Source organism: Oryzobacter faecalis, assembly GCF_046764005.1.
In the GTDB taxonomy this organism is placed as follows: Bacteria; Actinomycetota; Actinomycetes; order Actinomycetales; family Dermatophilaceae; genus Oryzobacter; species Oryzobacter faecalis.
Genome location: NZ_JBKOFW010000002.1, coordinates 396030 through 451246, shown reverse-complemented (window position 1 = coordinate 451246; position 55217 = coordinate 396030). Strand labels below are relative to the sequence as shown.

Genomic DNA, 55217 nt, shown 5'->3' with positions numbered 1-55217 from the left:
GCGGCGTCGACGACCTCACGAGGGCGCTGGCCGAGCTGCTCGGCGGGTGGGCGGTCGTGCTCGGCGAGGACGGCGCGGTGCGCAGCGCGTCGCCGTCGACGGCGCAGGTCCCCGAGGGGGTCGCCGACCTCGACGCCGGGCGCCTCGTCGAGCGCAACGGCGTCTACGCGCTCGCCATCGCGGCCGCCCGCGAGCGCCTGGGCACCCTCGTCGTCGGGGGCGCCGGCGCACTCGACGACTCCGACCGCCGCACCGTCGAGCGGGCGGGGGTCGTCACCGCCCTCGTCCTCCTCTTCGAGCGCCAGGCCGCCGACGCCCGGCAGTCGGCCCGCAACCGCGTCCTGTCCGAGCTCGTGACGGCCCGCGGCTCGCAGGACGACCGCCTCGAGCTCGCGCGCGGGGCCGGGGTCGACCCCGGCACGCCCTACTGCCTGCTCGTCCTGCGCGGTGACCCGTCGGCGTCGACCCGCGCGCTGCTGCTCTCGGCGGGCTCGGTCGTCGGCGAGGGCGCCCTCGTCGGCGCGCACGACGGCGACATCGTGGCCCTCGTCCCGGGCAGCGACCCCGACGCCCTGGCCCGCACCACCGCGCAGCGCCTCGGCCGGCGGACCGCCGCGACCGTGGCCGGCGTCGGCCCGCTCCAGGGGGTCGACGGCCTCCCGGCGGCCCACGAGGAGGCCGTGCGCACCGTCGCCGCGCTGGTCGCCCTCGGCCACCGGGGCCGCGGCGCCGCGGCGACCCAGCTGGGGTTCGCGGGCCTCATCGTCGGGTCGGCCCCGGACGTCGAGGCATACGTCGGGCGCGAGCTCGGCCCGCTCGTCGAGTACGACCGCAGGCGCGGGACCGACCTGCTCGGCACGCTCGCGGCGTTCTTCGAGGCCGGCCGCAGCCCCCTCCACGCCGCCGGGCGGCTGCACGTGCACGTCAACACCGTGGCGCAGCGGCTCGAACGGGTCGGCGCCCTGCTCGGTGAGGACTGGCAGGAGCCCGAGCGCTCCCTCGAGCTCCAGCTGGCGCTGCGCCTCAGCCGCCTCCTCGACCACCCCTGAGGCCCGTGTCCCCCATCTCCCCCGCGGCGAGTGCGGAGGTGGCTGCCGGGGCGACCACTTGGGCACTCGCCACGGGTGGGAGGGTGGGGGCGTGCGCGCGCTGACCTACAACGCCTTCGGAGCCACGCCCGTCGTCGCCGAGGTGCCCGACCCCGTCGCCCCCGCGGGTGGCGCCGTCGTGCGCGTGCTCGCGAGCGGGCTCTGCCGCAGCGACTGGCACGGCTGGACGGGCCACGACCCCGACATCGCGACGTTCCCGCACGTCCCCGGCCACGAGCTGGCCGGTGTCGTCGAGTCGGTCGGGGCGGGGGTCGACGCCGCCTGGGTCGGCCGCCGGGTGACCGCTCCCTTCGTCATGGCGTGCGGGGTGTGCCCGGTCTGCCGCGGCGGCGACGGCCAGGTCTGCCCGGACCAGCGCCAGCCCGGCTTCACCGACCCCGGGTCCTTCGCCGAGCTCGTGGTCGTCCACGCGGCGGCGACCAACCTCGTGCCGCTCCCCGACGGGCTGGCGGTCGAGGCCGCGGCAGGCCTCGGGTGCCGGGTCGCCACCGCGTACCGCGCGGTCGTGCACCGGTCCCGGGTCGAGGGCGGGGAGCACGTCCTCGTCATCGGGTGCGGCGGAGTGGGGCTGGCGGCGGTCGCCGTCGCCCGCGCCCGCGGAGCGCTCGTGTGCGCGGTCGACGTGTCGGCGGACTCCCTCGAGCGGGCGCTCGCGAACGGGGCCGACGAGGTGGTGGACGCATCGATCGGGGTCGACCGGGTGGTCGAGGCCGTGCGCCACTGGTCGGGCGGGGCGGGGGTCCGCGTGGGCATCGACGCCCTCGGCTCCCCCGACGCGTGCCGCACGAGCATCCTCGCGCTCGCCCGGCGCGGCCGACACGTCCAGGTGGGCCTCCTCCCGCCGGCCGCCGGCGCGGCCGCGGTGCCGATGGAGCGCGTCATCGGCTGGGAGCTCGACGTCCTCGGCAGCCACGGGATGGCGGCCGCCGACTACCCCGCCCTCCTCGACGACGTCGTGAGCGGGCGGCTGCGCCTCGACGACCTCCTCGCCCCCGACACCGAGCCGCTCTCGCTGGAGGAGGCGGGCGCGGCCCTCGTGGCGATGGGCGACGCCCCGTCGCGCGGCATCCTCGTCGTCGACCCGACGCGCTGACCCGCGCCGCCCCGGCACCGGGCGGGACGTCAGCCGGGGAGGTGGCCGAGGAGGAGCCGGTCGACGTCGTCCGGGCGCTGCATCGAGGGCGGGTGGGCGACGTCCGGCCAGTCCACGCGTCGCCCTCTCGGGACGGCCGAGACGACGAGCTCGGTGGCGGCCCGACGCGTCCTGCGGCCCGGCGGGACGCTGCGCTTCGTCGAGCACGGGCTCAGCCCCGACGCCGCGGTCGGGCGGATTCGGTCGTGGGCGGGCCGGCGCGGCCATGGGGCTGGTTCGTCACCGGCTCCGCCCTGCCCCGCTGACGCCGGCCGCCGGCCGCCGGCGCGCACGCGAGCGCCATCGGCCGCGGGACTCAGGCCAGGGAGAGGAAGAGGCGCTCCATGGTCTCGACGTCCATCTCCTGGCCCTCGGGGTCGGCGAGGCACTGGCGCAGCCCGACCGCGATGACGGCGAACCCCGCCCGGTCGAGCGCCTTGGAGACCGCCGCCAGCTGGGTGACGACGTCCTGGCACTCGCGGCCGTCCTCGATCATCTTGAGGATGCCGCCGATCTGTCCCTGGGCGCGGCGCAGCCGCTTGACGACGGCGTCCATCTCGGCGGGGTCGAGCTGCATGCGGGCTCCTCGGGGGGTCAGGCGTTCTGCTGCTCGGCCGCGGCACCGGCCTGCGAGGCGGCGAGCTGGGCCCGCACGTCGTCCATGTCGAGGCCCTTGATGCCCTGGATGACCTGCTCGAGACCGGCCGGGGGCAGGGCGCCGCTCTGGCGGAAGACGAGGATCCCCTCGCGGAAGCCCATGATCGTCGGGATCGAGGTGATCTGCGCGGCACCGGCGAGGGCCTGCTGGGCCTCGGTGTCGACCTTGCCGAAGACGACGTCGCCGTGGGCCTCGCTCGCCTTGTCGTAGGTCGGGGCGAACTGGCGGCACGGACCGCACCACGAGGCCCACCAGTCGACGAGGACGATGTCGCTGTCGGTGATGGTCTGCTCGAAGGTGTCGGCGGTCAGCTCGACGGTGGCCATGGGCGATCTCCTCGCTGGGTCGGGTGGCCCGGGCCCAGGGTATGCCCCTGGGGGTGTCGTCCCGGGCGTCGGTCTGCGGGGTGCAACACGACAGGAGGCCCGCATCATCCCGGGATGTGGACGGCGGGGGAGGATGTCGGCGTGTCGACCAGCCTCTCCCGCGCCCTCGACGCGGTCCTCGACGGGCTCCCCGCCGAGGCCCTCCGCAGGGCGACGGCGACCCTCATCGAGGTCTACCGCAGCGGCGGGCCCCCGACCGAGCAGGTGCTGCGCGACCCCGTGACGGCCGCCGCGTACGCCGCCTACCGGATGCCGGCCACACACGCCGCGGTCGCACGCGCCCTCCGTCACGCGACCGACCTCGTCGACCCCGCCGACCTCGGCGTGCGGTCGCTCGTCGACCTCGGAGGAGGCACCGGCGCGGCCACGTGGGCGGCCGCCGAGGCCTTCGACGGGCTCGAGTCGGCAACCGTCCTCGACGGCTCGTCCGACGCCCTCGCCATCGGTCGTCGGGTGGGGCGACACGGCCCCCCGCCCGTGGCCTCGGCGACCTGGGAGCGCCGCCTCATCACTGCGGATGTCGCTGTGCCGCAGGCCGATCTGGTCACGGTCAGCTACGTGCTCGGTGAGCTCGACGAAACCCTCCACGCAGCCGTGGTGGACGCCGCGACCCGGGCGGCGCGGCACGTCCTCGTCATCGAGCCGGGCACTCCGCGGGGATACGCGGCGGTGCTCGCGGCCCGCGACCGGCTCGTCGCGCTCGGGTGGCACGTGCTGGCCCCGTGCCCGCAGGAGGGGCCCTGCCCGGTGGCGGCCCGCGCGGGCGACTGGTGTCACTTCTCGGTTCGCCTGGACCGGTCGGGCCTGCACCGACGTGTCAAGGCGGGTGCCCTCGGGTACGAGGACGAGAAGTTCTCCTACGTCGTCGCGAGCCGTGAGCCGGTGCCCCGCGCGGCCGGGCGGGTGCTGCGCCACCCGGTCAGCCGCAAGGGGCTCGTCCAGCTCGAGGTGTGCGACACGCGGGGATCTGCAGGGAGGGTGGTCGTCACCCGCAGTGACCGGCTCGCGTACCGTTCAGCGCGCGACGCGTCCTGGGGAGATGCGTGGCCACCCAGCAGGCCCGGTTAGGGTCGATCGTGTACGCAACCAGCACTGAAGGAGTCAGACACATGACGAAGAAGGACATCGCCCAGGCCGTCGCCGGCCGGACCGACGTCTCCGCCTCCGCCGCCGAGGACATCATCGGCGCGGCCCTGGACGTCATCGGCGAGCAGCTCGCCAAGGGCGAGGACGTCCGCCTGGCGGGCTTCGGCACCTTCGAGCCCCGCGAGCGCGCGGCCCGCACCGGCCGCAACCCGCAGACGGGCGAGGAGATCGCCATCGCCGCCTCGACCTCCGTCGGCTTCAAGGCCGCCGCGCAGCTCAAGCGCGCGGTCAACGGCTGACGCGTCGCACCACACGCCGAACGGGGCGCCGACCACACGGTCGGCGCCCCGTTCGCGGTCTCCCGCCGGGTGCCGGCTCAGCCCTGCCGGGCCTTGAACCTCGGGTTCAGGCGGTTGATGACGTAGACCCGCCCGCGGCGGCGGACGACCTGCGAGCCCGGTGCGTTCTTGAGCGAGCGGATGCTGGCGCGCACCTTCATCGCACCTCCACCCGCCCCTGCGCGACGGCGCGCACGAGTCGGCGCGGGACGGCGACCTCCCGGCCGTCGACGGTCACGGGCACGAGGTCGGGGACGACGGCCTTCCAGCCGGCTCTGCGGTGACGGGTGTTGCTGCGCGACGTGCGGCGCTTCGGGACGGCCACGACGGGCTCCTCTCGGTGGGGGTGGGTGGAAGGGGGGTTCAGGCGGCTCGACGGACCGGGCCGAGCCAGGACTCCAGACCGTCGCTCGCGACGTCCCAGAACGGCCCGCGCGCCGCGAGCTCGGCCTCGGTGAGCAGGCAGGCCTCGAAGGTCGCCCGCAGCCGTTCGCGCGCGTCGTCCTCCCGCAGGCCGGTGACGAGGATGCGGGTCAGCGGCGTCGCACGGGCCCAGGAGCCCGTGACGCCGACGCTCAGCTGGCCCCCGGCGCCGTCCCAGGCGATGACGTCGGCCGGCCGGCTGGCGAGCCAGAAGCAGCCACGGCTGCGGAACGGGCCGCCGCCGAGGACGTCGGCGTGCTCGCGCAGCCGCTCGGGGTGGAACGGGCGCGTCGAGGTCAGCTCGAGCGTCCACGCGTGCGGGCCCTCGGACTCCCGGCTCGGCCCGTCGTGGACCTCGCCGACCCACGCCTCCGACGCGTCGTGGTCGTGCAGCCCCGGGAGCAGCTGTTCGGCGCGCAGCCCCGGCCAGTCCGCCGTCACGAGCGCCCCGGGACGCGCGAGGCGGCGGACGAGCTCGACCGCCGGCTCCGGCGTCTCGCCGAAGATCGCGACGAGGTCGGCGTACTCGACCATCGCGCCGAGGACCTCGCCCACGCCGCGCCGGTCGGTGTCGAGGGTCCCCAGGCGCCGCTCGGGGAGGATCTCGTCGCCGAGGAGGTCATCGAGGGCGGCGGCGCCGTCGAGCGCGGTGACGACGCCGGCGACCCGGACCCCCGGAGCCACCGAGGCGTCCCAGCCCAGGACGCGGCACACCGAGAGGGCGTCGGCAGCGACGGGGAGGTGGGCGACGACCGCGCCCCACCGGCCGATGGCACCGAGGCGCTCGAGGGTGGGCAGGACGTCCTCGCGGACCGCGCAGCTCGTGCAGGCGTGCTCGAGCGGGACGACCTCGCGCTCGAGCAGCCCGGTGAGGTCGCTCACCGTCCGCACGAGGTGGCCGGCCGCTGCGTCGAGGTCGTGCCGGACGACGACCGCGTCGGGGAGGTCGAACTGCAGCCCGATGGTCGCCGCCGCCATCGAGCCCGCGTCCAGGCCCGTGACGAGGAAGACGGGTGTCGCGCTCACGAGCCGGCCCCGCCGGTCTCGCCCTCGAGCTCGACCGTACGGTCCGGGACACGGGTCGAGCGGGTGAGGAACATCGCGCCGGTGGAGGTGTCGCGGAAGACGACGGGCTCGTAGCGCGGGTGGATGTCGGGTCGCACGGTGGTCCCTTCGGGAATGGGTTGAGAACGATTATCATTCTATGTCATGCTCGGTGCTCCGCCACACCCCGAGAGGACCCCATGTCCCGCACCTGCCAGGTGACCGGTGCCGTGCCCGGCTTCGGCCACGCGGTCTCGCACTCGAACCGCCGCACGAAGCGCCGCTTCGACGTCAACGTCCAGAGGAAGCGGTACTGGGTGCCCAGCCTGCGCCGGCACGTGCGGCTCACGGTCTCGGCGCGGGGCATCAGGACCATCGACGCCCGCGGGATCGACGCGGTCGTCACCGACCTGCTCCGGAAGGGAGTGAAGCTCTAGATGGCCAGGAAGTCCGCCGACGTCCGCCCGAAGATCGTCCTGCGCTCGACCGCAGGGACGGGGACGAGCTACGTCACCGAGAAGAACCGCCGCAACGACCCCGACCGCCTCGTGCTGCGCAAGTACGACCCGAAGGTGCGCCGACACGTCGAGTTCAAGGAGTCCCGCTGATGGCGAAGGCGAGCCTGCGGGCCAAGGACGCCCGGCGGCGGGAGGTCGTCGCCCGCCACGCCGAGCGCCGAGCCGCCCTGAGGGCCGCGGCGCGTGACCCCCGTGGGACGCAGGAGAGCCGCGCCGCGGCGCGCCTCGCCCTCCAGAGGCTGCCGCGCGACGCCTCGCCGACGCGCCTGGTCAACCGGGACGTCGTCGACGGGCGGCCGCGCGCCGTCCACCGCAGGTTCGGGCTCTCGAGGATCCGGCTGCGCGAGATGGCGCACCGGGGCGAGCTGCCGGGGGTGACGAAGAGCTCCTGGTGACCGCGCGGCGGGCCGGCAGCCCGGGGACCACCGAGAACGCGCACCCGCAGGGCCTGTCGCCACGGATTCCGTCGTCGATCGCGGTGGACGCCCCCTTTTCCGATGGTCCGGGGCCTGCGTATGCTCGAGGTCATGCACCAGTACATCGGCGGGGAGCGGCGCGACGCGTCCTCCGGCGAGACCTTCGACGTCCTCGACCCGAGCACGAACGAGACGGTCGAGACGGTGCGGCTCGCCGGGCCCGCCGAGGTCGACGCCGCCGTGGCCGCCGCGGCCACCGCCTTCGAGGAGTGGTCGCGGGCCACGCCGGTCGAGCGCTCCACGGTGCTGCTCAGGGCAGCGGCGATCCTCGACGCCCGCGCCGAGGAGCTCGCCGCCCTCGAGTCGCGCCAGGCGGGCAAGCCCATCCGCCTCGCGCGCGAGTTCGACGTGCCGGGCACCGTCGACAACACCGCCTTCTTCGGCACCGCCGCCCGCCGCCTCGACGGGATGGCGAGCGCCGAGTACTCCGGCGACCACACCTCCTCCATCCGGCGCGAGCCGATCGGCGTCGTCGGCTCCATCGCCCCGTGGAACTACCCGCTGCAGATGGCCGCGTGGAAGGTGCTGCCCGCCATCGCGGCCGGCAACACCATCGTCCTCAAGCCGGCGGAGATCACCCCGCTGACCTCGCTGCTCTTCGCCGAGGCCCTCACCGAGGCCGGGGCACCCGCGGGGGTCGTCAACGTCGTCACCGGCACCGGCCCCGTGGCGGGCGAGCACCTCGTCGGCCACGACGGGGTCTCGATGACGTCGTTCACCGGGTCGACCGTCGTCGGCCGCCGCGTCATGGCCACGGCGGCGCGCACGGGCAAGCGCGTCCACCTCGAGCTCGGCGGCAAGGCCCCGTTCGTCGTGTTCGACGACGCCGACCTCGAGGCCGCGGTCCACGGTGCGGTGGCCGCGTCCCTCATCAACACCGGGCAGGACTGCACCGCGGCCACCCGCGCGATCGTCCACCGCTCCCTCCACGACGACTTCGTCCGCGGGGTCGCCGACCTCATGGCGCAGGTCCGCCTCGGTGCCACCGACGACGAGGCCACCGACCTCGGGCCGCTGTCGTCGGTGGCGCACCGCGACAAGGTCGCCGGGATGGTCGAGCGGGCCCGCTCGTACGCGAAGGTCGTCACCGGCGGGGCGGCTCCCGGCGGCGACCTCGCCCGTGGCTGCTACTACGAGCCGACCCTCGTGTCCGACGTGCCGCTGGACTCCGAGCTGTGGCGCGACGAGGTGTTCGGCCCCGTGCTCGCCGTCGTGGCGTTCGACGACGACGACGAGGCGATCCGGCTCGCCAACGACACCGTCTACGGTCTCGCCGCCTCGGCGTGGACCCGCGACACCTACCGCGCGGGCCGCGCGTCCCGCGAGATCCGCGCCGGGTGCGTGTGGGTCAACGACCACATCCCGATCATCAGCGAGATGCCGCACGGCGGGTACGGCCACAGCGGCTTCGGCAAGGACATGTCCGCGTACTCCTTCGACGAGTACACGAACGTCAAGCACGTCATGCACGACACCACCGCTGTGGCCGAGAAGCCGTGGCACCGAACGATCTTCACCCTGCCGTCCTGATGCAGCCGGTCAGCCCCCAGACGTCCGAGAGGTCCCGATGAGCGAGTTCGCCACCCCCGACACCACCCCCGACGCCGAGCGTGGTGCCCGGGTCGCCCGCGACGACCGCGCCCACGTCTTCCACTCGTGGTCGGCGCAGGCGCTCATCAAGCCCCTGCCCATCGCGGCCGCCAGCGGCAGCCACTTCTGGGACTTCGACGGCAACCGCTACCTCGACTTCTCGAGCCAGCTCGTCAACGTCAACATCGGCTACCAGCACCCCAAGCTCGTCGCCGCCATCCAGGAGGCCGCGGCGCGCCAGTGCACGATCGCACCGTCCTTCGCCGACGAGTCCCGTTCGGAGGCAGCACGGCTCATCGCCGAGCGCGCCCCCGGGAACCTCGACAAGGTGTTCTTCACCAACGGCGGCGCCGAGGCCACCGAGAACGCGATGCGGATGGCCCGCCTGCACACCGGGCGCCACAAGGTGCTGGCCACCTACCGCAGCTACCACGGCGCGACGGCCGGCTCCATCACGGCGACGGGCGACCCGCGCCGCTGGGCCAACGAGCCCGGCGTGCCCGGGATCGTCCACTTCTGGGGTCCCTACCCGTACCGCTCGCCGTTCCACGCGTCGTCGGCCGCCGAGGAGTGCGAGCGGGCGCTGCAGCACCTGCGCGACGTCATCATGGTCGAGGGGCCGTCGACCATCGCGGCCGTCATGCTCGAGACCGTCGTCGGCACGAACGGCATCCTCGTGCCGCCGGACGGCTACCTCGCCGGGGTCCGCGAGATCTGCGACGAGCACGGCATCGTGTGGATCGCCGACGAGGTCATGGCCGGGTTCGGGCGGTGCGGCGAGTGGTTCGCCGTCGACCACTGGGGCGTCACCCCCGACCTCATCTGCTTCGCGAAGGGCGTCAACTCCGGGTACGTGCCGCTCGGCGGCGTCGTCATCAGCGAGCCGATCGCGCAGACGTTCGAGGAGCGGGTCTTCCCCGGCGGCCTCACCTACTCGGGCCACCCGCTCGCGTGCGCGTCGGCTGTCGCCTCGATCCGGATCTTCGAGGAGGAGGGCATCCTCGAGAACGTCCGCAAGGTCTCCGACACCGTCATCGCACCGCGCCTGGCCGAGATCGCGGCGAAGCACCCGAGCGTCGGCGAGGTCCGCGGTCTCGGGTACTTCTGGGCGCTCGAGCTGGTCCGCGACCCCGGGACTCGCGAGCCGCTCGTGCCGTACAACGCGTCCGGGGCGGCCGCCGGCCCGATGAACGAGTTCGCGGCCGCCGCGAAGGCCGAGGGGCTGTGGCCGTTCGTCCACTTCAACCGCACCCACGTCGTGCCCCCGTGCACGACGACGGCCGAGGAGATGGCCGAGGGGCTCGACATCCTCGACCGCGCCCTCGACGCCGCCGACCGCCACGTCGTCTGACCCGCCCCGGCTCTTCCGCCTGGTCCGCGAACCTCGAGGGTCGCACCGGAACCCTTCCCGTGCGACCCTCGGCCTTCCGGTGCGCTGACCTCAGGGCGTTCAGCCGGCGCGCGCCGGGAGGGTGACGCCGCACTCCTTCGCCGCGGCGGCGACGTCGGCGCGCACCGCCTGTCGCTCGGCCTTGCTCAGCGGACCCCAGGGGCGCTGGACGTCGGCATCACGCAGGCACTGCCGCTGGGCCTCGGTGAGCCCGTCCCAGAACGCGCGGGCGCGCGCGAACGGGAGCTCGACGTCGCAGGCGTCCGCGGCCTTCCTCACCGTCTCGCGCAGGGCCGTGCGCTCGGCGTCGGAGAGCGGGCCGACCGGGCGCGTGCCGACCTCCGTCCTCAGGCAGGCCTGCTGGCTGTCGGTGAGGCCGCGCCACCAGCCGCGGGCGGCCCGGGCGGGCGCATCGGCGGTCGCGTCTGCGGTGGCGCCACCCGAGGTCTCGGAGGACGTGCCGGCGGGCTCGGCCGCCAGCGCGGCCTCGACCGCGGCGACGGGGGCCGGCGTGGCGAACGCGCTCGTCGCGACGACACCGGTCGTCGCGGTGGCGCCGCCGAGGGCGAGGACGGCGAGGCAGGTGCGCAGGGCGGTCATGGAGGTCTCCGTTCACGGGTCGGGAGGTGCTGTCGGAGGACGACCCTCCCGCCTGCACCTCTCGGTCACCGCAGGGCGACCTCGCGATCTGCTGGAGGTCCGGTGCCCGTTCCCGCCGCCCGTGGGGAGCCCGCACCGTGCCCCCACCCGGACCGCCCTCCCCACGGGGTCGCCGGGCGTCGTCGACGCCTTCAGCAAGTCCCGAGGAAACCTCCAGACCCGCGCCGGGCCCGCGTGGGAGCGTGACGACGTGGCCGCACCCTCCCCCGCCTCGGTGCTCGTCGTCGACGACGAGGAGAACATCGCCTACCTCGTGTCGTCGGCCCTGCGCCTCGCCGGGCTCGAGGTGTCGACGGCCGGCTCGGGTGCGGCTGCCCTCGCCGCCTGCTCCCCCGGGCACCCCGACCTCGTCGTCCTCGACGTCATGCTCCCCGACCTCGACGGCTTCGAGGTGCTGAGACGGCTGCGCGCCAAGGGAGTCCGCGCTCCCGTGCTGTTCCTGACGGCCCGCGCCGACACCACTGACAAGGTCCGCGGCCTGACGTCGGGGGGCGACGACTACGTGACGAAGCCGTTCGCCCTCGAGGAGCTCGTCGCCCGCGTCCACCTCCTCCTGCGCCGTGGGGGCGCGGCGGCCGCGCCCGCCGGCCGGCACCAGGTGCACGACCTCGTCCTCGACGAGGACCAGCACCGCGTCTGGCGCGGCGACACCGAGCTCGCCCTCACGCCGACCGAGTTCACCCTCCTGCGCTGCCTCCTCGTCAACGCCGGCCGCGTCGTCACGCGTGCCCAGATCCTCGACCACGTGTGGCAGTACGACTTCGCGGGCGAGTCGGCGATCATCGAGTCGTTCGTGTCGACGCTGCGCAAGAAGGTCGACGCCGTTCCTCCCCGGCTCATCCACACCGTGCGCGGGGTCGGGTACAGCGTGCGGGAGCCCGGATGACGCTGCGCCGCCGGCTGGTCGTCGTCGTCGCGGCCCTCGCGGTGGTGCTGATCGTCGCGGGCGTGGCGCTCGTCCTCGTCCAGCGGGCCTACCTCGTCGGCCGCATCGACGCCCAGCTGGCGACGCTCGCGCAGAGCCCGCGCGCCATCCTCCTGGCGTCCGCCCGCGCCGACGCCGGAGGGTCCGCGGCCGGGCTGTCGGACGTCTACGTCGGACGGATGACCGCCGACGGGCGGCTCACGACCGTGCTCGCCCCCGCCTCGGACCCCGCGCTCGTGCCCGCCCTCAGCGCGGGCGAGCGCGTGGTGTCCCCGGAAGGGCGGGCGACGTCCTCCGGGCAGTCGCGGCGCGTCCGGGTCGTGACGGCCCCGCTGCCGAACGGCCGGGCGCAGGCCGTCATCGCCGTGCCGACCACCTCCGCCGACGCCGCGACGAGGCGGCTCGCCCTCACGCTCGGCATCATCGGCGTCGCCGTCGCCGGCGTGCTCGGGCTGCTCCTGTGGTGGGTCGACCGTCTCGGCCTGCGACCCATCGCGAGGATGACCGACGCCGCCGACGCCATCCGGGCCGGAGACACCTCGCGGCGCGTGCCACCCGGCGTGCCGGGAACCGAGGCCGAACGGCTGGGGGCCGCCCTCAACGCGCTGCTCGACGAGACGGCGGCGACGAACGAGCGGATGCGGCGGTTCGTCGCCGACGCCTCCCACGAGCTGCGGACCCCCCTGACGACGCTCTCGGGGTACGTGTCGCTCCACACCGGTCGAGCCGGGTCCGACGACCCCGCTGCGCCGAGGCGGGAGCCGCAGGACCCCGAGGCCGCCGACGCCTTCCGCCGCATCGGCGAGGAGGCCGCCCGGATGCGCCGGCTCGTCGACGCGCTGCTCGACCTCGCCCGCCTCGACGACGCCGAGGCGACCGGGGCCCTGCGGCGCGAGCCCGTCGACCTCGCGGCCGTCGTCCGCGACGTGGCGGCCGACCTCGCCGTCGTCGCCCCCGACCGCCAGGTCTCCACGGACGTGCCGCCGGCCCTCGTCGCCGTCGTCGACCGCGACCTCGTGACCCAGGCGCTCGTGGGGCTCACGTCGAACGCGGTGCGGCACACCCCGGGAGGCACTCCCGTGTGGCTGACCCTGGCGGAGGAGGACGGGCACGCGGTCGTGCGGGTCGCCGACGCCGGCCCCGGCATCCCGGCGGAGCACCTCCCCCACGTCTTCGAGCGCTTCCACCGGGTCGACCGGGGCCGGGCCACCGCGTCGGGGGGGACGGGTCTGGGCCTGGCGCTCGTCGACGCGGTCGCGCGCGCCCACGGCGGGACCGCGTCGGTGGCCTCCCCACCCGGTCGGGGGGCGACCTTCACCCTCGCCCTGCCGCTCGCCGCGGGCTGACCGTCCACAGGGACCGGAACGGTTCCCCCCATGTCGGTCCAACGGCTTACGGTGGGAGGTCAGGGTCCGACAGGGCGGGCCCGTCGCCGGGTGGCTGTCGGAGGTCGTGATCGTGGGTCGGGTGTTCGCCGTCGACCGCATCGCCGACCTCACCAACCGTGACCTCGACGAGGTCTGCGGCACGGTCACGGTCGCGCGCGGCCTCGCCTACGCCAAGCACGGCCACGTCGTCGACCTCGACGTCTCCGACGACGGGCGGGCTGCCGAGGGCTGGGTCGGTGGCAGCTCGGGCCAGACGTACACGACGCGGGTGGCGCTGACGCCGGTGGCCGCGGCCACGCCGCGCGCCGGCCACGCGAACCTGCGCCGTTGGGACAGCAGCTGCTCGTGCCCGGTGTCCGGCGACTGCAAGCACGCCGTCGCGGTCGCCGCCACCGTCCGCGACCGCCAGCCCGCCCTCGACCGCGCCGCCGGCAGGCCCGACGCCCCGCCCCGCCCCACCTGGGAGCGCGCGCTCGGCGGCCTCCTCGACGACCCCGGCGCCGAGCCCGACCACACCCCCGTCGGCCTGCTCCTCGAGGAAGCGGGCTCCGGGAGGCCGGGGACCCGCGGGTCCGACCCCGGCCGGCCCACCATCCGGTTGCGGCCGGTCGTCCCCGGGGTCCGTGGCGGCTGGATCCGCACCGGCGTCTCGTGGGAGTCCTTCGCCGGCGGCTACTACGGGTTCGGGCGGGTCAGCTTCAGCGACGACCACCGCGACGCCCTCACCGCCCTCGCCGACGCCCACCGCCGCTCCGTGCGCGCATTCGGCTACGGCCGGATGCCGGACGCCATCCAGCTCGACCACCTCGGCCCCGGCTGGGTCTCGCTGCTGCGCGCCGCCGACCGGGCGGGGGTCCGGCTCCTCACCGACCTCGACGGCACCGGCGAGGTCGCCTTCGCCCCCGACCCCGCCGAGCTCGTCGTCGACGTCGTCCGCACCGACGACGGCGCCGAGCTGCGGCCCCACCTCGACCTCCCGGGCGGCGTCGGCGCCACCCACCTCGTGGGATCGCCGGCCTCCGGATTCTGGCTGCGCGACGGCCCGGTGCTCGTGCTGGGGGCGTTCACCGAGCCGCTCGACTCCACGCGCCAGCGCCTCCTCGACCTCGGCGTCGTCGAGGTGCCCGAGGACGACTGGGCCCGGTTCACCGTCACCCACCTGCCGGGACTGCGCCGCAAGGCGCGCGTCCGGTCGGTCGGCGGCGACCTCGACCTCCCGGAGGCCGTGCCGCCGCGGCTCACGCTGCGGGCCACCTACGAGGCGGGGCACCGGGTCCGGCTCGAGTGGGGGTTCCGCTACGGCGCGGCCGGCGGCGGGGTCCGGGTCGCGCTGGGGTCCGAGGAGCCCGACCCGATGCGTGACCGCACCACCGAGCGCGCGCTCGTCGAGGCGCTGCACGGGGTCGCGGCGGCCGAGACCTTCGAGCCGCTCTGGCAGGTCGTGGCGCGCGCCCGGCGGCTCGTGCCCGAGGTGCGCCTGCACGGCATCCGCACCGTCGACTTCACGACCGACGTCCTCCCCGCGCTGCGCGAGGTGCCCGGGCTCGAGGTCGAGGTCGAGGGCGAGGAGCCCGACTACAGCGAGGCGCTCGAGGCCCCGCTCATCCAGGTGTCGGCCACCGACGCGTCCGGTCCGGGGTCGGGGGCCGGCTCGGCGGGCGCGGCCGCCGCCTCCGCCACCGACTGGTTCGACCTCGGCATCGCCGTCACGGTCGGGGAGGAGGACGTGCCGCTCGCCCCGCTCATCGAGGCCCTCGCGCGCGGGCACGAGCACCTCATCCTCGACTCCGGCACGTGGTTCACCCTCGACCGGCCCGAGCTGGAGGCGCTGCGGTCGCTCGTCGAGGAGGCCCGCTCGCTGCAGGACCGGCCCTCCGACCCGCTGCGCATCTCGGCCGTCCACGTCGGGCTCTGGGAGGAGCTCGCGGCGCTCGGGGTCGTCGAGCAGCAGAGCGAGCGGTGGTCGCGCTCGGTGTCCGCCCTCCTCGACGCCGACGACGGCGCGCCGGCCGAGGTGCCGGCCGGGCTGCGGGCGACGCTGCGGCCCTACCAGGTCGAGGGGTTCCGGTGGCTGTCGCTGCTCTGGGACCGCGGCCTCGGCGGGGTGCTCGCCGACGACATGGGCCTGGGCAAGACCCTCCAGATGCTCGCGATGGTGCTGCGGGCGCACGAGCGCGGCGAGCTCACCGACCCGGTGCTCGTCGTCGCCCCCACGTCGGTGCTCTCGACGTGGGCCGGGGAGGCCGAGCGGTTCGCGCCGTCGCTGCGCACCGTCGTCGTCGACCGCACCCGGGCCAAGGCGCGCGAGTCGCTGGCGGCGACCGTCGAGGGGGCGCAGGTCGTCATCACGTCGTACGCGGTCGCCCGGATCGACGAGACGGTGTGGCGGTCGCGCTCCTGGGGTGCGGTCGTCCTCGACGAGGCGCAGTTCGTCAAGAACCACCAGGCCAAGACCTACCAGGCGGTGCGGCGGCTCTCGGCGCAGGCGAAGTTCGCCATCACCGGCACCCCGCTCGAGAACTCCCTCATGGACCTCTGGTCGCTGCTGTCGATCGTCGCCCCCGGCCTGCACCCGCGACCGGCCCTGTTCCGCGAGCGCTGGGCCACCCCCATCGAGCGCGACGGCGACGCCGAGCGGCTCGCCGCCCTGCGCCGGCGGATCAGGCCCCTCATGCTGCGGCGCACCAAGGAGGCCGTCGCCACCGAGCTGCCGCCGAAGCAGGAGCAGGTGCTCTCGGTCGACCTCCACCCCCGGCACCGGGCCGTCTACGACCGGCACCTCCAGCGCGAGCGGCAGCGCCTCCTCGGGCTCATCGACGACGTCCAGGGCAACCGCATCGCCATCCTCCGCGGGCTCACGGTGCTGCGCCAGCTCGCCCTCGACCCCTCGCTCGTCGACGACGCCTACGCCGGGCTCGCGACCTCGGCCAAGGTCGAGACACTCGTCGAGCAGGTCGGCGAGCTCGCCGACGAGGGGCACCGGGCGCTCGTGTTCAGCCAGTTCACCGGGTTCCTGCGGCTCGTGCGCGAGCGGCTGGAGGCCGAGGGCATCGCGTACGAGTACCTCGACGGGTCCACCCGCAACCGCGGCGAGCGCATCGCCGCCTTCCGCGAGGGCGAGGCGCCGGTCTTCCTCATCTCGCTCAAGGCGGGCGGGTTCGGGCTCACCCTCACCGAGGCCGACTACGTCTTCGTCCTCGACCCGTGGTGGAACCCCGCCGCCGAGGCGCAGGCCGTCGACCGCACCCACCGCATCGGGCAGACCCGGCCCGTCAACGTCTACCGGCTCGTCTCGCGCGACACGATCGAGGAGAAGGTCGTCGCCCTGCAGCAGCGCAAGCGCGACCTGTTCACCAAGGTCGTCGACGAGGGCTCGGCGCTGTCCTCGGCCCTCACCGCCGACGACCTGAGGGCGCTGCTCGAGCCCTGAGACGTGCGCCGCGACGCGCCCGGGCCCCGCACGAGAACGGGCTCCCGCTTGCACAGACGCCCGAGAGGGTGTTCGGTGGGCCGGTGCAGCTGAACCGTGCGGTGCCGGTCCTCTCGGTGCCCGACGTCGCCCGAGCCGTCGCCGTCTTCCGCGACGTCCTCGGCCTCGACGTCGTCATGGACCTCGGCTGGGTCGCGACCCTCGGGGCGCCCGAGGGGCCGCAGATCTCGGTCATGCACGAGGACGCGACGGCCGCCTGCAACCCCGACCTGTCGCTCGACGTCGACGACGTCGACCTCGCCCACGAGCGAGCCCTCGAGCTGGGCCTGGAGATCGTCCACCCCCTGACGACCGAGCCGTGGGGTGTGCGGCGCTTCTTCGTCCGCGACGAGGGCGGCAACGTCGTCAACGTCCTCTCCCACGCGCAGGCCGCCGCGCCGGTCGCGGTCGAGGACGAGGGCGGCCTCCGCGCCGCCGGCTGACCTCGGCCCCCCTCCCCTCACGGCGAACGTGGGTGAAGATCGTCGGTGGGCCGACGATCTTCACCCACGTTCGCCGTGAGGGAGAGCGGGCGGGTCAGTCGGGGCGGGTCATGGCCTGGGGGTCGACCCACCGGTCGTAGTCGTCCTCGGTGACGTGGCCGGAGGCGACGGCGGCCTCGCGCAGCGTCGAGCCGTCGCGGTGGGCCTGCTTGGCGATGGCGGCCGCGGCGTCGTAGCCGATGTGCGGTGCGAGCGCGGTGACGAGCATGAGGTCGGCGTCGAGGTGCTCGGTGATGCGGTCCCGGTCGGCCTCGAGCCCGATGACGCAGTGGTGGGTGAACGAGCGGCACGCGTCGGACAGCAGCCGCACCGACTCGAGCACCGCATGCGCCATGACCGGTGTGAAGACGTTGAGCTGGAAGTTGCCCTGGCTGCCGGCGAACCCGACGGTGGCGTCGTTGCCGAAGACGCGCGTGACGACCATCGTCATCGCCTCCGACTGCGTCGGGTTGACCTTGCCCGGCATGATCGAGCTGCCGGGCTCGTTCTCGGGGATCCGCAGCTCGCCGATGCCCGTGCGGGGCCCGGACGCGAGCCACCGCACGTCGTTCGCCAGCTTCATCAGCGCGCCGGCGAGGGTGCGCAGAGCCGACGAGACCGCCACGAGCGCGTCGTGGGAGGCCAGCTGGACGAAGAGGTTGTCGGCCTGGCGGAACTCCTGCCCGGTCTCCTCGGTGAGGAAGCGGGCGACGAGCGGGCCGAAGTCCGCCGGTGCGTTGAGCCCCGTCCCGACGGCGGTCCCCCCGATGGCGAGGGCGCGGGCTTTCTCGCCGGCGTACCGGACGTCGGCCTGGGCGTCGCGGACCTGCGCGGCCCAGGCGCCGATCTCCTGGCGCAGCGTCACCGGCGTGGCGTCCTGGAGGTGGGTTCGCCCGACCTTGACGACGTCGCCGAGCTCGTCGGCCTTGGCGTCGAGGGCGGCCGTCAGCGCGTCGACCGCGGGGTGCAGCCGCTCGGCCAGCTCGAGGACGACCGCGACGTGCACGGCCGTCGGGAAGGTGTCGTTGCTCGACTGGCTGCGGTTGACGTGGTCGTTCGGGTGCACCGGGTCCTTCGAGCCCAGGACCCCGCCGAGGGCCTCGATCGCGCGGTTGGCGATGACCTCGTTCGCGTTCATGTTGCTCTGGGTCCCGGACCCGGTCTGGAACACGACGAGCGGGAAGTGGCCGTCGAGGTCGCCGCGCGCCACCTCGTCAGCGGCTGCCACGACGGCACGCGCGACGTCGTCGGGGAGCAGGCCGAGCTCGGCGTTCGCGAGCGCGGCAGCCTTCTTGAGCAGGCCGAGCCCGCGGATGACGGGGCGCCCCCACACGAACGTGTCGCGCCCGATGTCGAAGTGCTCGAGGCTGCGCTGGGTCTGCGCGCCCCAGTAGCGGTCGGCCGGGACCTCGACCGGCCCCATCGTGTCACTCTCGGCCCGCGTCGTCGCCATGCCTCCACGGTAGATCCGTCCGCCGAGGATGGCTCGGGTGGCGGACGAACCACCGCGCGGAGGTCTCCCGCGGGGGGTCGCCGTCTGTCACACTGCGACCTCTGTCCACCTCGCACCGTCGCGACCCGGCAGCACGGCCTCGCGGCGCCCGGCAGAAGGAGCGCGCGATGCCCGGGCCGACCGACCTCCCCGTCGCCGACGGCGTGCTCGCGCCGACGGCCCGGATGGCGCGGCGCGAGTGGCGGACGGCGCTCGAGCTCGCGACGGCGGCGGTCCGCACCCGCGACCTGCAGGAGTGGCCCCGCGGCGACGGGCACCCGGTCATCGTCCTGCCCGGCTTCCTCGCCGGACCGGAGTCGACGGTCTTCCTTCGGGCGCACCTGCGCCGCCTCGGGTACCGCACCCACGACTGGCGCCAGGGCCGCAACCTCGGCGTCCACCCCGGTCTCGGCGAGGCGCTCCAGGACCTCCTCCTCGAGGTCCACGACCGCTACGGCCGACGGGTGAGCCTCGTCGGCTGGAGCGCGGGCGGCATCTACGCCCGCGAGATGGCCCGGGCGCTCCCCCACTACACGCGCTCGGTCATCACCCTCGGCAGCCCGTTCCGCGGGCACCCCGAGTCGACGCGGGCGTGGCGGGTCTACCAGCTGCTCAACCGCGGACGGCACACGGACGCCCTCTTCACCGAGGAGGCGCGCGCCGCCCGTGCCGCGCCGCTCCCCGTGCCGACGACGTGCATCTACAGCCGCAACGACGGCATCGTCGCGTGGGAGTGCTGCGTCTCCGAGCCGGCCGACCACACCGAGAACGTCGAGGTCACGGCGAGCCACCTCGGCTACGGCCACGAGCTCGCGACCCTGCGCGTCGTCGCCGACCGGCTCGCGCAGCCCGAGGGCGGCTGGGCGCCCTGGGCGGCGACGCCGCGCGGCGAGGTGGGCTGACCCCCGGTGGCCCGCACCGCCTGGGCCTCGCCCCTCGACGCGTTCTTCCTCATGGCGGAGACGGCCCAGATGCCGATGCACGTGGCGTCGCTCCTGCACTTCACCCCGCCACGCCGGGGCCGCGACGGCTTCCTCCAGCGGCTCGTCGCGGACCTGCGCCGCGCTCCGGTGGAGGCGCCGTGGAGCCTGCGCCTCCAGACCCGGGCCCTGCGCCGCCAGCCGGTGCACCGCTGGGTCGAGGACGCGGACTTCGACATCGACTACCACGTGCGCCACCTGGCCCTGCCGAGCCCGGGCGGGGAGCGCGAGCTCGGCGTCCTCGTCTCCCGGCTGCACTCCAACGCGCTCGACCTGCGGCGGCCGCCGTGGGAGCTGTCCTTCATCGAGGGCCTCGAGGGCGACCGCTTCGCCGTGTACGTGAAGATCCACCACGCGCTCGTCGACGGGTTCACGGGCATGCGGATCCTCCAGCGCGGGCTGTCGACCGACCCCGACGACCGGGACCACCCGTTCTTCCTCAGCACGACCCGGCGGCGCGACACCGACCGCCCCGAACAGCGGCCGGACCCCGTCGCCGACGTCACCGCCGTGCTGCGCGGCCTCGCCACCTCGATGGGGTCGGTGCCGTCGGTGGGGCGGGCGCTCCTGGGCACCCAGCTGCGACGCGCCCCCGGGGCGGGCACCCGCGCCGTGACGTCGTACCAGGCGCCCCCGAGCATCCTCAACGGCCGGGTCGGCACCGCCCGCCGGTTCGCGACCCAGCAGCTGGAGGTCGAGCGGCTGCGGGCGATCGGGCGGGCCCGCAACGCGACCCTCAACGACGTCCTCATGGCCGTCTGCGCGGGTGGTCTGCGCTCCTTCCTCACCGACGCCGACGCGCTGCCCGACCGCCCGCTCATCGGCTTCATCCCGGTCAACGTGCGCCCCAAGGACAGCCAGGGCGGCGGCAACCAGGTCGGTGCCACCCTCGTGTCGCTCGCGACCGACGTCGAGGACCCGATGGCCCGCCTCGTCGCCGTGACGGCCTCCTCGCGCGCGGCGAAGGCCCGGATGCGGGGGATGACGGCCGACGCGGTCGTCGCCTACAGCGCCCTGCTGCTCGCGCCGGCCGGGCTGCAGGTGCTCCGTGCCATGGGCAACCTCCCCCTGCCGATCCCCCTCCCACTGACGCTCAACGTCTGCATCTCGAACGTCCCCGGCCCGACCGAGCACCTCTACTGGCGCGGAGCCCGGCTCGAGGCGACCTACCCGGTGTCTATCCCCGGGCACTCGATGGCCCTCAACATCACGGCGCACTCGTACGCGGGGATGCTCGACGTCGGTTTCGTCGGCGACCGCGACGGCATCCCGCACCTGCAGCGCCTCGCGGTGCGCACCGGCGAGGCGCTCGACGAGCTCGAGGCGGCCGCCGCCCCCTGACGCGGCGGCCCACCCCGAGCCGGCAGGCGGGGCTCAGCCCTCGCTGTCTGCGCCCCCGCCGCCGCCGCCCGCGATGTTGACCATCCACGGGACGCCGAACCTGTCGACCAGCGCGCCGAACTCGTCGCCCCACATCTGCTTCTCGAGGGGCATCGTCACGGTGGCGCCGTCGGACAGTCCCTCCCAGTAGCGGCGCAGCGACTCGTCGTCGCCGCTGAGGGACACGGTGATGGCGTTGCCCGGGTTGTGGGTGTCCTCCTGGCCCGGCGGCATGTCGGAGGCCATGAGCGTGAAGCCGTCGGGAGTCGTCAGCTGGGCGTGCATGACGCCGTCGGCGGCGGGGCCCTCGGCGCCGTACTCGCCGAAGGTGTTGACGACGAGGTCGCCGCCGAGGACGCCCTGGTAGAAGGTCATCGCGTCGCGCGCGGTGCCGGGGAAGTTGAGGTACGGGTTCATCGTGCTCGCCATGGGTGTCTCCTTCTCGGTGGGGTCGGAGCGGACGCTACGCCGACCTGCCGACAGAGGGAACGGGTCGACGGGGCCGACCCTCGACCCGCCCCGGGCACGACACCCGCGGGACACCGGATCGACGTGCACCGTTCGCCCCACGCGGGCCCGGACCGGCCTACGGTCGGGCGCATGCCCCGTCCCACCCCCCGCCGGGCCGTCGCGGCCACCCTGACCGCCACCGCCCTCGCCGCCGCGACCGTCGCCGCGGCCTCGTCCTCCACGGCTGCGCCCGCCGGGCCCGCCGCACCCGCCGCACCCGCCGCGGCCCAGGCCCCTGACCGCACCCTGCGCGTCGCGACCTTCAACGCCTCGCTCAACCGCACCGCCGCCGGCCAGCTCGTCCGCGACCTCTCGACGCCGGACAACGCGCAGGCCAGGGCCGTTGCCGAGGTCATCCAGCGGACGAACCCCGACCTGCTCCTCGTCAACGAGTTCGACTGGGTCGAGGGCGGTGTCGCGCTGGACCTCTTCCGCGACAACTACCTCGAGCGCGGCCAGAACGGCGCGGACCCGGTGCAGTACCCCTACGCCTTCGCCGCGCCGGTCAACACCGGCGTCCCGAGCGGGCTCGACCTCGACAACAGCGGCACCGTCGGCGGCCCCAACGACGCGTTCGGCTTCGGCTTCTACCCCGGCCAGTACGGCATGGCCGTCTTCAGCAAGCACCCGATCGACACCGACGCCGTCCGCACCTTCCAGCACCTGCTGTGGAAGGACATGCCCGGGGCCCTGCTCCCCGACGACCCGGCCACCGCCGCCCAGGCCGACTGGTACTCCCCCGCCGAGCTCGAGCAGGTCCGCCTGTCGAGCAAGTCGCACTGGGACGTCCCGGTCGAGGTCGGCAACCGCACCGTCCACTTCCTCGTCAGCCACCCGACCCCGCCGGTGTTCGACGGCCTCGAGGACCGCAACGGCACGCGCAACCACGACGAGATCCGCCTGTGGGCCGACTACGTCGGCAGCCCCCGCGGGTCGGCGTGGATCACCGACGACGAGGGCGTGGGCGGCGGCCTGGCACCGGGGGCGAGCTTCGTCATCGCCGGCGACCAGAACAGCGACCCCCGCGACGGCGACTCGATCCCCGGCTCGGCCCAACTCCTCCTCGACCACCCCCGCGTCAACGCGGGCAGCACCCCGACGAGCGAGGGCGCCGTCGAGGCGAGCGCGGTCCAGGGCGGGGTCAACCTCACCCACCTCAGCCCCGCCGCGCAGGACACCGCCGACTTCTCCGAGCCGCCGGGCAACCTGCGCGCCGACTACGTCCTGCCCAGCCGCGACCTGCGCATCCTCGGCTCGGCGGTGTTCTGGAAGCCGTCCTCCGACCCGCTCTCGCGCCTGACCACCGGGTTCTTCCCCAGCGACCACCGGCTCGTCCACCTCGACGTCCGCGTCCCCGGGCGCCCCTGACGACGGCTCCCCGGCCGCGCGCCCCGGTCACCCCTTGCCGGGGCGCGCGCGCTGGAGGACGATCGCGGCGCGTTTCGGTACCACCACGGGCCGGGGGGACACTGGTGGGACACCGACCGCCCCCTCTCGACAAGGAGCCACCCCGTGACCGAGGGAACCGTCCGCTGGTTCGACGCCGAGCGGGGATTCGGCTTCATCGCCCTCGGGGAGGAGGCAGAGGACCTGTTCGTCCATGCGTCCGAGATCGTCAGCGGCGACGCGGTGAAGGTGCTCCGCGAGGGGCAGGTGGTCGAGTTCGAGATCGGCGAAGGGGACAGGGGCCCGCAGGCACGCCGCGTCCGGGTCACGGCGGACCAGGCCGCCGACACGACGCTGGGCGTGCTCGGCACCGTCACCTGGTACGAGCCCGCCAAGGGGTACGGGTTCATCTCGGCCGACGGCGGTGACGCCGAGATCTTCGTGCACAGCTCCGCCATCGTGGGTGGCGGCGTGCTCGTGGACGGGCAGCGGGTGGCGTTCCTCGTCGTCGACGGGGAGAAGGGGCCGCAGGCCGACCACCTGCTCCCCCTGGGAGCACCGGCTGCGCGGCAGGCGACGGCATCCGACGGGGCGGACGGCACCGTGTCCTGGTACGACTGGGACAAGGGCTTCGGGTTCATCACCCCCGGGTCCGGCGGCCCTGACGTCTTCGTCCACGTCCGGGAGTTGGCCGGCGGGCTCTCCGAGCTGGATGAGGGGGACCGGGTGACCTACGACGTCGTCATGAGCGAGAAGGGCCCGCAGGCCCGCGACGTGCGGCTGGCGCGCGGCTCGACGTCGCGGGGCGCGCCCGCGAGCTCGACGACCCACCCCCGGCCAGGTCGCCAGCGGGCATCCGGCGTCCCGGCACGCGGTGGCCAGGGCGTGGTGGCGCGCTATGACGCGGAGCGCGGGTTCGGCTTCATCTCCCCGGATGCCGGGGGCGAGGACCTGTTCGTGCACGTGTCGGTCATCAGGGGAGCCGAGTCGCTGCAGCAGGGCGACCGGGTCCGCTACCAGGTCCGACAGAGCGACCGAGGACCGCAGGCCGACCGCGTCGAGCGGATCTGAGGGACGCAGGGTTCGACGAGCGGCGCGGTCAGAGGCGGCGGATGACGGCGCGGCCCCGGGTCACCAGCGCGTCGCGGCGGGCGGCGTCCATGCCGTCCCAGGTGCGCCTCACCATCCGGGCCGGGGGGTTGGCCTCGAAATCCCCCGCGGTGGTCGTCGGACCCGGCATCGCGCAGCCGGTCGGTGAACTCGCGCCCGGCCGCCCGGTGCAGGTCGAGCTTCTGGGCGTGGAAGGGCTGGTGCCGGAACAGCAGGTCGTCCTCGACGAGCACGAACCGGGTGCCGCGCGGCGCGGAGGGGAGCGACTCGTGGAGCTGGTGGGGCCAAAGGACGTGCAGCCGGCGACGCGGCGCCACGCGGCTCAGGCCCCGGGACCGAGCAGACCGAGGACGGCTCCGGCCACTCGGTGCCCCGAGACGAGCGCACCCTGGATCGACGCCGTGTCGCGGTGGTCGCCGCACACGAGGACGCGGCCGGTCACGAAGGGCGAGGTCGTCGTCCGCAGCGGTGGCGCCTGGACGGGGAGCGCGTGGCGGATGTCGTCGCGCCGCAGCAGGGTCCACCGGGAGGCGTCCGCCCCGAGGACCTCCCCGGCCTGCCGGCGCACCACGGCCTCCTGCGCCGCTCCGTCGGCCCCACCGGGCGGCAGCAGGCAGGTGGCCTCGACGAGGTGCCGACCCGCAGGGGCGTACGAGGGGACGGCGTTGCTGACGACCGCGAGGTTGACGACGGGGCCGTCGCGCCGTCCGTCCACGGCGAGCAGGTCGGAGTCGGTGGGCGCCTCGTCCGCCGAGAACCACCACGTGCGCAGCCCCTTCGTCGCCGGCGCGGGGACGTCGACCAGCGCGCCGACAGCCTCCGGTCCCACCGCCACGACGGCGGCGCCCGCCACGACCCGGCCCCCGTCCTCGAGCTCGACGACCGCCCCCGACCCCGTGTCCCGGACCGCCGCCACCGGGGTCGACAGCCGGACGGCGGCCCGTCCGGGGGGCAGCCGGTCGGCCAGCTGCGCGGGGAGCGCGCGGATCCCGTCGGCCGGCAGGCCCGGCAGCCCGAGGGCGAACATCCGCACGAGGAGCCGGGCGAAGGACTCGGACGTCTCGCCGACGTCCTCGGCGAGCACTCCGGCGAGGAACGGCTCGAGCACCTCGGTGCGCAGCGGACCGCGCACCCCGGCGGAGTCCAGGCCCGCGCGCAGCGGCCGGTCCGGGCCCCTCAGCACGCGCCGAGGTGCGACGACGGCCGGACCGGCCCACCGGGCGAGCGCCAGCAGCGCCGCCGGGTCGAGCAGCCCCGAGCGCAGCGCGGCGGGCACGCCCGAGGGGTCGCGCAGGGGGTGCGTGAGGCGGACGAGCCCCCGGTCGCGGCGGACCAGCAGGCCCGGCCCGAAGGGGCGCAGCCCCAGGGCCTCGACGTCGACCCAGCGCCGGACCGCTGGGTAGGCGGGGTTGAGCACCTGGAACCCGCGGTCGAGCAGGAACCCGTCGACCGCGTCGGTACGCTGCCTGCCCCCGACGACGTCCCCGGCCTCCAGGACGACGACGTCGCGCCCCGCCTCGGCGAGGCGTGTGGCGCACCGGAGCCCGGCCAGCCCGGCACCCACCACCACGACGTCCGCGTCCATGGCCCGACCCTAGGCCGCGACCCGTGCGTGGACGCCCCGTCGCCGGGGGTCCCCCGCGTTGTCTAGGGTCGAGGTCCCCGGGCGGCGCCTGGGAGAGACTGACCGCAAGACTGTCCACGACCGGATGAGAGGCGGTGACCGCGTGAGTGCCGAGGCGACCTCCGTGGGTCTCGACGCGCGCCGTCGGCCCCGGACCCCCGACGAGACGCTGGCGCGCGCCGACGTCCTCCTCGAGGACACCCTGGTCGGCCTCGCCGACGCGCTGGCCCGGGCCTCGGCCGACGGCGACCCGTACGACCTGCGCCCCGCCGCCCCGGGTGCCCTCGCGGTCGACCTCACCGCCGAGCTCACCGAACGCTCGCGCCACCACGGCAAGCGCCTGCGCCCCCTCCTCGCGCACTGGGGCTGGGTCCTCGCCGGCGCCCCGCGCGACACCCATGACGACCTCGCGCGGGTCGCGGCGGCCCTCGAGCTGCTCCAGCTCTTCGCGCTCGTCCAGGACGACGTCATGGACCGCTCGGCCAGCCGCCGCGGCCGCCCGACCCTGCACGTCCTGGCCGCCGACCGGCACCGCGCCCTCGGGGGTGTCGGCGACCCCGAGCTCTTCGGCGACAGCGTCGCCGTGCTCGTCAGCGACCTGGCCCTCAGCGAGGCCACCCTCCTCGTCGCGCCGACCCCTCCCCCCGTGCGAGCGGCCTGGCGGCTCATGGCCGTCGAGCTCGTCGAGGGCCAGCTGCTCGACGTCACGCACACCGCCGACCGCCGCCGCGACCTCGCCACCTCGCGGCGGATCGCCCGGTTCAAGAGCGGTCGCTACACCATCTCGCGCCCCCTCCAGCTCGGCGCCCTCGTCGGCCGGGCCGACGAGTCCCTCGTCCGCCGGCTCATCGCGTGGGGCGACCTGGTCGGCGACGCCTTCGCCGTCCGTGACGACGTCCTCGGCGTGTGGGGCGACCCGGCGGAGACCGGCAAGCCCGCCGGTGACGACCTGCGCTCGGGCAAGCCCACGGCCCTCCTCGCCTGGGCCGCCGACCTCCTCCCGGACGCCGACCGCCACCTCCTCACCGCCTGCGACGCGGGCACCCTCGACGACGCGGGGGTCGACGCCCTCCAGCGCGCGATGACGGCCGCGGGGGTCCGCGAGCGCGCCGAGGCCGAGGTCACGGAGCGGGCCGAGAGGGCCCTGCGCGACCTCGACGACCTGGGCGTCGACACCGAGGCGGCCACCGCCCTGCGCGGGCTCGTGGAGTCGATCGCCTGGCGGTCCGCGTGAGGGTGGTCGTCGTCGGCGCCGGCCTCTCCGGCCTCGCCGCCGCCTGCCACCTCACCGCCGCGGGGCACGACGTCACCGTCCTCGAGCGGGAGGACGTCGTCGGCGGGCGCGCGGGCGTCCTCCACCGCGGCGGGTTCCGCTTCGACCCGGGGCCCGTCGTCATGACGATGCCCGACCTGCTCGCCGACCCCATCCGCGCCGTCGGCGGCGACCCCGGGGCCCTCGTCCCCATGCGCCGCCTCGACCCCGCCTACCGGGCCGTCTTCGCCGACGGCAGCGAGCTGCACGTGCGGGCCGAGCACGCCGACCTGCGCGAGGAGGTCCGGCGCGTCTGCGGCGAGGAGGACGCGCGTGGCCTCGACCGGTTCGTCGCGTGGCTCGAGGAGCTCCACGACACCGAGTTCGACGCGTTCATCGACCACAACTACGACTCGCCGCTCGACCTCCTCCGGTCCCCGGCCCGCGCCGCACGGCTGCTGCGGCTCGGCGGGCTGGGGGCGCTCGGCCCGGCGGTCGCCCGGTACTTCGAGGACGAGCGGCTGCACCGCGTGTTCTCCTTCCAGGCGCTGTACGCGGGCGTGGCCCCCGCGCAGGCGCGCGCGGTGTTCGCCGTCATCACCTACATGGACACCGTGCGGGGCGTCTTCCACCCCGAGGGCGGGATGCACGCGGTGCCGGTGGGGATGGCGCGCGCGCTCGCCGACGCCGGCGTCGCGATGCACCTCGGGGTCGAGGTCACCGAGGTCCTGCGGCGCTCCGACGGCGCGGTGGCCGGGGTCGCCACCGCCGGGGGCGAGCGGCTCGCGGCCGAGGCCGTCGTCTGCACCGTCGACCTGCCCGTCGCGTACGAGCGCCTGCTGCCCGGGGTCCCCGCCCCGCGCACGGTGCGCCGCGGCGCGTACTCGCCGTCCTGCGTCGTCTGGCACGTCGGGGCGTCGGGGTCACCGGCCGAGCACCTCCGGCACCACAACATCCACTTCGGTGCCGACTGGGACGGCGCGTTCGCGGCGCTCATCGACCGCGGCGAGCTGATGCCCGACCCCTCGCGCCTCGTCACCGTGCCGACCGTCTCCGACCCCACCGCCGCCCCCGCCGGGTCCTCCACCCTCTACGTCCTGGAACCGGTGCCGCACAACGGGTCCGGTATCGACTGGAGCCGCGGGGCCGGGCCGATGAGGGAGCGGCTGCACGCCTTCCTCGAGGCCGGCGGCTACCCCACCGACGTCCGCGAGGAGGTGCTCGTCACCCCCGACGACTGGGCCGCCCAGGGCCTGCACCTCGGCACGCCCTTCGCCCTCGCGCACACCTTCGGTCAGTCCGGCCCGTTCCGCCCGGCCAACGTCGACCGGCGCGTCCCGGGTCTCGTGTTCGCCGGGTCGGGGACGACGCCGGGCGTCGGCATCCCGATGGTGCTCGTCAGCGGGCGGCTCGCCGCCGAGCGCGTGCAGGAGTACGCCGGCGCCGCGGCACCGCGCCGCCCGCGGGACAGGGTGGCCCGATGACGACCGCCTCCCGTCCCGAGGTGGTCGCCGAGGGCTACGCCCGGTGCGCCGCCGTGACGCGCGAGCACGGGACGACGTACTGGTGGGGCGCCCGCCTCCTGCCGTCCGACGCGCGCCGCCACGTCCACGCCGTCTACGCGCTGGCCCGGCTGGCCGACGACATCGTCGACGACGCCGGCCCCGAGCCGGGGCCCGAGGCCGCGGCAGCGCTCGACGCCTTCGAGCAGCGCTTCCTCGAGGCGCTCGCGGCCGGCCGGTCCGACGACCCGGTGACGGCGGCGGTCGTCGAGACGGTGGTCGAGCGCGGGATCGCGCAGGAGTGCTTCACCCGCTTCTTCTCCTCGATGCGCGCCGACCTCACCGTGCGCGCGTACGAGACGTGGCACGACCTGCTCGGCTACATGGACGGCAGCGCCGCGGTCATCGGCGAGATGATGCTGCCCGTCCTCGAGCCGGTGGGCGACGCGGCCCACGCCGCGCGCTCGCTCGGCCTCGCCTTCCAGCTGACGAACTTCCTGCGCGACGTCGGCGAGGACCTCGACCGCGGCCGCGTCTACGTGCCGCAGGAGGACCTGCGGCGGTTCGGCGCGGACCCCTGGGCGCGCCGGGTCACCCCCGAGTGGCGGGCCCTCATGGCCTTCGAGGTCGAGCGCAACCGTCGCCTGTACCGCGAGGCCGATGCCGGCCTGCCGGCGCTGCCCCTCGACGCGCGGCGCTGCGTCGCCACGGCGCGGGTCCTGTACGCGCGCATCCTCGAAAGGATCGAGGTGGCCGACTACGACGTGTTCTCCTCCCGCGCAAGGGTGCCCACCCCGGCGAAGGCCGCGCTCGCCGCCCGGATGCTCACGGCGCGCGAGCCGATGCGGGTGGTCCGGGCCGACCGGGCGAGCCGCGACCCGCACGAGGGCGCCTGGGTCGCCGACGACGCGGTCGTCCTCGTCGACGACTCCGGGGCGCCGGTGGGCGAGGCGCCGAAGTCGGCGATCCACCACGACGACACCCCGTTGCACCTGGCCTTCTCCTGCTACGTCGTCGACCCCGACGGGCGGCTGCTCGTCACGACGCGCGCGGCGTCCAAGCCGAGCTTCCCGGGCGTCGTGACGAACACCGTGTGCGGGCACCCGCGGCCCGGCGAGGACCTCGCCGACGCCGTGCGCCGCCGGGCGCGCAGCGAGCTCGGGGTCGACCTCACCGAGCTGCGCCTCGTCCTCCCGCGGTTCCGGTACCGGGCCGCGATGAACGGGCTCGTGGAGCACGAGGTGTGCCCGGTGTTCGTCGGGTTCGTCGAGAACGCTTCCGTCGCACCGGATCCCGAGGAGGTCGACGCCACCGAGTGGGTCCCGTGGGCCGACTTCTCCGCCGACGTCCTCGCGGCGCGCCGCTCCGTCTCGCCCTGGGCGGCCGACCAGGTGCCGCTGCTCGCCGCGCTCGGTCCGGACCCGAGGACGTGGCCCGCGGCGTCGCGCGCCGACCTCCCGCCGGCGGCGACGCTCGGCGCCGGGGCCGGGGCGGTGTGAGCGTGGACCGCTACCAGTACCTGCTCCTCATGGCGGGGTGCCTCGTCGTCACCCTGCCGCTCGAGGTCGTCCTGCGGGCCCGGGTCTACCGGCAGCCGCGGCGCCTCGTCCTCGCCCTGCTGCCGATGCTCGTCGTGTTCCTCGCCTGGGACGTCCTCGGCATCGTGCGCGGCCACTGGTGGTACAGCGAGCGGTACACCACCGGCATCCTCCTGCCCCTCGACGTCCCGGTCGAGGAGGTCGTCTTCTTCGTCGTCGTCCCGATCTGCGCCCTCCTCACCTACGAGGCCGTCGGCACGGTGCTCGGGTGGGTCCGCGAGAGGCGTGGCGATGCCTGAGTACACGGCGCTCGCGGTGGTCTCGGTGGTGGGCGTGGTCCTCCTCGAGCTGCTCTGGCTGCGCACCGGGCTGTTCCGGCAGGCGCGCTTCTGGCTCGCGATGGCGATCGTCTACGCCTTCCACGTGCTCGTCGACGGGTGGCTGACCAAGCTCTCGGCGCCGATCGTCCTCTACGACGAGGAGCAGATCACCGGGGTGCGCATCCCGTGGGACATCCCCGTCGAGGACTACCTCTTCGGGTTCAGCATGATCGTCCTGACGCTGCTCGCGTGGCTGCGCGTGGGACGACGGGAGGAGGCGCGATGACGCGTGACGGATGGGTGCTCGCCGACGCCTTCGACCGGGCCGCCCCCACCTACGACGCGATGGTCGCGCTGTCGCCGGGGTACCACGACCAGCTCGCCACGGCGGCGACGGCGCTCGTCGACCGGCTGCCCCGGGCGGGTGCCGACGGCGGGCCGGTCACCGTCCTCGACCTCGGCTGCGGGTCGGGGGCCTCGACCCGGGCGGTCCTCGACGCCTGGGCGCGCGCCGGCCGGCGCCCGAGCGACCTGAACGTCCGTGGCGTCGACGCGTCCGAGGGGATGGTCGCGCAGGCGCGCGCGAAGGAGTGGCCCGACGCGGTCGAGCTCGTCGTCGCCGACGCGGTGCAGCACCTCGCCGGGCTCGCCGACGGCTCGGTCGACGGCGTCCTCGGCGCGTACCTGCTGCGCAACGTCCCCGACCGCGAGCGCCTCGTGCGCGAGGTGGCCCGCGTCCTGCGCCCGGGCGGGGCCTTCGTCGTCCACGACTACTCCGTCGCCGGGTCGCTGCGGGCCCGGGTGGCCTGGGCAGCGGTGTGCCACGGCGTCATCATCCCCTTGGCCGTGCTCAAGCGGTCCGACGTGCCGCTGCACCGGTACCTGTACACGAGCGTGCGGGACTTCGACTCGGTCGAGACGGTCTGCGGGCGGCTCCAGGCCGCGGGGCTCGTCGACGTCCGCCACCGGTCCTACCCCGGGTGGCAGGACGGGGTCGTCCACACCGTCGTGGGGTCGCTGCCCGATCGCGGGTCGAGGTGACGTCCGACCGGGTCCGCGTGGGTCGAGGTGTTCGGCCGGTGCGCGAGACCCGCCGAACACCTCGACCGGCGCCGCGGTACCGGCCGGGCCGCGACCGGCGGGCCGAGTTCCACCCGCCCCCCGAGCCCGCCGCCGGCACTCCACCCGACCCCGGCACGCGGCACGTCGTCGTGGTCGGGGGTGGCATCGCCGGCCTCACCGCCGCTCTCGGCCTCGCCGAGCGCGGGGTCAGGGTCACCGTCCTGGAGCGGGAGCAGCGCCTCGGCGGTCGGGTGCGGTCGTGGCCGGTCACCCTGCCCGACGGGTCCACCGGCCAGATGAGCCGCGGCTTCCACGCCTTCTTCCGCCAGTACTACAACCTGCGAGCCGTCCTGCGCCGAACCGACCCCACCCTCGACCGCCTCCGGCCGCTCGACGACTACCCGCTGGCCCGCGCCGGCGGCGGCACCGACTCCTTCGCCGGCATCCCGCGCACGCCGCCGTGGAACCTCGTCGAGTTCGTGCGGCGCAGCCCCAGCTTCGACCTGCGCGGCCTCGCGGCCGTCGACGTCGAGGCCGCACTCGGCCTCCTCGACGTCGACTTCCCCGACACCTTCGTCGCCCTCGACGGCGTCAGTGCCGCCGACCTGCTCGACCGGCTGCACTTCCCGGAGGGCGCCCGCCACCTCGCGCTCGAGGTGTTCGCCCGCAGCTTCTTCGCCGACCCCCGCGAGTTCTCCGGGGCCGAGCTGCTCGCGATGTTCCACCTCTACTTCGTCGGCTCGGCCGAGGGCCTGCTCTTCGACGTCCCGCGCGACGACTACGACTCGACGCTGTGGGCCCCGCTCGGCCGGTACCTCCATGGCCTCGGGGTCGAGGTCCACACGGGACGCGAGGTCCGCACCGTCACCGAGCGCGGGGACCGGCTCGCCCTCCTCCACGGCAGGCCGCGGTCGACGGAGCAGGAGTGGACCGAGGCCGACGGCGTCGTCCTCGCCCTCGACCCCGTCGGGCTGCGCACCGTCGTCGAGGCGTCACCGGGGCTCGGCGGTGACGCCGACGCGGGCGCGACCTGGCGCCGGCACGTGGCCGGCGTCCGCTCGGCCCCCGCCTTCGCGGTCCTGCGGCTGTGGCTCGACGGGAGGGTCGCGCAGCACCGTGCCCCCTTCCTCGGAACGAGCGGCCACGGGCCGCTCGACAACGTGTCGGTGCTCGAGCGGTTCGAGAACCACGCAGCCGAATGGGCTGCGGCACACGGTGGTTCAGTGGTCGAGCTGCATGCCTACGCGCTCCCGGAGGGCACGGACGAGGCAGCCCTCCGCACCGACCTCGTCGAGCGCCTGCACCGCCTCTACCCCGAGACGGCGGGGCTGCGCAGCGTCCACGAGGAGTGGCTCGTCGAGCGCGACTGCGTCCTCGTCGGCGTCGAGCCGTGGGCGACGAGGCCCGGGGTCGTGACGCCCGAGCCGCGCCTCGTCCTCGCCGGTGACGCCGTGCGCTGCGACCTGCCCGTCGCCCTCATGGAACGGGCCGCGACCACCGGGTGGCTCGCCGCCGACCGGCTGCTCACCGGCTGGGGCCTGCCAGGGCACGGGGTGTGGTCCGCGCCGACGAGCGGGCGGTTCGGCGCGCTGCCGGGTCTCGCCCGCCGCGGGATCGGCGCCTACCGGGCGCTGTCGGCCCGCCGCAGCGAGTAGCGCCGCGCCGCGTAGTCGAGGTCGTCGGCCCACAGCTGTCGCGCCGACGCCCTCATCCCCACCTGCACGAGCGGCGCGAGGGCGCGGGCCACCCGGAAGCCGGTGCGGTCCGACGTCGCGACGACGGCCTCGGTCATCACGGTGACCGCGGGGTGTGCGCCCGGTGCGGTGATGGGCGTCGCGTGCGTCTCGACGACGCTGCCGACCCCCTCGCCCGCGGTGATCGTCATGACGACCGTGTGCGAGTCGGGGCAGGTGAACTCGGCGGTCACCGGCACGGCGAACGTGCGTCCGAGCCGGTACGCGACGTCGAGGACGAGCCGGTCGTCGGTCGAGGCCGCGTCGTCGACGGAGAGGTCGCTGAAGGCGTAGGGGTGCAGCCACGCGCCGTGCCAGGGGTCGAGGCGGTTGGCGACGATGTCACGCGGCTCGCACACCGAGCGCAGCGAGATGACCGACGCGATGGCCTCCTCGGGCCGTGGCCGGACCGCGAGCACCGGCCGGTCGGTGGGCCGGACGCCCTCCTCGACCTCGCCGACCCGCACCCAGGCGAGGACGCCGTCGTCGTGGGCGGCGAAGGTGCGCCACAGGCCGCCGTCGCCCTCGCGCCCCAGTGGCATCCCGTGCCACCGGCACAGCACCGTGCCGTCGACGACGTCGCAGTCGGCCAGCGGCGCCCCGAGGTGCGGGCAGGCCCCGGGGCCGGCGAGGAGCGAGCCGTCCGCGTCCCGCCAGAGGACGACCTCGCGCCCGGCGACCGTCCGCAGCAGCGTGCGCCCGGCGACGACGTCGGCGGAGGCGGCAGCCACGAGCCAGCCGTGGGTCGGACGGCGCAGCGCCGCGGCGAGCGAGGCCTCGATCCGGCCGGGCTTCGCCTCGCGCCACGTGCCGCGCAGCCGGTCGGGCGGGGTCAGCGGCATCCGGCGCACGGGGACGCGGCGACGCACCTCGGCGCGCCACGAGCGGTCGGTGCGCAGCAGGCTCACCGCATCACGCTAACCCCCCGCCCGCCCCGCCCACCAGTGACCTTCGACGCCACGGGAGCGAGGATGGGGTCGTGGACCTCCTCCTCGGCTCGGTGCGGGTGGCGGCCGGCGGGCCCCTCGACGCCGACGCCGTCTGGGCGCGCTACACGAGACCCGCCGCCTGGCCGGGATGGGCGCCGCACCTGCGGTCCGTCGACTACCCCCACGACGTCGTCCGCGCCGGGACGGCCGGACGGGTCACCGGGGTGGGCGGGCTCGTCGCGGTGTTCCGCGTCGACACGGTCGACGAGGACGAGCGCACCTGGTCCTGGTCGGTGCGGTCCGGGCCGCTGCGGCTGCGGCTCGAGCACGGCGTCGAGGAGGACGGTGCCACCGGCAGCACCGCGTGGGTGCGGGTCCACGGACCGCGGCCGGTCGTCCTCGCCTACGCCCCCCTCGCGCGCTGGTCGCTGGGCCGCCTCGTCACCGCGTGATCCGGTCAGGCGTCGACCTCGACGACGATGCCTGCCCGCGGTGCGCGGTGGATGCCGACGCGTGACGTCACCGCCTCCACGAGGTCGGAGAACCGGGCCTGGAAGCCGTACTTGGCGACGACCGCGCGCCTGACCCGGGCGACACCCTCGCGGTCACGGACGACGGTCGCGCGCCCGTGGACCGTCGGCGCGTCAGGGGCGACGACGCCGCGGACGGTGCACGGGCGCAGCTCGACCCGCGCGGTGTGGGCGAGGCGCCTGGTCTTGCCGGTGCCGTCGACGGTGATGACGACGAGCCGGGCGGGGTCGTCCTCCGGCGCGGCGACCCAGACGGGGGTGCGCACGGCGGCGCCGTTACGACGGAACGTCGTGAGCTCGACGTACCGGGCGTCGGCGAGGGGGTGCCGGGCGCCCGCCGGCCGGTGTGCTGCTCGGTCGTCCATCCACGCAGCGTAGAACCGCCCGGATCGGAGCAGGTCAGGACGCCCCCCTGTGCACGATGCGCGGGATCGGGGTGCGGGCCGCTAGGGTTGACGGCAGTTGTTGAGCTTTCCGTTGTGCAGTGGTTGCAGGATCGTCCCGCCGGGGCGAGAGGCGCTTTCTGAGCAGAGGTACGTACCAGGCATCACCAACGCGGAGGCCACCGACTCGTGGTGGCGCTCCCCTCAGAAAGAAGGCCAACCATGGCTACTGGCACCGTGAAGTGGTTCAACGCCGAGAAGGGCTTCGGCTTCATCGCCCCCGACGACGGCTCCGCCGACGTCTTCGCCCACTACTCGGCGATCCAGTCGAACGGGTACCGCTCGCTCGACGAGAACGCCAAGGTCGAGTACGAGACCCAGCAGGGCCCCAAGGGCCCGCAGGCGGCGAACATCACCGTCATCGGCTGACCCTCGTCACCACCGCGCCCGTGCCGGGCGCATCCCACGACCGCCGTCCGCTCCGGGCGGCGGTCGTGTGCGTCCGGCGCCCGGCGCGGCACCCGCGGGGCGGCTAGCGTCGGGTCATGACGCCGACCATCGACCTCAACGCCGACCTCGGGGAGTCCTTCGGCACCTGGGTGCTCGGGGACGACGCGGCGATGCTCGAGGTCGTGACGAGCGCCAACGTCGCCTGCGGCTTCCACGCCGGCGACGCCACGACCATCCGGCGCACCGTCGCGCTCGCCGCCGAGCGGGGCGTGGTCGTCGGCGCGCAGGTCGGCTACCGCGACCTCGCCGGGTTCGGCCGGCGCCGCCTCGACGTCGCGCCGGCCGACCTCACCGCCGACGTGCTCTACCAGCTCGGTGCGCTCGAGGCGATGTGCCGCGTGGCCGGCACCCGGGTCGCGTACGTCAAGCCGCACGGCGCGCTCTACACGACCGCGGCGGTCGACGAGGGCCAGGCGCGCGCGGTCGTCGAGGCCGTCGCCGCCTACGACCGCACGCTGCCGCTCCTCGGCCTGCCCGGGTCGGTGCTGCTGCGCGTCGCCGACGAGGCGGGGATCCCCGCCGTCGGCGAGGCCTTCGCCGACCGCGGCTACGCCCCCGACGGCCACCTGCTGCCGCGCTCGGCAGGCGGCGCCGTCCTCCACGACCCGGAGGAGGTCGCCGCGCGGGTCGTCCGCCTCGTCACCGAGGGCACCGTGGTCGCCGCCGACGGCACCGTCGTCGAGGTGGCCGCGCGGTCGGTGTGCACGCACGGCGACACCCCCGGCGCGGTCGCCATCGCACGGGCCGTGCGCCGCGCCCTCGAGGACGCGGGCGTCGCCGTCGCCCCGTTCGTCGCCCGCCCGTGAGTGGCGCCGAGGTGGGTGGGCCCGAGGGGAGCGGCCGCGAGGCCGTGGCCGTCCTCCCGATGGGCGAGGGCGGGCTGCTCCTCGAGGTCGCCGACCTGGATGCCGTCCTCGCACTCGCCGCGACCCTCCGGCCGCTCGTCGACGCGGCGGAGGGTCCGTGGGCCGGCGTGACCGACGTCGTGCCGGCGGCGCGCACCGTCCTCCTCGTCACCCGCGACGGGGCCGACCTCCCCGCCCTGCGCTCGGCCGCCCTCACCGTCGTGAGTGCTCCGGTGGTCGACGGGACGACCACCTCAGCACGCGAGGCCGTGCGGGGGCGCTCGGGGGCCGAGGTGGAGGTCGTGGTGCGCTACGACGGCCCGGACCTCGCCGAGGTCGCCGACCTCAGCGGCCTCACGACCGACGAGGTCGTCCTCGCCCACACCCGCACCCCGTGGCGGGTCGCGTTCGGCGGCTTCGCCCCCGGGTTCGCCTACCTCGTCGGCGGCGACCCGCGCCTGCGCGTCCCCCGCCGCGACAGCCCGCGCCCGTCCGTCCCGGCCGGCTCGGTGGGCCTGGCCGGCGAGTTCTCCGGGGTCTACCCGAGGGCGTCGCCGGGCGGCTGGCAGCTCATCGGCAGCACCGACGCGGTCCTCTGGGACGAGCGCCGCGACCCGCCCGCGCTCCTCGCCCCCGGCGCGACCGTCCGTTTCGTCGCCGTCGACGGCCCCACCGACGGCGCGCCGTGACCGCGGCGCTCGAGGTCCTCGCGACCGGCCCGCTCGTCCTCGTCGAGGACGAGGGCCGCCCGGGGCACGCCGCCGTCGGGGTGGGCCGTTCCGGTGCCGCCGACCGCGGGGCGCACCGGCTCGGGGCCCGGCTCGTCGGGCACGACCCCGCCCTCGCGGGGCTCGAGGTGCTGCTCGGTGGCCTCGTGGTGCGGGCCCACGGCCGGCTGACCGTGGCGCTCACGGGGGCGCCGGCGCCCGCCACCGTCGACGGCCGACCCGTCGCGCACGCGTCGCTGCTCGACCTCCCCGACGGGGCGGTGCTCCGGCTCGGCACACCCGACCGCGGGCTGCGCACCTGCCTCGCGGTCCGCGGCGGCATCGCCGTCGACCCCGTCCTCGGCTCGCGGTCCACGGACACCCTGAGCGGCCTGGGCCCACCGCCGGTCCGTGCCGGCGACGTGCTCCCCGTCGGGGCGGCCGGCTCGCGCCTCCCCCACCTCGACCACGCCCCCCGGCGCGAGGACGCCTCCACCCCTGCGGTCCTCGACGCGACCCCCGGGCCGCGGGCGCCCTGGGTCGGCGGCGAACCCGCGCTCGGCGGCCTCATCGGTCCGGTGTGGACCGTGGGCGGCGCCAGCGACCGGATCGGCCTGCGGCTCAACGGTTCCCGCGTCGAGAGGGACGCGGCCCACCGTGAGCGCGAGCTGCCCAGCGAGGGTCTCGTCCGGGGCGCGGTGCAGGTCCCGCCCGGTGGCGAGCCGGTCGTCTTCCTCGCCGACCACCCGGTCACCGGGGGCTACCCCGTCGTCGCCGTCCTCACCCCGGACGCCGCCGACCGGGCCGCCCAGCTGCGCCCCGGCGACACCGTCCGCCTCCGGCTCGTCACGCGCGGCCGTCCCACTCGTACGTGACCTCCGGGCGCCCGATCCCGGGGTAGCGGTGGCCGCGGCGCACCCGGCCGCTCTCGACGAGGTGCTCGGCGTACCGCCGGGCCGTGACCCGGCTGACCCCGAGGACGTCGCCGAGCTCGGCCGCGGACAGCGGCTCACCGGCCTCCCGGACCGTCGCAGCGGCCCGGCCGAGCAGGTCCTCCGTCATGCCCTTCGGCACCGCCGGCGCCGTCGACGGCCGCAGCCGCGCCAGCACCGAGTCGACCTGCGCCTGGGTGTCGGCCTCCGCGGCGCCGACGAGCGTCTCGCGGTAGGCCCGGTAGGACTCGAGTCGGTCGCGCAGCGTCGGGAACACGAAGGGCTTGAGGACGTACTGGACGACACCGAGCGAGACCGCCGAGCGCACCATCTCGAGGTCGCGCTGCGAGGTGACGGCGATGACGTCGGCGGCGTGGCCGTGCCCGCGCATCGTCCGCACGACGTCGAGCCCCGGAAGGTCCGGCAGCCCCATGTCGAGCAGCACGAGGTCGACCTGCTCCCGGTCGAGGTGGCGCAGGGCCTCGCGGGCGGTGTGGGCGATGCCCGAGACGGCGAACCCGGCCACCCGTGCGACGTACGCCGCGTGCGCCTCCGCGACGACCCGGTCGTCCTCGACGACGAGGACGGCGATGGGTCCGCCCGGTGTCACCGGGCGACCTCAAGGGGGATGGTCACGGTGACCCGTCCGCCCGGCGCGGCGCCGATGTCGAGCGTGCCGCCCAGCCGGGCGACGGTGTGCCGCACGAGCGCCAGCCCGAGGCCGCGCCCTCCGGCGCCGTCACTGGGCTTGGTCGTGAACCCCCGTTCGAGGACGAGCTCGCGCAGCGCGTCGGGGATGCCCGGGCCGGTGTCGGTGACCGTGAGCTCGACCCGGTCCGCGACCGTCCGGGCGGTCAGCTCGACCCGGCGCTCGCCCTCGATCCCGGTCACGGCGTCGAGGGCGTTGTCGACGAGGTTGCCGACGACGGTGACGACGTCGCGCGGAGAGGCGGCGCCCGCGGGCCACGCCAGGCCGGGGTCGATGACGAGGTCGACGCCGCGCTCGTGCGCCTCGGCCGACTTCCCCAGCAGCAGCGCCGACAGCGTGGGGTCCTCGACCCCCGCGACGACCCGGTCGGTGAGGTGCTGCGCCCGCTCGAGCTCCTCGGTCGCGAAGGCGACCGCCCGCTCGGGGTGGCCGAGCTCGATGAGCGAGACCATCGTGTGCAGCCGGTTGCTCGACTCGTGCGCCTGCGAGCGCAGCGCCTCGGCGAGGCTGCGCGCCTGGCCGAGCTCGCCGGTCAGCTCCTCGAGGTCGGTGCGGTCGCGGATCGTCACGACCGACCCGAGGTCCTCGCCCTCGCGCTGCGCCCGCGCCTTGTTGAGGACGAGGACGCGGCGGTCGGTGACGTGGAGGTCGTCCTCGCGGGCGTCCTCGTCGGTCATCGCCTGCACGAGCGGCTCGGCGAGCCCGAGCTCGGCGACGGCCTCGCCGGCCGGGTCGGACGAGAGCCCGAGGAGGCGGCGCGCCTCGTCGTTGGCGAGCCGGACCCGCCCCTCGGGGTCGACGAGCACGAGCCCTTCGGTCACCGAGTGCAGGATCGCGTCGTGGTGGTCGTGCATCGTCTGGAGCTCGCGCGCCGAGAGCCCACGCGTCTGCCGCCGCACGCGGCGGGCGATGAGGGCCGCGCCGACGCCCCCGAGGAGGCCGGCCAGGGTGCCGGCGACGGCGAGCGGGACGAGCTCGGCCGAGAGCAGCTCGTCGACGTCGCCCTTGCTCACCCCCACCGCCACGAGCCCGACGACCCGTCCTCCGTCGAGCACCGGGACGACGGCGCGACGGCTCGGGCCGAGCGTGCCGACGTAGTCCTCGAGCACCGTCCCGCCGGCGAGGGCCTCCTCGGTGTGCCCGAGGAAGGTCTTGCCGATCTGCGCCGGGTCGGGGTGGCTGAACCGGATCCGGTCGGTGCCCATGATGACGACGAAGTCGGTCCCGGTTCGCAGCCGCACGCCCTCGGCGAGGGCCTGCAGGGCGCCGGAGGTGTCCCGGGCGCGCACCCCCGCCACGACGTCGGGCTCGGCGGCCACCGACTGCGCGACGGCGAGGACCTGCGTCGTCGCCTGCTGGGTCACCGCCCGCCGGGCCTGCACGTACGCGGCCGCCAGCCCCGCGAGGACCACGGTCGCGACGAGGGCGACGACGAGGGCCGTCGTCTGGGCCGCGACGCTGCGGCGCAGCACGGGTCAGGCCCCGGCCGGGGCGTCGCTGCCCGTGAACACTGCGTACACAACGGTGACGATATCCGCCGGGTCCGGAAGTCTCCTCGGGACGGCACCCGCCCGGACAAAGGAGTTCGCGCCATGAGCAGCAGCACCCTCGACCACCCCACGACACCGGGCGGAAGGCCCCCCGAGGCGAGGAAGCGCGACCGCACGCACTTCCTCTACCTCGCGGTCATCGTCGCGATGGTCGCCGGCATCCTCGTCGGCTTCCTCTTCCCCGAGTTCGGCAAGGAGCTCAAGCCGCTCGGGACGTTCTTCGTCAACCTCATCAAGATGATGATCGGCCCGATCATCTTCGTGACGATCGTCCTCGGCATCGGGTCGGTGAAGCGTGCCGCCCAGGTCGGCAAGGTCGGCGGGCTCGCCCTCGGCTACTTCGTCACGATGTCGACCCTCGCCCTCGCGATCGGCCTCGTCGTCGGCAACATCGTCAAGCCCGGTGCGGGCCTGAACCTCACCGACGAGCTCGCCAAGAGCGGTCGGGAGGCCGCAGCGACCGAGGCCGAGTCGACGACCGACTTCATCCTCGGGCTCGTCCCCGACACCCTCGTGTCGGCGCTGACGTCCGGCTCGGTGCTCCAGGCGCTGCTCGTGGCGCTCCTCGTCGGGTTCGCGCTGCAGAAGATGGGCCCGGCCGGTGAGCCGATCCTGCGCGGCATCAAGCACGTCGAGAAGCTCGTCTTCCGCCTCATGGCGATGATCATGTGGCTCGCCCCGGTCGCGGCGTTCGGCGCGATGGCCGCCGTCGTCGGCGCCACGGGCATCGACGCCCTCAAGAGCCTGGGCCTGATCATGGTCGCGTTCTACGCCACCTGCGCGATCTTCGTCTTCGGCGTCCTCGGCTCGCTCCTGCGCCTCGTCGCGGGCATGAACGTGTGGTCGCTGTTCAGGTACCTCGCCCGCGAGTTCCTCCTCATCCTCTCGACGTCCTCCTCGGAGTCGGCGCTGCCCCGGCTCATCGCGAAGATGGAGCACCTCGGGGTCTCGCGTCCGGTCGTCGGGATCACCGTCCCGACCGGCTACTCGTTCAACCTCGACGGCACCGCGATCTACCTGACGATGGCCTCGCTGTTCATCGCCGAGGCGCTCGACAAGCCGTTCTCGATCGGCCAGCAGGTCTCGCTCCTCGTCTTCATGATCATCGCGAGCAAGGGCGCCGCGGGCGTCACCGGTGCGGGTCTGGCCACCCTCGCCGGCGGCCTCCAGTCGCACCGGCCCGACCTCGTCGACGGCGTCGGCTTCATCGTCGGCATCGACCGGATGATGAGCGAGGCCCGCGCGCTGACCAACTTCGCCGGCAACGCCATCGCCACCGTCCTCATCGGCACGTGGGTCGGCGAGCTCGACAAGGACCAGGCGCGGTCGGTGCTCGCCGGTGAGCGTCCCTTCGACGAGGCGACGATGCTCGACGAGGAGGACGAGCCGGGTCCGGACCAGCGCGACCTCGTCGGCGACCCGCTGTCCCGCACCGCCGGCCACTGAGCGCACCGGGGCCGCGGAGGGGTTCACGGCCGCCCCGGTGACCCACACCATCCGCTCCAGCGAGACCTACCGCCTGGTCAGTGCTGCGATCGCAGCCCGTACCAGGCGGTAGGTCGCGCCTCAGGCGGAGGGTGACACCGTGACGACCACCTTGCCGCGGGCCCTGCCCGCGGCAAGGTGGTCGATCGCCGTCGCGGCCTTCTCGAAGGGCGCGACGAGGTCGAGGACGGGACGGACCGCGCCGGTCGCGACGATGGCGTCGAGCTCCTCCAGGTCGGCGCCCAGCTCCTTCGACACGTGCATGACGAGGCGCTGGCGGACGAAGGGGCTGAGGAGGGCGGCCGCCACCGAGTGGTGCAGGCCCGCGGTGAACCGGCCGCCGTTCTCGGTGCCGATGCAGACGAGCGTGCCCCGCTCGGTGAGGACGCGGCGCAGCTCGCGGCGCGGCCGGTTGCTCGCGATGTCGAGGACGACGTCGTAGCGGACGCCCTCGGCGCCGATGGCGTCGCGGGTCCGGTCGAGGACGTGGTCGGCGCCGAGCCGGCGGGCGAGGTCGGCGCCGTCGGGGCCGGCCATCGCGGTGACCCGTGCCCCGGCGGCCCTCGCGAGCTGGACGGCGAAGTGGCCGACCCCACCGGAGGACCCCACGACGAGCACGCGCTGCCCCTCGGTCACGCCGGCGCCGCGGATCGCCTGGTGGGCGGTGAGCCCTGACACCGGGAGGGCGGCCGCCTCCTCCGCCGACAAGCCTTCGGGCGGGTGGGCGATCCGGGCGGCCGACGTGGTGACCAGCTCGGCGAGGCTGCCGTTGGCGGTGCCGTGCACGCGGTCCCCGACGGCCCAGCCGGCCACGCCCGGACCCACGGCCTCGACCGTGCCCGCGAAGTCGCGCCCGGGCGTCCGGAACCCGGCGCGCGGTGCGCGGAACCCGAGACCCGGGCGGGCGAGGAGCGGGGTGCCGGTCATGACGTGCCACGTGCCGCGGTCGACGGCGGCGGCGCCGACCCGCACGAGGACCTCGCCCTCCCCCGGCACGGGGTCGGGGAGGTCGACGACGTGGAGCTGCTCGGTGCCGCCGTAGCGGTCCTGGACGATGGCGCGCACGGCGCCTCCTTACGCTGTAAGTTCGGATGGTGGTCCCACGGTAGCCTTACGTCGTAAGATCGGACAAGCCCCGACGCATCCGGGACCACCCTGAGGTGGCCCTGACCCGCGCCGCCACCCCCCTGACGCGAGGAGTCCGATGTCCAGCGACCGCGCCGACCGAGCCGCCGACCGCCCCACCCTGAGCCGAGGTCGGGTCGTCGCGGAGGCCGTCGCCCTCGCCGACGAGGCGGGCCTCACCGCGCTGTCGATGAGGTCACTCGCGACCCGGCTCGGTGTCGAGGCCATGTCGCTGTACCACCACGTGCGCGGCAAGGACGTCCTCCTCGACGCCATGGTCGACGCCGTCTTCGCCGAGATGCACCTCCCCGTCGTCGGTCGGCCCTGGCGGCCCGAGCTGCGGCTGCGCTCGGTGTCCGGGCGCGAGGCGCTCCGGCGACACCGGTGGGCCGTCGGCCTCATGGACTCGCGGCGCACCCCCGGCCCGGCCAGCATCGCGCACCACGACGCCGTCCTCGGCTGCCTGCTCGCCGAGGGCTTCGACCTCCCGACGACCGGCACGGCGTTCGCCCTCCTCGACGCCCACCTGTACGGCTTCCTCCTCCAGGAGAACGCGCTGCCGTTCGAGACCGTGGACGAGCTCGCAGAGATCGGCGCCGAGATCCTCGTCCCGGAGGTCCGGGCCGCCTACCCGCACTTCGCGGCGTTCGCCGAAGGACACGCCCTCCAGCCGGGGTACTCGTTCGGCCACGAGTTCGAGCCCACCCTCGACCTCGTCCTCGACGCCGTCGAACGACTTCGCGCCGGCGGTCCCGCTGCTCGCCCTGGCGCGGGAACCACCGTGGGACAGCCGGATCCGGTCGAGGTGGTCGCCCCCGTCCTCGGTGTCGACGGTTGCGTCGGCGGATGGGTGGGGGCCCTCCTCGTGCCCGGGGCACCGCGTCCCCGGGTCGTCGTCGCGGCGACGATCGCCGAGCTCGTCGAGACCGTCCGCGCGGAGGTCCCGGTGCAGGTGGTCGGCATCGACATCCCGATCGGGTTGCCCGACACCACGGTCCGGCAGGCCGACGCCCTGGCCCGTGGAGCGCTGAAGGGCCGGGCGAGCTCGGTCTTCACCACCCTCACCCGCCCCGCCTACGAGCAGCCGACCCGGACGGAGGCCGACGCCGTCAACCGGGGCCTCAGCGGGCAGGGCGTCGGCGCCCAGGCCTTCGCGCTGCGCGCGAAGATCCTCGAGGTCGACGCGTGGCTGCGGACCCGGCCCACCGTCGAGGTCCTCGAGGTCCACCCCGAGGTCTCGTTCGCCGCGATGGCGGGGGCCGTCCTCCCGGGCAAGCGCACCGACGAGGGACGGGCGGCGAGGCTCGCCGCCCTCGAGGCGGCCGGCCTGCCGCGGCCCTCGGTCCTCGAGGGCTCCGGGTACGCGCCCGACGACGTCCTCGACGCGTGCGCCGTCGCGTGGACGGCCGTGCGACGGGCCGCCGGGCTGTCCCGCTCGCTGCCCGAGGTGCCCGAGGTGTTCTCCGACGGCCTGCCCGCCGCCATCCACGTCTGAGGGCGGGAGCGCCGGGGGAACTCGGTCGCCGGTCCCCCGGCGGCGCTGGCAGGGTGGCTCCATGACCGCACGCGTGTCCCACACCACCATCGACTGCCACGACGCCTACGCCCTCTCCGAGTGGTGGAAGGAGGTCCTCGACTACGTCGACCTCGAGGGCGACCCGAACCTCCCCGGCCACGAGGAGTGCATGATCCTCAGCCGCGACGGCGGGCACCGGCTGCTGTTCATCGAGGTCCCCGACGACAAGGTCGTCAAGAACCGGATCCACCTCGACCTCGAGCCCGTCGAGGGCAGGCGCGACGACGAGCTCGCCCGGCTCCTCGCGCACGGGGCGACCGAGGTCTCCGACCACCGCGGCCGGTACGGCCCGGGGAGCGGCTGGGTGGTCCTCGCCGACCCCGAGGGCAACGAGTTCTGCATCCTGCGCAACCGCGCCGAGCGCGAGGCATCGGCTCCGGCGGCCACCGCGGAGCCGGCTCCGTCCTCGGACTCCTGAGGCCCGCCGCGGCCGTCGGGCGGCGGAACACCGCGACGGGGTTGGCGGTTGACGCCCGGGAGGAGCGCCCGCCCCTGACGGCGGGCCCCCGCCACCGCACCGAAGGAGCCGATCGCCCGTGTCCGACTGGAACCAGAACATCATCGACGAGTTCCGCGCCAACGGCGGGACGGTGACGACGATGGGCTTCGGCCGCCGCCTCGTCCTCCTGCACCACACCGGCGCGCGGACGCGGACCCAGCGCGTCGCCCCCCTCGCGGCGCTGCGCCCCGACGTCGACACGTGGTGGATCGCGGCCTCCAAGGGCGGCGCCCCCGACAACCCGGACTGGTTCCACAACCTGAGGGCGCACCCCGACGTCGTCATCGAGACGCCGGACGACGGGACCGTCGCGGTCCGCGCCCGGGTGCTCGAGGGGGCCGAGCGAGACACCGCCTGGGCCGAGTTCACGGCGATGTCGGAGGGCTTCCGGTCCTACGAGCAGAAGACGGCGCGCGTCATCCCCGTCGTCGAGCTGGCCCGCCGGTGAGCCGGTCCGACGTCGGGGCACGGGCGAGCCGCTGGACCTACGACGACGTCCCGGACCTCACCGGGCGCCGCGCCCTCGTCACCGGCGCCTCGTCGGGCATCGGGGTCGTGGAGGCGCGCGAGCTCGCCCGGGCGGGCGCCGACGTCGTCCTGGCGGTCCGTGACACGACGCGGGGTGAGGAGGTCGCGACGCGGCTGCGCGCCGCGGGGGTCCGCGGGAGCGTCAGCGTCGAGCCGCTCGACCTCGCCTCGCTCGACTCGGTCCGGGCCCTCGCCAGGCGGGTGGAGCAGCCACTCGACCTCCTCGTCAACAACGCCGGTGTCATGGCGACCCCACGGCACCGCACGACCTCCGACGGGTTCGAGCTGCAGTTCGGCACCAACCACCTCGGGCACTTCGCCCTCACCGGCCTGCTCCTGCCACGGCTCCTCGAGACGCCCGCCCCGCGGGTCACGACGGTGTCGTCGCTGGCGCACCTCGGCAGCGACGGCCGGGTCGCCGAGGGCAACCCCGCCGACGACTACGACCCGCAGCGCGCCTACTCACGCTCGAAGCTCGCCAACCTCCTGTTCGCGTCCGAGCTGCACCGCCGCACCCTCGCCCCGGGGTCGGCGCTCGGGTCGCTGACGTCGACCGCGGCCCATCCCGGGGTGTCGAACACGCGCCTGCTCGCCAGCCGCGACGGCCTGGGGGCGTTCGGGGTCGTGCGCGCCGCCGCTCCGGTGGTGGGGCGGCTGTTCTTCTCCTCGCCCGAGCGCGGGGCCGAGGCCGTGGTGCACGCGGCGACCGTGGCCGAGCCCGGGGCGTTCGTGGGGCCGCAGTGGCTGGGCGGGTGGCGGGGCCCGATCGGCCCGTCGCGCCGCTCGCCGTGGGCCGACGACGTCGGGCTGGCCCGGCTGCTCTGGGACCGCAGCGAGGAGCTGACCGGGGTCCGCTTCCCCGCCTGAGCAGGCACCCGGGCCGGCACGGCGGGGTCGTGTCGAGCCGACCCGTCGAGGGAACGGCATCATCGTGTCGAGATCCCGGGGGCGGCTCCGTCCACGGGTGTCGACACTCTCCAGCGGGCCGCCCAGCGACCCGGAAAGGGGCCCGCAATGGCCAGGTACCTGCTCATCGTCACCTTCGAGGCCGGTGTCGACGACACCCCGATGGAGCAGTGGGAGCCGGAGGAGGTGACCGCCCACCTCGACTACTACCGGGCCCTGAACGCGCGGCTCGAGGAGAGCGGTGAGCTCGTCGGGACGACGATCCTCACTCCCCCGGACGCGGCGCGGATCGTGCGCGCCGCCGGTCCCGGCGACCGGGTCGTCACCGACGGCCCGTTCCAGGAGTTCAAGGAGTGGGTCGCCGGCTTCCAGGTCATCGACGTCGAGTCGGACGACCGAGCGCTGGAGATCGCCTCGCTCGTGTCGGCCGCACCGGGGCCGGGAGGGCTGCCCTCGCGGCAGCCGATCCACGTCCGCCGGATCATGGACGACGGCCCCTCGGACGCCGCGTCGATGGGTGAGTGGCTCCAGGGGGCGGGTGGCGGCAGGTCGTGACCGCTGACCACGGGGTCGAGGACCTGCTGCGCGAGCTGGCGCCGCGGGTCCTCGGCATCGTGGCGCGCCGGTCGGGCGACTTCGCGGCCGCGGAGGACGCGGTGCAGGAGGCGTTGCTCGCCGCGGCCACGCACTGGCCGTCCTCCGGGGTCCCGGAGAACCCACGCGGCTGGCTCGTCACGGCCGCGATGCGCCGGTTCGTCGACGAGGTCCGGGCCGACGTCGCGCGACGGCGGCGTGAGGAGACGTTCTCGCGGACGGGCGGCGCCCCAGGTCGTCCGGGAGCCGGGCCGGGCGGGGATGCGGGCGCCGAGGTCGTCCACCACGACGACTCGCTCACCGTCCTCCTGCTGTGCTGCCACCCTGCGCTCACCGCCGCCTCCGCGGTGGTGCTGACGCTGCGGGCCGTCGGCGGGCTGACGACCGCGGAGATCGCGTCCGCGTTCGCGGTCTCCGAGGCCACGATGGCGCAGCGCATCTCGCGCGCGAAACGTCAGGTCCGTGATGCCGGCGCGGTGTTCGAGCTGCCCTCGTCGCCGGACGCCCTGTCCGACAGGGTCGCCCGCGTGCTGCGGGTTCTCTACCTGGTGTACACCGAGGGCTACGCGGCGTCGGGTGGCTCCGCGGTGCGCCGCACCGACCTCTGCGCCGAGGCCATCCGCCTGGCGCGGCTCTGCCACCGCCTCGTGCCTGAGAACCATTCCGCCACAGCCCTGCTCGCACTCCTGATCCTGCTGGAGGCTCGGGCGCCGGCGAGGGTGGACGAGCACGGGCTCCCCGTCCTGCTGTCCGAGCAGGACCGGTCCCGCTGGGATGCACGCATGGTCGCCGAGGGCACCGCTCTGCTGGACTCGACCCTCGACGGCGGCGACGTCGGCGAGTACCAGGTCCAGGCGGCCATCGCGGCGGTGCACGACCGGGCCCCCCGGGCGGAGGAGACCGACTGGCCGCAGGTCCTCGCCCTCTACTCGCTGCTCGCCCGCGTGGCGCCGTCACCGTTCGTCGAGCTCGGTCGCGCCGTCGCGCTCGCGGAGGTGGAGGGGCCGGAGGCGGCGCGGCTCGTCCTCGCCGGGATCGGGCCCACCCTCGGCGAGCACGCGCGCTGGCACGCGGTGCACGGCCACGTCGCCGAGCTCGCCGGCGACCTCGGCGAAGCCCGGCGGCGCTACCTCGGGGCCGCCCGCCGGACGACGAACCTCGCCGAGCAGCGTGCCCTGACCATGCGTGCGGCCCGGCTGGGGCGATCGGCAGGTGCGCGCTCCGAGTGACGGCGCTGGTCCCGGGCGGGGTGCGGGTCCCGGCAGTCGGGAGGCTCGGCCGACGGCGTGGCCACGTCCCGGTCATGTCGATGACGCGGCTCCGGTTCTCGGCTCACTCCCACCTGTCGAGGTGCCCCCTTGTCAGGCCACCGGACACGTGGCGCTCGGCGTCGTTCCGCTGTCCGCTCACCACCCGCTGGGCATAGCCGCCCACCTCGCCTTCCGTTCGGCCTCCTTTACAGGCGCCTGGGCGGCGTCCCGCTCCGAGTCGTTCCGTTGCCCGCTCACCACCCGCTGTTCGCACCGCCCGCCTCGCCTTCCGTTCGGCCTCCTTCACAGGCGGCCTCGACGGCGTCCCGCTCGGCCTGGTTCCCTTGCCCGCTCACCACCCGCTGGGCGCACCCGCCCACCTCGCCTCGCGCCGGGCCTCCTTCACAGGCGGCCTCGACGGCGTCCCGCTCGGCTTGGTTCCCTTGCCCGCTCACCATCCCCTGGGCGCACCCGCCCACCTCGCCTCGCGCCGGGCCTCCTTCACAGGCGGCCTCGACGGCGTCCCGCTCGGCTTGGTTCCCTTGCCCGCTCACCATCCCCTGGGCGCACCCGCCCACCTCGCCTCGCGCCGGGCCTCCTTCACAGGCGGCCTCGACGGCGTCCCGCTCGGCTTGGTTCCCTTGCCCGCTCACCACCCGCTGGGCGCACCCGCCCACCTCGCCTCGCGCCGGGCCTTCTCCACAGACGTCCTGGACGCGTCGCGCCACCTCCCGGCCCCTCCCACGCGAACGTGGGTGAAGATCGTCGGCCCAGCGACGATTCTCACCCACGTTCGCCCGACGCAGGGCGGTGCGGAGGGCGCGCACCGACGTCAGGTTGCCGCGCGAATTCGGCTGTGGGTCATCCACATTCACGCTATCGAACACTTGTGCTAAGACTCGCTGACGGGTAGGCTCGCGGGTACAGGGGAGGGGGACAGTATGAGCAGCACCGCACCAGCGACCAGCAGCCGCACCGGGCATCCGAGCGAGCTGCTCGCCCTCCTGCACGACGCGCAGACGCTGCTCGCTGCGCTCCCCGCGCCGTCACCGGCCTCCGGTTCCCGGCAGGCGTGGGCCGAGGTGGTCCGGTCCTGCCAGCGGGTCGTCAACGCGGTGTCGGCGGTGCAGGACGAGGCGATCGTCGCCCTGGCCGCGATCGAGCCGGTGCTGCTCGAGGACGGCACCGACGCCGAGACCCACAAGGCGCCCGGTCACGTCGCCCTGGACGCGGCCGCGGTCGTGTCCGGGGCGCTCGAGGTCACCGCGAACCACGCCAGCGACCGGGTCCGCGACGCGGTCCGGTGGGCCGCCGACGGGGAGGCCGGCACGACCGCGTGCACCGGCCTCGGTGGGCTGCATGCGGCGATGCGCACCGGCGATCTCGACCGGTACCGGGCGGGGGTCGTCGCGCACGAGCTGGAGGAGGCGCCGGCGCCGGTCGCCGAGACCGTCATCGCCACCCTCGGTGAGCACCTCGCGTCCGAGACCGGGGTGCAGCTGCGGCGGCGGACCCGGCGGCTGCTCGCGAGGGTCAGCCCCGACCTGCTGCGCCAGCGAGCTCAGCGTGCGCGGCAGGAGTGCGGGCTGCGCCGCCGCGTCGGCGAGCCGGGCGTGGACGTGTGGGACGGCTCCTTCCCCTCCGAACAGGCCGCCAAGGCGTGGGCCGCGATCGACACCCGCGCCCACCAGCTCCTCACCGACGGCGCAGTCGACCGGATCGACCGAGCCCGCGCCCAAGCGTTGATCGATCTCGTCATGCAGTCGGCGACGGTCACCACCATCATCACCCTCACCGTCCCCGCGAACGACGTCGAGCCCGCGGCCGACGCCCGGACCGCTACCGCGACCGGAGAGGACCCCACGACCGTGGCTGCCGCCGATCGGCTCACCGCCGGCGACGCCGTCGACGGCGGGTTCGTCGAGGTCGCCACCGGACGCGGCACCGAGCAGGTCCTCGTCCCCACGACCTGGCTCACCGACCGGATCCACCCCGCCGACGGCGGCGACCAGGCGGACGTCCGGGTCGAGAACCGAAGCTGCGACCCCGTCACCGGCGCCATCCTCGACCACCGGACCTCCAGCGCGTACCGGCCTCCGGACACAATGGCGACCCTCGTTCGGCGACGCGACGGCAGGTGCCGATTCCCGGGGTGCTCCGTCGCCGCCAAGTTCTGCGATCTCGACCACGTCCGGCCCTGGCCCGACGGCTCGACCACCGCGAGCAACCTCATGTGCCTGTGCCGCCGCCACCACCGGATCAAACAGCGACCCGGCTGGCGAGCCGTCCTGCACCCCGACGGCACCGCCACCTGGACCGACCCCACCGGCCGACGACGCACCACACTGCCGGTCGACGCCCTCCACACCGCCACCCTCCCCGCGACCCCGGCCGCCACCACCGGCACCGCAACCCCCGCAGGGGAGACCGCACCGCCCAGCACAGTCGCCGCCGGCAGCGACCGACCCGGCACCCCCGCACCACGGGCCGCCCCACCCGACCGGTTCAGTCACCTCGAGTACGCGCTCGAACACCTCCTCGGCGCCGACCTGACCACTCTGCCCGCCCTGACCCGCTCCACCACCAGCTCCAGGCGCGCAGGCCGAGTCAGCGTCATCCGCCCCGCCGACACCATCACCGTCCTCGACCCCCACCGCCCCTGCAGACGACCTCGCGGCCGCAGCGACAGGTTCCCCGACGAACCACCCTTCTGACCCGCCGCGAACGGCGACCGCCCGGAAACCCCGCGCGCAGATCGCACCGGAACGTCCACCTTCCACACCTCCTGACGCGCACCCCGCTCGGTCTGGGATCCTTGGGCCATGACGCTGCGCCGCGCGAACCTCGCCCGGATCTCGGGGGGCCTCTTCGACGTCCTCGTCATCGGCGGCGGCATCAACGGCGCCGTGTCGGCCGCCAGCCTCGCCGGCCGCGGGGCGAACGTGGCCCTGGTCGACCGGGGCGACTTCGGCGGCTTCACGAGCCAGGAGTCGAGCAACCTCGTGTGGGGCGGCTTCAAGTACCTCGAGAACTACGAGCTGCCCCTCGTCTTCGACCTCTGCCGCTCCCGCAACCGCCTGATGAAGGCCTACCCCGACAACGTCAAGGAGATCGGCTTCCTCGCGGCGCTCGACCGCTCCGCCCCCTACAAGCCGTGGTTCGCGGCCCTCGGTGCCACCGCCTACTGGGGCATCGGGGCGTTCGGCACCGACCGCCCCCGACTCCTCAGCACAGCCGACATCGAGAACGAGGAGCCGGCCGTGCGCACCACCACCCTGCGCGGCGCCATCCAGTACCAGGACGCCTACCTCGTCGACAACGACTCCCGGTTCGTCTTCTCCTTCGTCCGCTCCGCCATCGAGGCCGGTGCGAGCGTCGCCAACTACGTCGAGCTCATCGGCGCCGAACGCGAGGGCGACCGCTGGACCTGCCACCTGCGCGACGTCGACAGCGGCGAGGAGCTCACCGCCCGCGCCCGCGTCCTCGTCAACGCGGCCGGCCCGTTCGTCGACGCCGTCAACGACGGCCTCGACACGACGACGACGCACCGGATCGTGTACTCCAAGGGCATCCACCTCGTCGTCCCGCGCCTGACGACGACCCGCCACGACCGCGTCCTCGCCTTCTTCGACGACACCCAGCGCCTCTTCTACGTCATTCCCATGGGCCACCGGTCGGTCATCGGGACGACGGACACCCGGGTCGACAGCCCCTACACGCAGGTCACGGATGACGACCGCGACTTCCTCCTCGCGCAGATCAACGCCCGGCTCGACCTCGACCACCCCCTGACGAGGAGCGACGTCATCGCCGAGCGCTGCGGCGTCCGCCCCCTCGTCGTGAAGCGCGAGGGCAGCGACCACACCGAGGCCGACTGGACCTCCCTCTCGCGCAAGCACGTCGTCGCCCGCGACGACGCCCGCGCGGTCGTCACCGTCCTGGGCGGCAAGCTTACCGACTGCCTCAACGTCGGCGAGGAGGTCGCTGCCGACGTCGAGGCTCTCGGCATCCCCCTCGAGAAGGACCTGCACAACTGGTACGGAGAGCCTGCCGCCGCCACGCGCAGCGAGTTCTACCGCCAGGCCCGCCTCATGAAGCTCGACAGCCTGCGGACCCGTCCGGATGTCGAGCCGCTCACCGACCGGCTCTGGCGGCGCTACGGCAGGAGGGCCTTCGACATGCTCGAGGCCATCCGCGCCGACCCCGGCATGGGTGAGGACGTCATGGGCAGCACCGACTACCTCCGCGTCGAGCTCCACAACGCGGCCGAGCACGAGATGGTCGTGACCCTCGACGACTTCATGCGCCGCCGCTCCAAGATCGACCTCGTCGTCCGCGACGAGGACATCGTCGGGTCCCCGGGCCTGCGCGAGGTCGCCGAGATCCTCTTCGGGGACGACGCCGGGCGGCGGCTCGCCGACTACCTCGAGGTCAGGGAGCGGACTCGGCGACCCGCTTGAGGCGGGCCAGCCCCTTCTCGAAGTCGGGCCCCACGAGCGAGTCCATCGACTTCACGAGCGAGAACACCCGCGTGAGCGGGGTCAGCTCACCGTCCATCCGCCACTCGACCGCCGTCGCGTCCGGCCCGGAGGGCGTCAGCGTGAAGACGAAGGTGTTGTCGGCCGGGAACGGCTTGTCGAAGTGCAGGTCCGCGCCCACCGCCTGCGGCTCGTCCCGGGTGATCGTCATCCAGCCCTTGCCGGCCTTCCTGTTGCCCTCCCAGGCGTAGTGGGCGCCCACCCCGCGGTCGGGCCCGGTGTAGGTGCGCTTCATCGCGGGGTCGATGTCCTCCCACGGCGACCACGCCGTCCACTCGTGGAAGTCGTTGAGCAGGCCCCGGATCCTCTCGGCGGGGGCGGCGATCGTGGCGCTACGCGTGACGGAGTACGGCTTTCCCATGGGCGAAGTCTGCCCGGCCTGGCACCCGTCCGGCCAGCGCCGGTGCTCCCACGCGCGGCCCGGCGGTGACAGGGTGGGGGTGACCGAGGAGAGGAGACCCCCATGGCACGCCCCGTGCACTTCGAGATCCAGGCCGACGACCTCGACCGGGCCCGGACCTTCTACGGCGACGTCTTCGGCTGGACCTTCAAGGACTGGTCGTCGATCACCGGCAGCCCGTACTGGGGCGTCATCACCGGCGAGGACGGCCCCGGCATCGACGGCGGCCTCATGGAGCGACCGCACCCGGCACCGCCGGAGGCGTCCGGCTGCAACGGTGCCGTCCTCACCATGCAGGTCGACGACTACGACGCCGCGGCCGCGAGGATCGAGGCAGCCGGCGGGCGGGTGACGATGCCGAAGTCGGCGATCCCCGGCATGGCCTGGCAGGGGTACTACCTCGACACCGAGGGCAACACCTTCGGCCTGCACCAGGCCGACGAGGACGCCCGCTGACCCCAGGCCCCTCCCGGCACCTCTGCAGCGCCGCAGCCTGCGCATAGCATCCGGGTCGACTCGGGGTCACGTCAGGGGCGTGCCTGACAGCGGTCCGCGCCGGCACGAGGCAGGCTGGGTCCCATGACGACCACAGCGGCCAGCGGGGTCACGGCGCCGCGAGGCCTCACGACCGTGGCGCCGGCCCGACCCGCCCCGGCCGGGCCCTCACCGGTCCGGGCCCACCGGACGACGACCGCCACCGAGGTACGCGGCGCCCGCCTCGCCGGGGTCTCCCTCCTCGCCGTCACGGTCCTCGCGGTGCCCGCAGCAGCCGTCGTCTCGTCCGCGGCCCCGGACGGCGCCGCCGCCCGGCTCGCCGGTGTCGCCTTCCTCCTCGTCGCCACGCTCGACGTCGTCGCGGCCTGGGGTCTTCACCTGCTCCTGCGCCGCCGCGCCACCCCCGCCTCGACCGCCACCCTCGTGAGCCGCGCGGGCTACGCCGCACTGCTCGCCGGGTCGGCGGCGGTCCTCGCCTGGCCCGGCGGCGCCGGCGCCCCCGCCTTCGCCCGCGAGTGGTCTGTCGCCCTCGTCGTCTTCGGGCTCCACCTCGTCATCGCGGGAACCGCCCTGTGGCGCACCCGGATCGCGCCCCGGGCCGTCGCCCTCACCACCGTCGTCGCGGGCGTCGCCTACCTCCTCGACGACGTCCTGACCCGCCTCGCGGCGGCCGACGCGTCCGTGGTGCTCGTTCCCCTCATGCTCGGCGAGCTCGTCCTCGTGGGCTGGCTGCTCCTCACGGCGAGGCGCGGCGCCTCCGCCCCCTGAGCACGGCAGGGCACCGACCCGCTCACCCCCGGCGGGTGAGGAGCAGGTGGGTCACTCCCGGGTAGTCCCCCGCGACCGCCTCGATGGCGAAGCGCTCCTCGAGGGCCTCCTGTCCGTCCCAGAGCCGCTGGCCGCGGCCGAGGACGACCGGCGCGACGACGAGGTGGAGCTCGTCGACGAGGTCGGCGTCGAGGAAGGAGCGCACCGTCTCGGTGCCACCCCCGAGCCGCACGTCGCCGTCCCCGGCGAGCGCACGGGCCCGCTCCAGCGCCTCCTCGGGCGTGACGTCGAGGAAGTGGAACGTCGTGCCGCCCTCCATGACGAGGTCCGGCCGGGGGTGGTGGGTGAGCACGATGACGGGCGTGTGGAACGGCGGCTCGGACCCCCAGAACCCGTGCCACTCGTCGGGGATCGGCCCCGTGCCGACGTGGAACTTGCGCCGGCCCATGATCTCCGCCCCGATGCCGTCCCAGTGGGCGGCCTTCATCCGCGCGTCGACGCCGTCGGGCGGCCCCCCGCCCTCCTCCGGCGAGGCGAACATCCACGTGTGGAGCCGTTCGCCGGCGTGCCCGAACGGCTCGTCGTCGGTGAGCCCCTCCCCGGTGCCGAAGCCGTCGAGGGAGACGGTGAACGAGTGGACGCGCAGCCGGCCGGCCATGGCGTCAGTCAAGCCCATGGCGCGCCGCCGCGGAACCCCGGTGGCACGATGGCGGACGTGGGCTACGACGACGGCTTCCTCGACGCACCCGTGCCACCGCCCGTCGCCCCCACGGCCGCGGACCCCCTCGACTACACCCACTTCTCCCTCGTCCTCGACCCCGCGCGGCGCCTGGCGGCGTGGGTCGCGTGGAACGTCGACGGCGACCGGTTGCACCCCGGCGAGGCGATCCGAGGTCGGGGATCCGCTTCCGCCCCGACCCCCGCGTCCCCGAGGATCACCAGACCCTCGACCCGGTCTACGCCGACAACCGCCTCGACCGGGGCCACGTCGCGCG

At 75.0% G+C, this 55217-nt stretch carries 58 protein-coding genes and 2 pseudogenes (2 of these 60 cut by a window edge); 41 read left to right on the top strand and 19 right to left on the bottom strand.

Annotation, left to right across the window (positions count from 1 at the left end):
- Nucleotides 1-1049 carry the 3' portion of a helix-turn-helix domain-containing protein gene (locus ACK8HX_RS05980; protein ID WP_411939744.1) on the top strand. Its footprint begins 790 nt before the window's first position, so only the last 1049 of its 1839 coding nucleotides appear in the window; its start codon lies beyond the left edge, outside the window; the stop codon is at nucleotides 1047-1049.
- 91 nt (nucleotides 1050-1140) lie between these two features.
- Nucleotides 1141-2202, top strand: a complete 1062-nt coding sequence (locus ACK8HX_RS05975; protein WP_411939743.1) for an alcohol dehydrogenase catalytic domain-containing protein — start codon at nucleotides 1141-1143, stop codon at nucleotides 2200-2202.
- Nucleotides 2203-2557: 355 nt separating this feature from the next.
- On the opposite strand, the gene ACK8HX_RS05970 is transcribed toward ACK8HX_RS05975, so the two are convergent.
- The gene (locus tag ACK8HX_RS05970) at nucleotides 2558-2818 is read right to left on the bottom strand and encodes a metal-sensitive transcriptional regulator (RefSeq protein ID WP_411939742.1); all 261 of its coding nucleotides are present in this window, start codon (nucleotides 2816-2818) and stop codon (nucleotides 2558-2560) included.
- A gap of 17 nt (nucleotides 2819-2835) precedes the next feature.
- Nucleotides 2836-3225: a thioredoxin gene (gene trxA, locus ACK8HX_RS05965; RefSeq protein WP_411939741.1), complete on the bottom strand. Its 390-nt coding sequence runs from the start codon at nucleotides 3223-3225 to the stop codon at nucleotides 2836-2838.
- A gap of 141 nt (nucleotides 3226-3366) precedes the next feature.
- Between trxA and ACK8HX_RS05960 the strand changes: the two genes are divergently transcribed.
- Together ACK8HX_RS05960 and ACK8HX_RS05955 are read left to right on the top strand one after the other, a co-directional pair.
- Nucleotides 3367-4353 (top strand): small ribosomal subunit Rsm22 family protein, encoded by a 987-nt coding sequence (locus ACK8HX_RS05960; RefSeq protein ID WP_411939740.1) that lies wholly within the window; start codon nucleotides 3367-3369, stop codon nucleotides 4351-4353.
- Between the two features lie 41 nt (nucleotides 4354-4394).
- Nucleotides 4395-4670, top strand: coding sequence for an HU family DNA-binding protein (locus tag ACK8HX_RS05955; RefSeq protein WP_411939739.1), 276 nt, complete (start codon nucleotides 4395-4397; stop codon nucleotides 4668-4670).
- A gap of 77 nt (nucleotides 4671-4747) precedes the next feature.
- Here the strand turns inward: ACK8HX_RS05955 and ykgO are convergent, their stop codons facing one another.
- From ykgO to ACK8HX_RS05935, 4 genes are read right to left on the bottom strand one after another with little or no spacing between them, the layout of a single operon-like run.
- Nucleotides 4748-4870: a type B 50S ribosomal protein L36 gene (gene ykgO / locus ACK8HX_RS05950; protein ID WP_411939738.1), complete on the bottom strand. Its 123-nt coding sequence runs from the start codon at nucleotides 4868-4870 to the stop codon at nucleotides 4748-4750.
- Nucleotides 4867-5034, bottom strand: a complete 168-nt coding sequence (gene rpmF / locus ACK8HX_RS05945; RefSeq protein ID WP_411939737.1) for a 50S ribosomal protein L32 — start codon at nucleotides 5032-5034, stop codon at nucleotides 4867-4869. Before rpmF ends, ykgO begins: the two co-directional genes overlap by 4 nt.
- Nucleotides 5035-5072: 38 nt before the next feature.
- Nucleotides 5073-6158, bottom strand: coding sequence for a CobW family GTP-binding protein (locus ACK8HX_RS05940; protein ID WP_411939736.1), 1086 nt, complete (start codon nucleotides 6156-6158; stop codon nucleotides 5073-5075).
- Nucleotides 6155-6295, bottom strand: a complete 141-nt coding sequence (locus ACK8HX_RS05935; protein WP_411939735.1) for a 50S ribosomal protein L31 — start codon at nucleotides 6293-6295, stop codon at nucleotides 6155-6157. The genes ACK8HX_RS05940 and ACK8HX_RS05935 overlap by 4 nt, the downstream gene beginning before the upstream one ends.
- Before the next feature lie 81 nt (nucleotides 6296-6376).
- Here ACK8HX_RS05935 and rpmB point away from each other — a divergent pair, with 81 nt between their 5' ends.
- The 5 genes from rpmB to ACK8HX_RS05910 all read left to right on the top strand — a co-directional run bounded on the left by rpmB (nucleotide 6377) and on the right by ACK8HX_RS05910 (nucleotide 10111).
- Nucleotides 6377-6613: a 50S ribosomal protein L28 gene (rpmB, locus tag ACK8HX_RS05930; RefSeq protein WP_411939734.1), complete on the top strand. Its 237-nt coding sequence runs from the start codon at nucleotides 6377-6379 to the stop codon at nucleotides 6611-6613.
- Nucleotides 6614-6784, top strand: coding sequence for a 50S ribosomal protein L33 (gene rpmG / locus ACK8HX_RS05925; RefSeq protein WP_411939733.1), 171 nt, complete (start codon nucleotides 6614-6616; stop codon nucleotides 6782-6784).
- Nucleotides 6784-7089, top strand: coding sequence for a 30S ribosomal protein S14 (gene rpsN / locus ACK8HX_RS05920; protein ID WP_411939732.1), 306 nt, complete (start codon nucleotides 6784-6786; stop codon nucleotides 7087-7089). The genes rpmG and rpsN overlap by 1 nt, the downstream gene beginning before the upstream one ends.
- Before the next feature lie 132 nt (nucleotides 7090-7221).
- Complete coding sequence (locus ACK8HX_RS05915; RefSeq protein ID WP_411939731.1) at nucleotides 7222-8700, top strand: gamma-aminobutyraldehyde dehydrogenase; 1479 nt, start codon at nucleotides 7222-7224, stop codon at nucleotides 8698-8700.
- 37 nt (nucleotides 8701-8737) lie between these two features.
- Nucleotides 8738-10111, top strand: a complete 1374-nt coding sequence (locus ACK8HX_RS05910; RefSeq protein WP_411939730.1) for an aspartate aminotransferase family protein — start codon at nucleotides 8738-8740, stop codon at nucleotides 10109-10111.
- Between the two features lie 99 nt (nucleotides 10112-10210).
- Here the strand turns inward: ACK8HX_RS05910 and ACK8HX_RS05905 are convergent, their stop codons facing one another.
- Nucleotides 10211-10750, bottom strand: coding sequence for a hypothetical protein (locus ACK8HX_RS05905; RefSeq protein WP_411939729.1), 540 nt, complete (start codon nucleotides 10748-10750; stop codon nucleotides 10211-10213).
- Nucleotides 10751-11000: 250 nt separating this feature from the next.
- Here ACK8HX_RS05905 and ACK8HX_RS05900 point away from each other — a divergent pair, with 250 nt between their 5' ends.
- From ACK8HX_RS05900 to ACK8HX_RS05885, 4 genes are all read left to right on the top strand, one after another.
- Nucleotides 11001-11696 carry a response regulator transcription factor gene (locus ACK8HX_RS05900; protein WP_411939728.1) on the top strand — a complete coding sequence of 232 codons (696 nt, stop codon included), beginning with the start codon at nucleotides 11001-11003 and terminating at the stop codon, nucleotides 11694-11696.
- Nucleotides 11693-13081, top strand: a complete 1389-nt coding sequence (locus ACK8HX_RS05895; protein WP_411939727.1) for a sensor histidine kinase — start codon at nucleotides 11693-11695, stop codon at nucleotides 13079-13081. Before ACK8HX_RS05900 ends, ACK8HX_RS05895 begins: the two co-directional genes overlap by 4 nt.
- A gap of 121 nt (nucleotides 13082-13202) precedes the next feature.
- Nucleotides 13203-16553, top strand: coding sequence for a DEAD/DEAH box helicase (locus tag ACK8HX_RS05890; RefSeq protein ID WP_411939726.1), 3351 nt, complete (start codon nucleotides 13203-13205; stop codon nucleotides 16551-16553).
- Nucleotides 16554-16636: 83 nt separating this feature from the next.
- On the top strand, nucleotides 16637-17035 hold the full coding sequence (locus ACK8HX_RS05885; RefSeq protein ID WP_411939725.1) for a VOC family protein: 399 nt from the start codon (nucleotides 16637-16639) through the stop codon (nucleotides 17033-17035).
- 94 nt (nucleotides 17036-17129) lie between these two features.
- Here the strand turns inward: ACK8HX_RS05885 and fumC are convergent, their stop codons facing one another.
- Nucleotides 17130-18527: a class II fumarate hydratase gene (fumC, locus tag ACK8HX_RS05880; protein WP_411939724.1), complete on the bottom strand. Its 1398-nt coding sequence runs from the start codon at nucleotides 18525-18527 to the stop codon at nucleotides 17130-17132.
- Between the two features lie 167 nt (nucleotides 18528-18694).
- Here fumC and ACK8HX_RS05875 point away from each other — a divergent pair, with 167 nt between their 5' ends.
- Complete coding sequence (locus ACK8HX_RS05875) at nucleotides 18695-19468, top strand: esterase/lipase family protein (RefSeq protein WP_411939723.1); 774 nt, start codon at nucleotides 18695-18697, stop codon at nucleotides 19466-19468.
- Nucleotides 19469-19474: 6 nt separating this feature from the next.
- A complete protein-coding gene (locus ACK8HX_RS05870; protein ID WP_411939722.1) occupies nucleotides 19475-20887 on the top strand; it encodes a WS/DGAT/MGAT family O-acyltransferase in 1413 nt (470 codons plus the stop codon).
- Between the two features lie 33 nt (nucleotides 20888-20920).
- Here ACK8HX_RS05870 and ACK8HX_RS05865 read toward each other — a convergent pair whose 3' ends face one another.
- A complete protein-coding gene (locus ACK8HX_RS05865) occupies nucleotides 20921-21355 on the bottom strand; it encodes a VOC family protein (protein ID WP_411939721.1) in 435 nt (144 codons plus the stop codon).
- Between the two features lie 171 nt (nucleotides 21356-21526).
- Between ACK8HX_RS05865 and ACK8HX_RS05860 the strand changes: the two genes are divergently transcribed.
- Together ACK8HX_RS05860 and ACK8HX_RS05855 are read left to right on the top strand one after the other, a co-directional pair.
- Complete coding sequence (locus ACK8HX_RS05860) at nucleotides 21527-22804, top strand: endonuclease/exonuclease/phosphatase family protein (RefSeq protein ID WP_411939720.1); 1278 nt, start codon at nucleotides 21527-21529, stop codon at nucleotides 22802-22804.
- A gap of 144 nt (nucleotides 22805-22948) precedes the next feature.
- Nucleotides 22949-23893 carry a cold-shock protein gene (locus ACK8HX_RS05855; RefSeq protein ID WP_411939719.1) on the top strand — a complete coding sequence of 315 codons (945 nt, stop codon included), beginning with the start codon at nucleotides 22949-22951 and terminating at the stop codon, nucleotides 23891-23893.
- Between the two features lie 28 nt (nucleotides 23894-23921).
- On the opposite strand, the gene ACK8HX_RS05850 is transcribed toward ACK8HX_RS05855, so the two are convergent.
- The 3 genes and pseudogenes from ACK8HX_RS05850 to ACK8HX_RS05840 form a co-directional block, all read right to left on the bottom strand.
- The gene (locus ACK8HX_RS05850; protein ID WP_411939898.1) at nucleotides 23922-24062 is read right to left on the bottom strand and encodes a hypothetical protein; all 141 of its coding nucleotides are present in this window, start codon (nucleotides 24060-24062) and stop codon (nucleotides 23922-23924) included.
- Between the two features lie 49 nt (nucleotides 24063-24111).
- A pseudogene (locus ACK8HX_RS05845) lies at nucleotides 24112-24165 on the bottom strand (hypothetical protein); the annotation flags it as partial.
- A gap of 89 nt (nucleotides 24166-24254) precedes the next feature.
- Nucleotides 24255-25517, bottom strand: coding sequence for an FAD-dependent oxidoreductase (locus ACK8HX_RS05840; protein ID WP_411939718.1), 1263 nt, complete (start codon nucleotides 25515-25517; stop codon nucleotides 24255-24257).
- Nucleotides 25518-25641: 124 nt separating this feature from the next.
- Between ACK8HX_RS05840 and ACK8HX_RS05835 the strand changes: the two are divergent.
- From ACK8HX_RS05835 to ACK8HX_RS05805, 7 genes and pseudogenes are all read left to right on the top strand, one after another.
- Nucleotides 25642-26574: pseudogene (locus tag ACK8HX_RS05835) on the top strand (polyprenyl synthetase family protein); the annotation flags it as partial.
- Nucleotides 26538-28292 (top strand): phytoene desaturase family protein, encoded by a 1755-nt coding sequence (crtI, locus tag ACK8HX_RS05830; RefSeq protein WP_411939895.1) that lies wholly within the window; start codon nucleotides 26538-26540, stop codon nucleotides 28290-28292. The pseudogene ACK8HX_RS05835 and the gene crtI, both read left to right, overlap by 37 nt.
- Nucleotides 28289-29809, top strand: a complete 1521-nt coding sequence (idi, locus tag ACK8HX_RS05825; RefSeq protein ID WP_411939717.1) for an isopentenyl-diphosphate Delta-isomerase — start codon at nucleotides 28289-28291, stop codon at nucleotides 29807-29809. Before crtI ends, idi begins: the two co-directional genes overlap by 4 nt.
- Nucleotides 29810-29811: 2 nt before the next feature.
- On the top strand, nucleotides 29812-30147 hold the full coding sequence (locus ACK8HX_RS05820; RefSeq protein WP_411939716.1) for a lycopene cyclase domain-containing protein: 336 nt from the start codon (nucleotides 29812-29814) through the stop codon (nucleotides 30145-30147).
- Nucleotides 30140-30454, top strand: coding sequence for a lycopene cyclase domain-containing protein (locus ACK8HX_RS05815; RefSeq protein ID WP_411939715.1), 315 nt, complete (start codon nucleotides 30140-30142; stop codon nucleotides 30452-30454). Before ACK8HX_RS05820 ends, ACK8HX_RS05815 begins: the two co-directional genes overlap by 8 nt.
- Complete coding sequence (locus ACK8HX_RS05810) at nucleotides 30451-31209, top strand: class I SAM-dependent methyltransferase (RefSeq protein ID WP_411939714.1); 759 nt, start codon at nucleotides 30451-30453, stop codon at nucleotides 31207-31209. Before ACK8HX_RS05815 ends, ACK8HX_RS05810 begins: the two co-directional genes overlap by 4 nt.
- 38 nt (nucleotides 31210-31247) lie before the next feature.
- Nucleotides 31248-32885 carry an FAD-dependent oxidoreductase gene (locus tag ACK8HX_RS05805; RefSeq protein ID WP_411939713.1) on the top strand — a complete coding sequence of 546 codons (1638 nt, stop codon included), beginning with the start codon at nucleotides 31248-31250 and terminating at the stop codon, nucleotides 32883-32885.
- On the opposite strand, the gene ACK8HX_RS05800 is transcribed toward ACK8HX_RS05805, so the two are convergent.
- Entirely contained in the window at nucleotides 32852-33871 is a 1020-nt protein-coding gene (locus ACK8HX_RS05800; RefSeq protein WP_411939712.1) for a DUF5914 domain-containing protein, read from the bottom strand. The genes ACK8HX_RS05805 and ACK8HX_RS05800 overlap by 34 nt on opposite strands.
- Nucleotides 33872-33942: 71 nt before the next feature.
- On the opposite strand from ACK8HX_RS05800, the gene ACK8HX_RS05795 reads away from it, so the two are divergent.
- Entirely contained in the window at nucleotides 33943-34344 is a 402-nt protein-coding gene (locus ACK8HX_RS05795) for an SRPBCC family protein (protein WP_411939711.1), read from the top strand.
- 5 nt (nucleotides 34345-34349) lie between these two features.
- On the opposite strand, the gene ACK8HX_RS05790 is transcribed toward ACK8HX_RS05795, so the two are convergent.
- Complete coding sequence (locus ACK8HX_RS05790) at nucleotides 34350-34787, bottom strand: PPOX class F420-dependent oxidoreductase (protein ID WP_411939710.1); 438 nt, start codon at nucleotides 34785-34787, stop codon at nucleotides 34350-34352.
- A 240-nt stretch (nucleotides 34788-35027) separates the two neighbouring features.
- Between ACK8HX_RS05790 and ACK8HX_RS05785 the strand changes: the two genes are divergently transcribed.
- From ACK8HX_RS05785 to ACK8HX_RS05770, 4 genes are all read left to right on the top strand, one after another.
- On the top strand, nucleotides 35028-35234 hold the full coding sequence (locus ACK8HX_RS05785) for a cold-shock protein (RefSeq protein ID WP_411939709.1): 207 nt from the start codon (nucleotides 35028-35030) through the stop codon (nucleotides 35232-35234).
- A gap of 116 nt (nucleotides 35235-35350) precedes the next feature.
- On the top strand, nucleotides 35351-36121 hold the full coding sequence (locus ACK8HX_RS05780; protein ID WP_411939708.1) for a LamB/YcsF family protein: 771 nt from the start codon (nucleotides 35351-35353) through the stop codon (nucleotides 36119-36121).
- On the top strand, nucleotides 36118-36849 hold the full coding sequence (locus ACK8HX_RS05775; protein WP_411939707.1) for a 5-oxoprolinase subunit B family protein: 732 nt from the start codon (nucleotides 36118-36120) through the stop codon (nucleotides 36847-36849). Before ACK8HX_RS05780 ends, ACK8HX_RS05775 begins: the two co-directional genes overlap by 4 nt.
- Nucleotides 36846-37742, top strand: a complete 897-nt coding sequence (locus ACK8HX_RS05770; protein WP_411939706.1) for a 5-oxoprolinase subunit C family protein — start codon at nucleotides 36846-36848, stop codon at nucleotides 37740-37742. The genes ACK8HX_RS05775 and ACK8HX_RS05770 overlap by 4 nt, the downstream gene beginning before the upstream one ends.
- Here the strand turns inward: ACK8HX_RS05770 and ACK8HX_RS05765 are convergent.
- Together ACK8HX_RS05765 and ACK8HX_RS05760 are read right to left on the bottom strand one after the other, a co-directional pair.
- Entirely contained in the window at nucleotides 37714-38409 is a 696-nt protein-coding gene (locus ACK8HX_RS05765) for a response regulator (protein ID WP_411939705.1), read from the bottom strand. The two genes, ACK8HX_RS05770 and ACK8HX_RS05765, sit on opposite strands and share 29 nt — an antisense overlap.
- Entirely contained in the window at nucleotides 38406-39980 is a 1575-nt protein-coding gene (locus ACK8HX_RS05760; protein ID WP_411939704.1) for a sensor histidine kinase, read from the bottom strand. The genes ACK8HX_RS05765 and ACK8HX_RS05760 overlap by 4 nt, the downstream gene beginning before the upstream one ends.
- A gap of 120 nt (nucleotides 39981-40100) precedes the next feature.
- On the opposite strand from ACK8HX_RS05760, the gene ACK8HX_RS05755 reads away from it, so the two are divergent.
- Complete coding sequence (locus ACK8HX_RS05755) at nucleotides 40101-41504, top strand: cation:dicarboxylate symporter family transporter (RefSeq protein ID WP_411939703.1); 1404 nt, start codon at nucleotides 40101-40103, stop codon at nucleotides 41502-41504.
- Between the two features lie 120 nt (nucleotides 41505-41624).
- Here the strand turns inward: ACK8HX_RS05755 and ACK8HX_RS05750 are convergent, their stop codons facing one another.
- Entirely contained in the window at nucleotides 41625-42608 is a 984-nt protein-coding gene (locus ACK8HX_RS05750; RefSeq protein ID WP_411939702.1) for an NAD(P)-dependent alcohol dehydrogenase, read from the bottom strand.
- A gap of 139 nt (nucleotides 42609-42747) precedes the next feature.
- On the opposite strand from ACK8HX_RS05750, the gene ACK8HX_RS05745 reads away from it, so the two are divergent.
- From ACK8HX_RS05745 to ACK8HX_RS05710, 8 genes are all read left to right on the top strand, one after another.
- On the top strand, nucleotides 42748-44163 hold the full coding sequence (locus tag ACK8HX_RS05745; protein ID WP_411939701.1) for a DUF429 domain-containing protein: 1416 nt from the start codon (nucleotides 42748-42750) through the stop codon (nucleotides 44161-44163).
- Between the two features lie 61 nt (nucleotides 44164-44224).
- Nucleotides 44225-44662 (top strand): VOC family protein, encoded by a 438-nt coding sequence (locus ACK8HX_RS05740; RefSeq protein ID WP_411939700.1) that lies wholly within the window; start codon nucleotides 44225-44227, stop codon nucleotides 44660-44662.
- 118 nt (nucleotides 44663-44780) lie between these two features.
- The gene (locus tag ACK8HX_RS05735; protein WP_411939699.1) at nucleotides 44781-45191 is read left to right on the top strand and encodes a nitroreductase/quinone reductase family protein; all 411 of its coding nucleotides are present in this window, start codon (nucleotides 44781-44783) and stop codon (nucleotides 45189-45191) included.
- A complete protein-coding gene (locus ACK8HX_RS05730) occupies nucleotides 45188-46138 on the top strand; it encodes an oxidoreductase (protein WP_411939698.1) in 951 nt (316 codons plus the stop codon). The genes ACK8HX_RS05735 and ACK8HX_RS05730 overlap by 4 nt, the downstream gene beginning before the upstream one ends.
- Before the next feature lie 147 nt (nucleotides 46139-46285).
- A complete protein-coding gene (locus ACK8HX_RS05725) occupies nucleotides 46286-46732 on the top strand; it encodes a YciI family protein (RefSeq protein ID WP_411939697.1) in 447 nt (148 codons plus the stop codon).
- Nucleotides 46729-48000: an RNA polymerase sigma factor gene (locus ACK8HX_RS05720; RefSeq protein WP_411939696.1), complete on the top strand. Its 1272-nt coding sequence runs from the start codon at nucleotides 46729-46731 to the stop codon at nucleotides 47998-48000. Before ACK8HX_RS05725 ends, ACK8HX_RS05720 begins: the two co-directional genes overlap by 4 nt.
- A 962-nt stretch (nucleotides 48001-48962) precedes the next feature.
- The gene (locus ACK8HX_RS05715; RefSeq protein WP_411939695.1) at nucleotides 48963-50735 is read left to right on the top strand and encodes an HNH endonuclease signature motif containing protein; all 1773 of its coding nucleotides are present in this window, start codon (nucleotides 48963-48965) and stop codon (nucleotides 50733-50735) included.
- Nucleotides 50736-50843: 108 nt separating this feature from the next.
- Nucleotides 50844-52481: a glycerol-3-phosphate dehydrogenase/oxidase gene (locus ACK8HX_RS05710; RefSeq protein WP_411939694.1), complete on the top strand. Its 1638-nt coding sequence runs from the start codon at nucleotides 50844-50846 to the stop codon at nucleotides 52479-52481.
- Here ACK8HX_RS05710 and ACK8HX_RS05705 read toward each other — a convergent pair.
- Complete coding sequence (locus ACK8HX_RS05705; protein ID WP_411939693.1) at nucleotides 52453-52920, bottom strand: SRPBCC family protein; 468 nt, start codon at nucleotides 52918-52920, stop codon at nucleotides 52453-52455. The genes ACK8HX_RS05710 and ACK8HX_RS05705 overlap by 29 nt on opposite strands.
- 102 nt (nucleotides 52921-53022) lie before the next feature.
- Here ACK8HX_RS05705 and ACK8HX_RS05700 point away from each other — a divergent pair, with 102 nt between their 5' ends.
- Entirely contained in the window at nucleotides 53023-53415 is a 393-nt protein-coding gene (locus ACK8HX_RS05700; RefSeq protein WP_411939692.1) for a VOC family protein, read from the top strand.
- Between the two features lie 123 nt (nucleotides 53416-53538).
- Nucleotides 53539-54222: a DUF4386 domain-containing protein gene (locus ACK8HX_RS05695; protein ID WP_411939691.1), complete on the top strand. Its 684-nt coding sequence runs from the start codon at nucleotides 53539-53541 to the stop codon at nucleotides 54220-54222.
- Nucleotides 54223-54244: 22 nt separating this feature from the next.
- Here ACK8HX_RS05695 and ACK8HX_RS05690 read toward each other — a convergent pair whose 3' ends face one another.
- Nucleotides 54245-54880 carry a dihydrofolate reductase family protein gene (locus ACK8HX_RS05690; RefSeq protein WP_411939690.1) on the bottom strand — a complete coding sequence of 212 codons (636 nt, stop codon included), beginning with the start codon at nucleotides 54878-54880 and terminating at the stop codon, nucleotides 54245-54247.
- Nucleotides 54881-55068: 188 nt separating this feature from the next.
- Between ACK8HX_RS05690 and ACK8HX_RS05685 the strand changes: the two genes are divergently transcribed.
- A protein-coding gene (locus tag ACK8HX_RS05685) for a DNA/RNA non-specific endonuclease (RefSeq protein WP_411939689.1) crosses the window boundary here: on the top strand, nucleotides 55069-55217 show its start. Its footprint extends 535 nt past the window's final position; only the first 149 of its 684 coding nucleotides appear in the window; the start codon lies at nucleotides 55069-55071; its stop codon lies off the right edge, out of view.

Coding starts and splice junctions, on each gene's coding strand:
- ACK8HX_RS05970 (WP_411939742.1), bottom strand. CDS start 2,818: ATGCAGCTCGACCCCGCCGAGATGGACGCCGTCGTCAAGCGGCTGCGC.
- trxA (WP_411939741.1), bottom strand. CDS start 3,225: ATGGCCACCGTCGAGCTGACCGCCGACACCTTCGAGCAGACCATCACC.
- ACK8HX_RS05955 (WP_411939739.1), top strand. CDS start 4,395: ATGACGAAGAAGGACATCGCCCAGGCCGTCGCCGGCCGGACCGACGTC.
- ykgO (WP_411939738.1), bottom strand. CDS start 4,870: ATGAAGGTGCGCGCCAGCATCCGCTCGCTCAAGAACGCACCGGGCTCG.
- rpmB (WP_411939734.1), top strand. CDS start 6,377: ATGTCCCGCACCTGCCAGGTGACCGGTGCCGTGCCCGGCTTCGGCCAC.
- rpmG (WP_411939733.1), top strand. CDS start 6,614: ATGGCCAGGAAGTCCGCCGACGTCCGCCCGAAGATCGTCCTGCGCTCG.
- rpsN (WP_411939732.1), top strand. CDS start 6,784: ATGGCGAAGGCGAGCCTGCGGGCCAAGGACGCCCGGCGGCGGGAGGTC.
- ACK8HX_RS05915 (WP_411939731.1), top strand. CDS start 7,222: ATGCACCAGTACATCGGCGGGGAGCGGCGCGACGCGTCCTCCGGCGAG.
- ACK8HX_RS05910 (WP_411939730.1), top strand. CDS start 8,738: ATGAGCGAGTTCGCCACCCCCGACACCACCCCCGACGCCGAGCGTGGT.
- ACK8HX_RS05905 (WP_411939729.1), bottom strand. CDS start 10,750: ATGACCGCCCTGCGCACCTGCCTCGCCGTCCTCGCCCTCGGCGGCGCC.
- ACK8HX_RS05895 (WP_411939727.1), top strand. CDS start 11,693: ATGACGCTGCGCCGCCGGCTGGTCGTCGTCGTCGCGGCCCTCGCGGTG.
- fumC (WP_411939724.1), bottom strand. CDS start 18,527: ATGGCGACGACGCGGGCCGAGAGTGACACGATGGGGCCGGTCGAGGTC.
- ACK8HX_RS05875 (WP_411939723.1), top strand. CDS start 18,695: ATGCCCGGGCCGACCGACCTCCCCGTCGCCGACGGCGTGCTCGCGCCG.
- ACK8HX_RS05865 (WP_411939721.1), bottom strand. CDS start 21,355: ATGGCGAGCACGATGAACCCGTACCTCAACTTCCCCGGCACCGCGCGC.
- ACK8HX_RS05860 (WP_411939720.1), top strand. CDS start 21,527: ATGCCCCGTCCCACCCCCCGCCGGGCCGTCGCGGCCACCCTGACCGCC.
- ACK8HX_RS05850 (WP_411939898.1), bottom strand. CDS start 24,062: ATGCCGGGTCCGACGACCACCGCGGGGGATTTCGAGGCCAACCCCCCG.
- ACK8HX_RS05840 (WP_411939718.1), bottom strand. CDS start 25,517: ATGGACGCGGACGTCGTGGTGGTGGGTGCCGGGCTGGCCGGGCTCCGG.
- idi (WP_411939717.1), top strand. CDS start 28,289: ATGACGACCGCCTCCCGTCCCGAGGTGGTCGCCGAGGGCTACGCCCGG.
- ACK8HX_RS05815 (WP_411939715.1), top strand. CDS start 30,140: ATGCCTGAGTACACGGCGCTCGCGGTGGTCTCGGTGGTGGGCGTGGTC.
- ACK8HX_RS05810 (WP_411939714.1), top strand. CDS start 30,451: ATGACGCGTGACGGATGGGTGCTCGCCGACGCCTTCGACCGGGCCGCC.
- ACK8HX_RS05790 (WP_411939710.1), bottom strand. CDS start 34,787: ATGGACGACCGAGCAGCACACCGGCCGGCGGGCGCCCGGCACCCCCTC.
- ACK8HX_RS05785 (WP_411939709.1), top strand. CDS start 35,028: ATGGCTACTGGCACCGTGAAGTGGTTCAACGCCGAGAAGGGCTTCGGC.
- ACK8HX_RS05780 (WP_411939708.1), top strand. CDS start 35,351: ATGACGCCGACCATCGACCTCAACGCCGACCTCGGGGAGTCCTTCGGC.
- ACK8HX_RS05755 (WP_411939703.1), top strand. CDS start 40,101: ATGAGCAGCAGCACCCTCGACCACCCCACGACACCGGGCGGAAGGCCC.
- ACK8HX_RS05745 (WP_411939701.1), top strand. CDS start 42,748: ATGTCCAGCGACCGCGCCGACCGAGCCGCCGACCGCCCCACCCTGAGC.
- ACK8HX_RS05740 (WP_411939700.1), top strand. CDS start 44,225: ATGACCGCACGCGTGTCCCACACCACCATCGACTGCCACGACGCCTAC.
- ACK8HX_RS05725 (WP_411939697.1), top strand. CDS start 46,286: ATGGCCAGGTACCTGCTCATCGTCACCTTCGAGGCCGGTGTCGACGAC.
- ACK8HX_RS05715 (WP_411939695.1), top strand. CDS start 48,963: ATGAGCAGCACCGCACCAGCGACCAGCAGCCGCACCGGGCATCCGAGC.
- ACK8HX_RS05710 (WP_411939694.1), top strand. CDS start 50,844: ATGACGCTGCGCCGCGCGAACCTCGCCCGGATCTCGGGGGGCCTCTTC.
- ACK8HX_RS05705 (WP_411939693.1), bottom strand. CDS start 52,920: ATGGGAAAGCCGTACTCCGTCACGCGTAGCGCCACGATCGCCGCCCCC.
- ACK8HX_RS05700 (WP_411939692.1), top strand. CDS start 53,023: ATGGCACGCCCCGTGCACTTCGAGATCCAGGCCGACGACCTCGACCGG.
- ACK8HX_RS05695 (WP_411939691.1), top strand. CDS start 53,539: ATGACGACCACAGCGGCCAGCGGGGTCACGGCGCCGCGAGGCCTCACG.
- ACK8HX_RS05690 (WP_411939690.1), bottom strand. CDS start 54,880: ATGGCCGGCCGGCTGCGCGTCCACTCGTTCACCGTCTCCCTCGACGGC.